The following is a 49,293-nucleotide window of genomic DNA, read 5'->3' as shown; positions in this document are numbered from 1 at the left end:
GGCGGGCGCTGCCCGCCCCGCGGCTCGGCTCCTGCGCGCCTCTCACCTACGCCCTGCCGTCTTTGGGCCCGGCACACCCGCCCCCAACGCTGCTCGGCATCAACGCGACGCAGGAACAGTACGACGCGCTGAGAGCCGCCATGCATCTCGACCAGCCGGTCGCCGTGCAGTACTGGCTCTACCTCCGCGACCTCCTTCAGGGTGACCTCGGCAGCTCGTTGTTCAGCGGCGAATCCGTGCTGGGGCTGATCGGGCAACGCCTGCCCGTCACCCTGGCGTTGGTGACCGGGGGAACCGTGCTCGCGAGCTTCGTCGGCGTCGTGCTCGGCGTGTACAGCGCGACGCGCGGCCGGTTCAGCCGCCGGGCGTTCGACATCGTGTCCCTGCTGGGCAGCGCGGTGCCCAACTTCTGGATCGCGCTGCTCCTGGTCGCCGTGTTCGCCGTCAAGTTCGCCGTCTTCCCGGCCACCGGGTACACGCCCTTCTCCCAGTCACCGGCGCAGTGGGCAGCCGGCCTCGTCCTGCCCGTCATCTCCCTCGCGATCGGCGGAGTCGCCTTCATCTCCAAGGTCACTCGCGACGCGATGCTGTCCACCCTCGGCCTCGACCACATCAGAACGCTGCGCGCCTCCGGTATCCGGCCCGCGTCGATCATCTGGAAACACGCGTTGCGGGGCTGCGGACTGCCGGTGGTGACCACGATCGGCCTCATGATGATCACGTTCATCCCCGGCACGATCCTCATCGAGAACGTCTTCACCCTGCCCGGCCTCGGCACCACGGTCGTGGACGCGACCAACCAGCACGATCTGCCGGTCGTCCAAGGTCTCACCATCACGTTCACGGTCATGGTGATCGTGGTGAACCTCCTCGTCGACATCCTCTACAGCTTCCTCAACCCCAAGGTGCGTACGGAATGACCACTGTCGAGGCGCCCCCGAAGGCGCGATCGCGGCCGAGGACCAACCCCTTCGCCGGGATCCGGCGCCGTCCCGTCGCCGCCACCGCGCTCGTCGTGGTCGTCGGGATCACCGCCGCCGTGGTCCTCGCCCCGGTCCTGGCGCCGCACCCGCCGCTGGCGCAGGACCTGCTCCACGCACTGTCCGGTCCGTCGGCGGACCATCCACTGGGCACCGACGCCCTCGGCCGCGACGTGCTGAGCCGACTGCTGTACGGCGGCCGGCCGACCCTGATCGGGGTGGGCGTCGCCGTACTCGTCTACGCCTTTGTCGGCATGTCACTGGGCATGCTCGCCGGCTACCTGCGGGGCTGGACCGACCGGGTCATCGTCGCCGCGCTGGACGTCATGCTCTCGGTGCCCGCCGTCATCATCACGCTCGCCGTCCTCGCGATCTTCTACCAGAGCAACGTCGCCGCCATGCTCACGATCGGCTTCTTCGCGTCCGCGGGCCTCGCCCGGATCATCCGCAGCTCGTGCATCGCGCTGCGCGAGGAACTGTTCGTGGACGCCGCCAGGGTGTCCGGGCTCGGCCCGGCCCGGATCATGGCGCGGCACATCCTCCCCCGGCTGACCGGGCAGGTGCTGGTCCCGGTCTTCCTCTTCTCGGGCAACGCGCTCGCCATCCAGACCGGCCTCGGCTTCCTCGGTCTGGCCACCCCGGCGCCCGCCCCGAGCTGGGGCGGCATGGTCGGAGATGCCGCGCAGATCATGCAGCAGGACCCCTACCTGCTGTTCGTCTCCGGCGGCGTGATCGGCCTCATGTCCCTGTCCTTCGGGCTGGTCGGCGACGGGCTGCGGGACCTCGAACAGGACCGGCAGCAGTCCACGGGTGGCCGGCTGCGCCGGCCGGCACCCGCAGCGGACACCGAGGACGCCGCGACGTCACCGGACGGACCGCCGGAGGGGGCGGTGCTCGCGGTGCGCGACTACTCGATTGCCTTCGCCACCGCGCAAGGGCCACGGACCGTCGTCGACTCCGTCGGTTTCACGGTGCGCCCCGGTGAGATCTTCGGTCTCGTCGGGGAGTCCGGCAGCGGAAAGACGGTGACCGGCCTGTCCCTGCTCGGCCTGCTTCCGCCCAACGGGACCGTGACGGGCGGCGCGGCCTGGCTGGCCGGCACCCGGATCAGCGGCCTGCCGGAACGGGAGTTGCAGGGCATCCGCGGCAGCGAGATCGCCCTGGTGTCGCAGGAACCCATGGTGGCGCTCGACCCGTACTTCACCATCGGCTCCCAGCTGGCCGAGGTCGTCCGGCGCACCGATGACGTGCCGGGCGGCAAGGACGCCGTACGGCAGCGGATCCGGGAACTGCTGACCAGCGTCCACCTACGCGATCCGGACGACGTCGCGCGCAGATACCCGCACGAACTGTCCGGCGGCATGCTCCAGCGGATCGCCATCGCCATGGCCCTGGCCGGCTCACCGAAGGTGCTGATCGCCGACGAACCCACCACGGCACTGGACGTCACGGTGCAGGCAGGCATCCTCGATCTGCTCCGCACGCTGCGCGACGAGCGGGGGATGGCGATCATCCTGATCACGCACGACCTCGGGGTCGTCGCCGACACGTGCGACCGCGCGATCGTGATGGAGCGGGGCCGGATCGTCGAGGAAGGCTCGGTCGACGACATCTTCTACCGGCCCGAGCACCCGTACACGAGGCAACTCATCGCCAGCACCCCCAGCATCGCTCCTATCGAGGGCAGGATCGCGTGACCGGAACACCCGTACTCCGACTCGACGGCCTCGCGGTCCGCTATCCCTCCCGCGGCTTCCGCAAGCCCCCGGCCACCGTTATCGAGGACGTGTCGTTCGAGGTCGGTGAAGCCGAGACGGTCGCCCTCGTGGGCGAGTCCGGCTCGGGGAAGACCACCATCGGCAAGGCGGTACTGGGGCTGACCCCGGTCAGCGCCGGACGCGTGCTGCTCGCCGGGCGGGACATCACCGGTCTTGCGGGCCGGGCCCGCCGGCTGCTGTCCTCCGACATCCAGGCCATCTTCCAGAACCCCTACGGGTCACTGAACCCGGCGCTGCCCGTGGGTCGCACCCTGGCCGAGCCCCTTCTCACCACCGGCTCCGCCCTGTCCCGCACAGAGGTCCACGAGCGCATCGCCGACCTGCTCCGCCGGGTCGGCCTGCCGGAGGACGCGGCCGCGCGGTACCCGGCCCAGTTCAGCGGGGGCCAGCGCCAGCGCATCGCCATCGCCCGGGCGGTGGCCCGGCAGCCCAGGATCATCATCTGCGACGAGCCGACCAGTGCCCTCGACGTCACCACCCAGGCCGCGGCCCTGGACCTCCTCGCCGAGCTCCAGAACACCTTCGGCTGCGCGTACCTGTTCATCACCCACGACCTCGCTGTCGTCAAGGAGTTCGCGGCGCGCACGCTGGTGTTGGAGCAGGGGCGCATCGTCGAGGAGGGCCCCAGTGCCGACGTGTGCGACCGCCCCCGGCACGAGTACACCCGGCGTCTGGTGGCGGCCGCGCCCGTCCCGGATCCGGTGCTGCAGCGCATGCGCCGTCAGTGGTGGGCGGAGGTGCAGGCGGCCGCCGGGTGAGGGGGACGGATGGCGCCTCGACACCGGGCCGGACCATGCCTCCACGCCGGGCGTGAGCACGGGCCGGAGCCGGTGAGCGCTCCGACGACGGTGTGCGCGATCTGTTCTCCTGCCTGCCGCCTCCGCGACCGGCTCGGGGAAGACCCGTTGTGGCGGGCGCCGGTCAGGCGGATTCCCGGAAGCGGAGCAGCAGGTCGTCCCGGAGGGGTTCGGCGGGGGTCTCCTTGCCGCTCAGGGCGTCGACCACGCGGCGGGCCAGCCCTCGCGCGATGGTGTCGGTGTCACGGACCACCGTCGTCAGCGGCGGCTGGACCAGCGACGCCCCCGGGATGTCGTCGACGCCGATCACGGCGAGGTCGTCCGGGGCGCGCAGCCCGAGGTGACCGAGGCCCGCGAGCACGGCGAGGGCAATGTTGTCGTTGAACGCGCAGATGCCCGTCACGGGCGGGTCGGCAGCCAGCCACCCCTTCACCGCTTCGGCGGCCCCGGCCGCGTCGAGGGGCACCGTCCGGACGTCCGGCTCCGGCATGCCCAGGTCGGCACAGACCTTGCGGACGCCGTCCAGCCGCGGCCGGGCCAGGACGTCGAGTCCCGGCAGGTCGGGGTAGGCGTAGCCGAGCCGGCGGTGCGGTGCGGCGAGGTGCCGTGCCTGGAGTGCGCCGATCGGCTGCTCGGGGACCAGCGGCGGCCGCGGCTCACCTCGCGTCGAGCCGTGCATCGCCATCACGACCTCGATGCCCGCCGTCCGCATCGCCTCGGCCTCCCCGGCGTCGAACGCCTGGAGGGCCAGCACGGCCGCCGGGGTCATGGCCTTCCAGATGTCCCGCAGGGGGCGCGCGGGATGCGCCGACGAGTGCACCACGAACGTCAGGCCGTTCTCGGCGAAGGCGTTGGTCAGCTGCTGGATGAGCCGTCCGAGGACATGCTCGATCGGCCAGTCGGGCAAGAGGCCGAGCACGATCTCCGAACGTCCCGTGCGCAGGGCACGCGCCGCGGCCGAGGGTGCGTAACCCAGCCGGGAGGCCGCGTCCCACACCCGCTGCCGGGTGGTCTCGGGGATCTTCTGGTGGGGCACGCCGTTGAGCACGTAGCTCACCGTCGCGCGGGAGACTCCGGCCTCGCGTGCCACATCCGCGCTGGTCACCCGTCTGCCCTCGGACACCCCGGTCAGCCCCCTCGCCTCGGTCGCACCTCTTGTCAAAGCCCACGGCCGCGGTTAGCTTACCGGCCAGATCGCTCAACTGGCACGCGTAAGTGAAACGAGTAGGCAGCGCCCGCCCGGAGCATTCCCCGCGCACCCTGCCGGGACGACTCACCCCCCTGGGCCACCAGTCGTCCCACCCCCTTCCTTGTACTCGTCGTCCTGTCGAGGAGCAGCCGTGTCCGGCACCGAGAACGCCGCGAGAAGCCCGTGGAGGACCGCGACCCTCGCGGGTATGGCCTCCTACCTGGACGCCGCGGCCCTGGTCACGTCCGGTATCGCCATCGGCGGCTACTACGCGGAACCGCTCCAGCTCGGCGCCGGCGCCATCGGCTCGCTGCTGGGCCTCCAGACGCTGGCGTTCGCGGTCGGCGCGCTGTTCGGCGGCCGGCTGGGCGACCGGTTCGGCCGCCGGAAGGTCTTCACCCTCTCCCTCGTCCTCTACGCGGCCGGGGTCCTGCTGCTCCTGGTGGCGATGGACCCCGCTCTGCTCTACGCCGGTGTGGTCGCCACCGGCCTGGCCATCGGCGCGGACCTCCCCGTCTCGCTCGCCCTCGTCAACGAGGAGGCACCCGCTGGCAAGAAGGGCACCATGGTGGTGTTCTCCGGCATGCTCTGGCTCGCCGGGATCGTGGCCGTGCTGGTGCTGAGCTCCTTCATGGGAGTCCAGGGCATGCCGGGCGGCCGGATCCTGTTCGCCCACCTCCTCGTCGTGGCGGTCGTCGTCCTGCTGCTTCGGCTCGGCCTCAGCGAATCGGCCGAGTGGACGGCCGCCCGCACGACGGCCCGCTCCGAGAACATCGAGTTCGGCCGCGTCCGGGACCTCTTCCGGGCACCGGCCTCCTACGCCCTGCTTGCGACAGGCCTCTACTACGCCACCTGGAACCTCGGCGCGAACACCCTCGGCCAGTTCGGCACCTTCCTGTGGACCGCTCTGGCCAGGGGCGAGGTGGCGCAGTTCTCTCAGCTGACCCTGGTCGGACTGCCGGTCGGCTTCGCCGCCGGACTGCTGTTCATGCGCGTGGTCGACAAACCGTCCCGGCATACCTGGTTCGCCGTCGGCTCCGGTCTGATCGTCCTGGCCTGGGCGCTGCCCGCGTTGCTGGGGCCGGGCAAGTTCACCCTGGTCGCCGTCATGCTCCTCTCCGGGCTCGGCAACTCCTTCGCCGGCGAGGCCGTCTACAAGGTCTGGTCGCAGGAGCTGTTTCCGACCCTGCTGCGGGCCACCGCCCAGGGCGTCACGATGGCCTTCACCCGGGCCGTCGCCGGACTGGCCGCCCTGGGCACGCCTGCCTTCGCCCTGGGGCACACCCGCCTGATGTTCGCCGTCCTGTTCGGCCTGGCGCTGGCCGCGGCGGTCATCGGCCTGATCTGGGTCCCGCGCCTGCCGACGACTCCCCGGCCCGAGCCGGAGGCACCCGGGACGACCGCGGCATGCGCACCCCGCACGGCGGCCGTGTGACCGCCGGACCGCGCACGGCGGCCCTGCGACCACCGGACGACCCCTCGCGGCAGCCGTGTGACCACCGGCGCGCCGGACGGCTGCGGCTCCCGTCGAACGCCGCCTCCACCCCTCAACCATCAGGAGAACCCGATGGCTCTGACTCCGCCGCCGTTCGACCCGGAGATCGCCGCGCATCTCGACGCGATCCACGCGTGGCTGCCGGCGACGATCACCCCGGACATGATCCCGGCCGGGCGGGAACTGCCCGCCGGCATGCCACCGCTTCCGACGAACGAGGAACTGGCCGGCGACGGCCTCTTCGAGGTCGAGGAGCGGGCGGTCCCGGGGCCGCCGGGCGCGCCGGACGTCGCGCTGCTGATCTGCCGGCCCATGGCCGCGACCGAGCCACGCCCCGTCGTCTACAACATCCACGGCGGCGGCATGGTGACCGGCACCCACCGGCTGGGGATGCCTCTCGACTGGGCCGGAGAACTGGGCCTGGTCGTGGTGTCCGTCGACTACCGGCTCGCTCCCGAGCACCCGCACCCGGCTCCGGTGGAGGACTGCTACGCGGGCCTGCTGTGGACGGCCGAGCACGCCAAGGAGATCGGCGGCGACCCGGACCGCATCATCCTCGTGGGCGGCAGCGCGGGCGGCGGGCTCGCCGCGGCGGTGGCGGTGCTCGCCCGCGACCGGGGCGGCCCGCGCGCGATCGGCCAGATGCTGATGTGCCCGATGCTCGACGACCGCAACGACACCCCGTCCGCCCACCAGATGGCGGGCCTGGGCGTGTTCGACCGGACGTCCAACGAGACCGGCTGGGGCGCGCTGCTCGTTGCGGCGCGTGGCACGGCGGACGTCTCGCCCTAGGCTTCGCCGGCTCGCGCCGACGATCTGTCCGGTCTTCCCCCGGCGTTCATCGACGTGGGCTCGGCGGAGACCTTCCGCGACGAGGACGTCACCTACGCGAGCCGCATCTGGCAGGCGGGCGGCACCGCCGAGCTGCACGTGTGGCCGGGCGGCTTCCACGGGTTCGACAGCCTGGTGCCCGAAGCGGCCCTCTCCGTGGACGCCCGCGCCGCCAAATTGCGCTGGCTGCGCCGGCTTCTGGGGGAGACCGGGGAGGCGGGGGAGGCGGGGGAGACGGCCCAGGCCGGCTGAGGCCTGCCCGGGCGCGCCCTCTCACGCCGGAGGCGGAGCGGTGGTCCGCCGCGGCACCAGGGTGGGTGAGAGCTTGATCTGCACCGGCGGCTTGCGGCGGTCGGCGATCCGCTCCACGAGGAGGCGCGCGGCGTTGCCGCCGATCTCGTGGCCCGCCTGGTCGACGCTCGTGAGGGAGATCGGCCCGAAGGAGGCGAACGTCGTGTTGTCGTAGCCGGCCACCGAGATGTCACCCGGCACCGACACCCCGGCCTCGGCGAAGGCCTCCAGCACCCCCATGGCAACGATGTCCGCACCGGCGAAGACGGCCGTCGGCCGGTGTGGCCGCGCGAGCAGCTGTCTGGCGCCCTCGTAGCCGCCCTGCTGGGTGTAGCTGGTGGAGACGACGTCGATCTCCTCCGCGAGACCGTGGGCCCGCATGGCGCGCCGATAGCCGTCGGCGCGCTGGGCGTTGGGCATCTCCTCGATGCGGGTCGGGTCGGTTTCGTGGTGCTCGATATGGGCGATCCGGCGGTGTCCGAGGCCCGTGAGGTGACCCACGAGCATGGCCGCGCCCGCCACGTCGTCGTCCGTGACGGTGTCGTAGACCGCGGAGTGTCCGTGGCGGCCCACGACGACGGTCGGCACGGCGCCGGCGATGTGCTCAAGACGGGCGCGCGAGGAGACGGGGGCGATCAGGATGATGCCGTCCATCCCGCGGTCGATCATGGCCTCGGTGACACGTGCCTCCGCCTTCTCGTCGTTGCACCCGCCGGGGCCAAGGAAGACCTGGTAGTCGGTGTCCGCGAGCCGACCGGTGATCCCGTCGAGGATCTCGGGGAAGAACGGGTTGCGGATGTCGGGCAGCATCACGCCGATCGTGTACGTCTGGCCGCGCAGGCCCCGGGCGGCCGCGAGCGGCCGGTAGCCCAGTTCGTCGATCGCCCGGCGCACCTTCGCGCGCATCTCGGGGCTGGCGCCGTAGGCGTTGCGCAGCACCTTGGAGACCGCCGTCGTGGACACCTGGGCGTGCCGCGCCACGTCGACGATCGTGACGCGGCGGGACGGTGCCGACGGTTCCATACCTGTGCCCTCCAGCGTGGGGAACGTTGCCGGTGAGTGTACGGATCCAACCCCCGCACAGTAAGGCGGCGGCGTGATCGTCCCGAGCCGGCCTCGTGGATCGCACTCTGATCGTTCGTCACAGCAGTGCAGCGTGCGCGGCATCTTGACGTCATGCGGGGCGCTCTCTAGGGTCTGGCAACACCCTTTGGGAAACGTTACCCATTCAGTGGGTCCGGGGCGTCCGACCTCGGTGCCCGACCACATCCCCCAGACGCGGAACCCGCCCGGCGGCCGTACGGCGCCGAGCCGACCCCATTCGATCGCGCCAGAGCTTGAAACGTTTCAAGGAAGAGGTCCGCCTGTGACCCTCGCCCCGCACGAGCACCCGCCGGACCACGACCGCACGCCCCGCACGGTGCCGCCGGTCACGGTGCCGCGCCACCCTCGCGCCAGGCCTCCCTGGTGGTTCGCCGCCCCAGCCCTGCTGCTCTTCGCCTTCGTCGTGCTGGTACCGAGCGCCCGCGGTGTGTACTACGCCTTCACCGACTGGGACGGCCTCGACCCCGACTTCTCGTTCGTCGGCCTGAACAACTTCACGGCCATGGCCGGCGACGCCGACGCCGTGCAGGCCGTCTGGCACACCCTGCTGATCGCCGTGTCGATCACGGTCTTCCAGAACGCGCTGGGCCTGGTGCTGGCCCTCGGGGTCAACACGGCCATCAAGTCCCGCAACCTGCTGAGGGTGTTCCTGTTCGCGCCGGCCGTGATCACCCCGATCGTCACCGCGTACCTGTGGCGCAACCTGCTCGGCCCGCAGGGCGCCGTCAACACCCTCCTGGCCGCCGTGGGGCTGGACGGCTGGCGGCAGGACTGGCTGGGCAGCCCGGACCTCGCGCTGTGGGCCCTGGTCGCCGTCATCGTGTGGCAGTACGCGGGCTACTCCATGGTCATCTTCCTGGCCGGACTCCAGTCGGTGCCCAAGGAGATCCATGAAGCCGCGGCGATCGACGGCGCGGGCCCCGTACGGCGCTTCTGGTCGGTGACCCGTCCGCTGCTGGCCCCGGCGTTCACCATCAACCTGATGCTGTCGATCATCGGCGGGATCAAGCTCTTCGACCAGGTGTACGCGCTGACCGGAGGCGGACCGGGACACGCCACCGAGACCATCTCGACGCTGATCTACAAAGACGCCTTCACTCTGGGCGAGTTCGGCTACAGCATCGCGCTCGCCGTGGTGCTGACGATCATCGTCGCGGTCGTCTCCACCGGGCAGTACCTCGCGCTGTTCCGCAACGAGAGGGCCGCGTCATGAACCGTTACCGCCCCCGCACCCTCGCCCTCGAACTGGCGATGATCGCCGCCGCGCTCTTCGTCGGCTTCCCGGTGTACGTCCTGGTCAACCTGGCCGTGCGGCCGACTTCCGACACGTCGTCACCCATCGTGCCGACGGCCTCGCCGACCCTCGACAACTTCTCGCAGGCCTGGCAGCAGGGCGCGCTCGGCGGGGCGCTCGCCAACAGCGTGCTGGTGACGGCCGGCAGCGTCGCCGTCGTGCTGGCCGTCTCCGCCCTCGCCGCGTATCCGCTGGCCCGCGTCACAGCCCGCTGGTCCCGCGGCGCGTACCTGCTGGTCCTCCTCGGTCTGGTGCTGCCCTTCCAGCTCGCCTCGCTGCCGCTCTACCAGACCATGCGCGACATGGGCCTGCTCGGCACCCCCTGGGGACTCATCCTCTTCTACTCCGGTCTCCAGGTGCCGTTCACCGTCTTCCTCTACACCGGCTTCCTGCGTGCCCTGCCCCGTGACTTCGAGGACGCCGCCCTGATCGACGGCTGCACACCGCTCCAGGGCTTCCGGTACGTGGTGCTGCCGATGCTCAAGCCGATCACCGTGACGGCGCTGGTGCTCAACGCCGTTGCCGTGTGGAACGACTTCTTCACCCCGCTGCTGTACCTGAGCGGCAGCAGCCAGCAGACCCTGCCGGTCGCGATCGCCGGGTTCGTCGGCCAGTACGTCACCGACTGGAACCTCATCTTCGCCGCTCTCGTGATCAGCGTCCTGCCCGTCCTGATCGTCTACTTCCTGCTTCAGCGCAGCATCATCAACGGCTTCGCGGGCGGACTGCGGGGCTGACCCACGCACCTTCCGTCCCTCAAGCACCGGCCACGGCCGTCCACCCCAGGGAGACACCATGAAGACACGCATACCGACGGCCCTTCTGGCCGGTGTGACGGCGACGGCCTTTCTGGCCGCTTGCGGCGGCGGCACCAAGGCCGTAGACTCCGGCGGCGGATCGAAGACGCTGACCCTGGCCTCGGTCGACCAGGGCTCCGTCGAGGACGTCGTCAAGGCCTTCGAGAAGGCCAACCCGGGCGTCAAGGTCCGCTACACCACCAGCGGCGCCGACCAGTACCAGCAGCAGATCCGCACCCAGCTCGCGTCGGGCACCGCGCCCGACGTGATGTCGGTCTGGCCGGGCAACGGCAACCCCGCCGCCACTCACGTCCTGGCCAAGCCCGGCTACCTGCGGGACCTCTCCGACCAGCCCTGGGCCGCCAAGATGCCCCCGGCGATCAAGACCGTCGCCCAGTACGAGGGCAAGACCTACACCGCGATCTTCGGGCAGAACGGCATCGGCGCCGTCTACAACCAGCAGGCCATGGACAAGGCCGGTCTCACCCCGCCCGACACCTGGAGCAAGCTCCTGGACTTCTGCAAGGCCGCGAAGGCCAAGGGGACTCCCGCCTTCGCCCTCGGCAACCAGGACAACTGGGTGACCCAGCTCGTCCAGTACGCGCTGGTCGCCACGACCGTCTACGGCCCCGACCGCGACTTCGACAAGAAGATGCAGGCCGGTCAGGCCACCTTCGCGAAGTCGCCGTGGACGACCGCCCTGGACAAGTACCTGACGATGGAGAAGAGCGGCTGCTTCCAGGACAACCCCCTGGGCACCAACTACGAGGCCAGCCAGCAGCTCGCCGCTTCCGGCAAGACTCTCGGCATCGTCCAGGGCAACTGGGTGATCGCCCTGCTCAAGGGGAAGAACCCGAAGGGCACCTTCACCTTCAAGGCACTGCCGGCCACCGACGCCCCCTCCGCGACCCTCATCCCGGCCGCAGCGGGCGCGGGCTACGGCATCAACGCCAAGACGAAGAACGAGGCCCTGGCACTGAAGTTCGTGAACTTCGTGATGTCGCCCGAGGGCATGAACCTGTTCGCGAAGAAGCAGGGCAGCCTCCCGGCCCTGCCGGACACCGGCTACGCGGTCGACCCGTCGCTCACCGAACTCTCCACGTTTCGTCAAGGCCAATCGCACGGTGCCGTTCATGGACCAGCTGTGGCCCAACGCCAAGGTCCAGCAGACCATGCTCAGCGGCCTCCAGGAGATCTTCAGCGACCAGGCCACCCCCGGCAAGGTCCTCAAGGAGATGGACGCCGACTACCGGGCCGGCAGCTGACCGCCGCGCCGTCGGCTGCGCCGGCGGCGCGCCCTTTCCGTATGACCGAAACGTGTGAATCCCACTGGAGAAGCGGAGGTTCGGCATGCCCGATGTCCCGAATGGAGCGTTGAACCGCAGGCAGGTGGTCGGCACCATGGCCGGGCTGGCCGTGGCAGGGCTCCCCGCCGAGACGGCTCACGCCCATGAGGAGGGCGACGGAAACGGCGCCAGGGTCACCGGTCTCGCCGTCGACGGCCGTGAGGGCACCCTCCTCGGTGTCGACGACTCCGCCCCGCGGCTGAGCTGGCGGGTGACGGGAGCGGGCGCCGGATGGACCCAGTCCGCCTACCGCGTACAGGCCGCACGCACCGAGGAGGACCTGGCCCGGGGCCGACTGCTGTGGGACAGCGGCAAGGTCCGCTCCGCAGCCCAGACCGACGTCGCGTGGAGTGGCCCCGCGCCCGCCTCGCGCGACCGGGTCGTCTGGCGCGTGCGGGCGTGGAGCACCGGCGGTGAGGGCACACCCTGGAGCACGCCCTCCGTGTGGGAGACAGGACTTCTGAAGCGGTCCGACTGGGGCGGGGCGCGGTGGATCGAGTACCCGGGGCGTGCCGTCGACCAGCCGCTGCCCGTGTTCGCCCGCGCCTTCCGGGTGGCGGCGCGCCGGGGCAAGGTCGTCCGGGCCCGGCTGTACCTCTCCGGCGTCGGGCTGCACGTGGCCCGCCTCAACGGCAGGCCGGTGACCGACGAGGTCCTCGCCCCGGGTAACTCCAACTACCAGCTCTCCACCGAATACCGGGTGTACGACGTCACCCGCCTCGTCCGCCCCGGTGCCAACACGCTGGGCGTCGAACTGGGCCACGGCACGGCGCTGATGACCCGGTCCGTGAAGAACCCCTCCACCGGCCGCGCCGCCCCGTACAGCTGGTGGCAGAGCCAGTCCAAGGGCAGCGGCAGCCTCGCCGCACCCGCCGCCCGGGGCGCCACCACCGTCAAGGTGAGCAGTGTGGCGGCGTACCACGTCGGTGGCACGGTCAACATCGACACGGGCGACGGAGGCGATCGCCTGGAGTCGCGCACCATCACCGCGCTCGGCACCGCAGGCGCCGACGGCACGGGCATCACCTTCGAACCCGCCCTCACCTCCGACCACGACAGCGGCGCGGCGGTCACCGGCTCCGGCAACTCCCTGGCGAGCACCGACCCCAGCGCGGGAGCCGCCGTCACACCCCGGCTGATCGCCCGCCTGGAACTCAGCCACACCGACGGCACGGTCGAGGCCGTCGTCAGCGACCGCTCGTGGAGGACGGCGCTCGGCCCGACCACCACCGCCAACTGGTACTCCGGCTCCGACTACGACGCCCGCCGTGAACAACCCGCCTGGACCGCCCCCGGCGCGGACCTCGGCGCGTCGGCCAGGCGCCGCGACGGAACCCCCGTGGGCTGGACCGCCGCCGGGATCGCCCCGCCGCCCAACCTGACCACCGAACTGGTCTGGCGCGTCGCCGAACCGCTCCAGGTCGTCGACAGGCTCCGCCCGGTGAGCATCACCCGGCCGCAACCGGGCGTGTGGGTCTTCGACTTCGGGCAGAACTTCGCCGGCTGGCCGCTGCTGAAGCTCGACGGCCCGGTCCCGGCCGGCACCACGGTCACGATGCGCCCCGCCGAGTCGCTGAACGCCGACGGCACCGTGAACCAGGCGTCGATCATGGGCGGGGGAGCCGCCCGCGGCACCGACGTCTTTGCCGCCTACACCACGTACGGCGACAAGCGAGGCGAGAGCTGGCACCCGCAGTTCCACTACTTCGGCATGCAGTGGCTCCAGGTGACGGGCCTGCCCGAGGGATACGTCCCGACGCGGGAGACCGTCACCGGACTGCAGATCCACGCGGACGTGCCGACGGCCGGCTCCGTGTGCACCTCGGACGACCGGGTCAACCGCGTTCACCGCATGGCCCGTTACTCGATCATGAGCAACACTCTGTCCACGTTCACCGACTGCCCCGGCCGCGAAAAGCTGGCCTACCCCGCCGACTACGTACAGCCCTTCGGCTCCCTGCACCGCACCTTCCGCTACCCGGCCTACCTGCGCACCATGCAGCGGCACCTCGCCGAGGGCCAGTCCCGGGCCGGGGACGACATCGGCAACGTGGCGCTCAAGGCACCGGTGTACGACTGGGGGTACACCGGCCGGTTCGGCGACGAGATCAACTGGGGCAACGGCATCGTCCTGGTGCCCTGGCTGCTGTACGAGACGTACGGCGACACCGGGACGATGAGCCGCTACTACGCGCAGATGCAGGCGTTCCTGCACTACATCAGAACGAGGAAGGCCGGTACGGGAGCGGACGCCTGCATCGTCGACGCGGCCCTCGCCGACTGGATCGCGAGCGAGAACACCTCCGGCCGCATCACCGGAACCTGGGGATACCACCAGATCGCCGACCGGATGGCCCGGATGGCAGCCCTGCTCGGGCGCGACGCCGACGCGTCCGAGTACCGCAACCTCGCGATCACCATCAAGGACGCCTTCAACGACGCCTTCTACAACCAGGCGCTCGGCCGGTACACCGCCGACGGCAGCCAAGGCGGTTCCGGGGCGACGCAGGCCGCCCAGGCGCTCGCGCTGGACGAGGGCCTGGTACCCGAGGGGGAACGCGAGAGGGTCCTGGACGCGCTGGTCGAACTCGTCCACGCCCACCATCCGTTCGGGGGCGGCCCCCACCTCAGCGGCGGCACCATCGGCCTGGCCCCCATCGTCCGGGCCCTGCACGCGGGCGGCCGCGACGACGTCCTCTGGGACGTCCTCCAGGAGGACACCCGCCCCGGCTACGGCTACTTCATGGCCCCCACGACGGCCAATCCCCACGGCTTGACGACCGTCCCCGAGCAGTGGGACATGGGCAACTCCAAGAACCACATGATCCTGCTTCAGATTGATGAGTGGTTCCACAGCGGCCTGGTCGGCATCCGCCAGGCACCGGGCAAGACCGGTTACCGCGAGCTGGTGATCGACCCCCGTCCGGTCGGCGGGCTCACCCGCGCCGAGGGCGGCTACCACACCCCGTACGGCGTGGTGTCCGCCCGGTGGGTTCGCGAGAAGGGCCGGTTCCGGCTCGACGTCGAGCTCCCGCCCAACACCACGGCACAGGTCCGGGTACCCACCGGCGGACGCAGGGCCCAAGTGAGCGGTGACGGCGCGGTGTTCCAGGGCATCCGGGGCGACCGTGCCACCTACGCCGTGGCGTCGGGGAGGCACGGGTTCGTCGCCTACGACGGCGAAGGCCGATGATGAGGGGGACGTGCTGTCCGGCGGACAGCACGTCCCCCTCACGCGGTGCCGTTCAGTGGTCAGGCGGTGTGCAGCCTGAGCCCGTACCGGTTGAGGATCTCATTGACGGGCTGGTGCCAGGTCTCGCCGCCGCTGCTGCAATTGCCCCAGCCGCCGGAGGTGACGCCCTGGGCCTGGTCGCCGCTGATGAAGGAGCCGCCGGAGTCACCGGGTTGGGCGCAGACGCTGGTCTTGGTCATCTGGTGGACGGCACCCTGGCTGTAGTTCACCGTCTCGTTCTTCGCCAGGACGGTGCCGCAGTGCCAGTGGGTGGTGGAGCCCGAACGGCAGACGGAGGCTCCTGTCGGGGCCTCGGCGGAGCCGCGGACGAGCCGGTCGGGAACGGTGCCCCAGCCGAGCACCACCGGTACGGTCCACCAGCCGCTGCCCACGTTCACCCAGGCGTAGTCGTTGCCCGGGAAGGACGACCCCTGGAAGTTGCCGATGTAGGACCGGTCCCAGCCGTACACGGCCGCGCTCGGCGAGCCGCAGTGCCCGGCGGTGACGAAGCCGCCGTGCACGGAGAAGCCTATGGAGCAGCGGACGTTGCCGGTGTAGTAGGGGTCGCCGCCCACGGTGCCGGCGGCGAAGGTGCGCGGTGCGGCGGGAGTCTGACGCACCGCCACGGGACCGGCCTCGCGGGCTCGGGCCAGGAAGGCCCGGACATCGTTGTCGGCCCGGTGCCCGGAGACGACGTTCACGACGACCTTGTTGGCCTTCGGATCCACGTGCCAACTGCCCACCCCGGCAGGCGCGGACAGCGCGTCGATGCGCTTCTTCGCCGCGTCGAGCTGCCGCGCGTCGTACCGCACGAGGCGTACGGTCGCTCCGGTCGCGCGTACGGCGTCGGCCCGCGCGGCGCGTGTGACGGCGACGGTGAGTCGGCCGCGATCGGCGTCGAACCACGAGCCGCCGTAGGAGGAACCGGCGGCGCCGCGCGCCTCGCGTTCGACTACTGCCGCGCTCTTCTCCGCGGCCAGGCGTGCTTCGGCCTCGTCCCGGGTGAGTCCCAAGTCGCGCTGCATCGCGGTCAGGAGGGCGGGGGAGGCGGGTGCTTCGGTGGAGCGTGCGGGAGTGTCCGCCGCGGAAGCGGGCAGGGCGCCCGCGGCGGTCCAGGTGCCGAGCAGGAGGAGCGCGGACAGAGTGGCACGCAGAACTGTGGTGCGTCTCAAGGGATGCCCCTTCGTTGTTCCAGCAGAGTGGGGGTGGAACAGCAGAGCTTGAGAGCGCTCTCGTGGTGCGCGCGGCAGAGCCTAGCCGTTGATCACGAAAAGGTCTATGCCACGGTCGGCCGTACGTTCACCGCGAAGGCGACAGGAGTGCGCGCATGCAGTGCATGCACATTGCCGCGACGTGGAGGTGTAGCCCCTAGTGATGGACGGCACCCGGATGCACACCCTAGGTGCATACACTTCTACCGTATGCTTCTGGTGAGGTAGGCCGACAACCCTGACGGAGCGGTGAAGAACCCATGCCCACCGACTATGCGTGCCAGCACGCGGCTGAACGGGCCGCGGAGAGCGTCGACTTGCTGCGTGCCTTCCTGCATCCCGGCCGGCCGGGCGAGGGAGGGGCGGCGGTGGGATTCGACGACTGGCCGATGGGCGCATCGGCCCTGCTCGTCATCCTCTCCGGTCTCCAGGCCGACACTCCCGGTGAGTTGACGCAGTGGCACGCAGGCATCGGCTACCGGATCCGCGAGGCTCTCGGACTGCACGTTCCCGGGGCGGACAGTCCCTGTCGAGGACGTCAGCCACGCGGGTGGGAGGCTCTGGCCGCCGTGCAGCACAAGGCACGGGAGCTGCTCACCGACCTCGCGGAACCCGGACGCCTGGGCCGGCCCGCCGAGTTCTCCAGACACCTGCATCTGGTGGAGGACGCGTTCGCCGGGGCGCTGCGGCGGATGGGTGTCCCCGAGGAGTCGTCGGTGCGATGTGCCGCGGAGATGTCGGAGGCCGCGGCTTCACTGTTCGGCCTTCGCCCCTCGCCGCCCCGATCCGCCACACCTGCGCCTGCGGTCCCGACCGCGGCCGAGCCTCCGGCCCGGCCTGACTGGAACGCGGTCTTTCCGCTGTAGGCGCCGGCCTCTGGGGGCGGAGGCGGACGTCGTACACGCCCGGACGGGGCACCCCGGCTGGGGGCCCCGTCCGGATCGAGGATGACCCTCCGCACGGATCAGGTCGGCTCCGGCAGGGAGCGTGCCGGCCCGTCCGCGGTCGCGTGTTCCACCGGTGCCGCCTCACCGGGAGCGCGCGGGACCAGTCCGATCAGCGCGGCGCCGATGAGACCGGGTACGGCGAGGGCGTAGAAGTTCCACTGGTACGCCAGTCCCGCGCCGATGATGAGTCCGAGCAGCGGAGGGGCGAGCATCGAACCGATGCGGCCGAAGCCCAGCGCCCAGCCCATCGCCGTGGCGCCCATCCGTACCGGGTAGTACTTGGAGACATAGGCGAGGACGAACGTCTGCGTCCCCATCGCTCCGACGCCCCCCAGCGCGACGGCCGCGTACAGCACCGCCGTCGGCAGCCGCAGGCTGAGGAGGACCACGGCCGCGCCGGCCAGGAGGCACGTCGTGACGATGATCGGCTTCGAGCCGAGCCGGTCGGCGACCAGGGAGAGCAGGAGCTGGCCGACGACGGCACCGAAGTTGAACATCAGCAGGAAGCCGAGCGCGGAACCGGCGGAGTAGCCGGCCCGGCCCATGATCTCCGGGAGCCAGGTGTTGTACCCGTAGATCATGAACAGGCACAGGCACGACATGGCCAGGAAGCACAGAGTCGCCACGACGTAGCTGCGCGAGAACAGGGCTTTCACGGGCGACGCGCCGCTCGGGCCGGTCGCGGTCGGTGCCGGGTCCTCCTTGGGCCTGTCGTCCAGGGTGACGTTCCAGCGGCGAGCCGTCTTCTCCGCCTCGGCGTGCCGGCCCTTCGCCTGGAGGAAGGCGATCGACTCGGGCAGGTACTTCAGGGCCACGGGCACGACGACGGCGAGCGGGAGGAGGCCGAGCAGGAACATCCCCTGCCAGCCGAACCGGGGAATGACGGACATGCCTGTCAGGGCCGCGATGATGCCGCCCACGGGAAACCCGCTGAAGATGATCGCGAACACCAGGTTGCGTGCTTTGGGGTGCGAGTATTCACCGCTCAGGGCGCTGGCGGTCGGCAGTACGCCGCCGAGGCCCAGGCCGGCGAGGAACCGGAAGAGCCCGAACATCTCGGGGGAGGTCGCGGTCGCGCACAGGCCCGTCATCACCGAGAACCAGGCCAGGCAGCCGATCAGCATCTTGCGCCGGCCCAGCGTGTCGGTGAGCGTGCCGACGGTCGTGGCTCCGATCAGCATGCCGATCAGCGCGAACGAACCGATCAGCCCGGCGCCGGCGGGAGTCAGGCCCCAGCCGTGTTCGTGGAGCAGGGACGGGATGACGGCCCCGTAGATGACGACGTCGTAGCCGTCGGCGACGATGGCGATCCCGCAGATCGCGAGGACCAGCAAGGTCACCGGAGGCCAGGTGGCGGCGCCGCGACTACCTCCGCGACTGTCTTCGAGCATGACGATTCCTCTCCCATGACGTGTGGCTGTGGGTTTCTCTCGCCCTCGGGCGCGGGGTGCGTACGTTCGTCGGTGGCAGTGGCAGACCGACCGGCGTCATGCCAGGGCGTGCACGCGCAGGCTGGAGGCGCGTGCCGCCTGGATCGACGGGTGATGTCGGACGAGCCCGACTGCATCGCCTGCGGCTCGTCTCGCACCGCTAAGTGTGCACACTATTACGGGGCTGTAAAGGGTGGATGTGCAGAAAACGCGAACTTGACCTGCGGGGGGCGAGGAGGTGACCTGCGCTTCAGCGTGTATGCACATCCTGGGATGTGGTCATGCTGTGGGGCCGGAACCCAGCCCTCGGGATATGCCACGGCCGGCCAGCACAACGGCGGGCACCAGCAGATGAGTTCGGGCGTCCACGCTCACCACGGACAGGGCGGCGACCACACGGCCCTTGGCGTCGGTGACCGGCGCCGCCACCGAATGGGCGTCCGGGCTCATCTCCTCGTGGACGACCGCGACACCGGTCCGGCGGCACTCCGCCAGCGTCAGACGCAGCGTGGCCGGGTCGGTGATGGTCCTGGGCGTGATCCGGGCCAGGCCGTTCCGCAGCGCCTCGGCGAACAGCTCTTCGCCCGCGTGGGCCAGCAGGATCTGGCCGGCGGCGGACGCGTGCAGCGGCAGCCGGCCTCCGACCTGGGACACCACGGGAACCGCTCCCGCCGAGGAGATCCGTTCGACGACGAGGGCGTCGGTGCCGTCCAGGACGGCCAGTTGCACGTGCTGGCGGGTGGCGGCGTGCAGGTCCTCCATGACGGGCATGGCCAGGACCCGCAGGGGCAGCCCGCGCGGGTTGAGCGCGCCGAGCTCCCACAGGCGGAGCCCGATGACATAGGCGCCGCCGGGCAGGCGCTCCAGCGCGCCCCAGGCCGTCAGCTCGCCCGCCAGCCGGTGGGCGGTGGCGTGCCGCAGGCCGGTGAGGCGGCAGATCTGGGCGAGGGTCAGTTCCCGGCGCTCCAGGGTGAACGCGCCCAGGATCGCCAGGGCCCTTGAGGTGACGGTGCGACCGGGGTCGCCGCTGTTGGCCGTTTCGGGTCCTTCCGCCGAGGTGGCGGGCCTTCCGCCGCCGTCATTCTCCGGCCGGCGGAAAGTCGTCGGACAGGAACATGTCCGTTCAACGGACATCTTAGTGACCCGTGGCGGTCCCGCACCCGACGCTCTCTCCAGTCCTACAGCCGAAAGGAGTCCGGCATGCGCATGACCGGGACGTCGCGAGCCGACGGCGGCCATGGCACCGAGTCGCTCGACGGGTCGTTGCTGCGTTTCGAGCACGAGAATCTGACCCAGCGGGTCGTCTTCGCCTCCGGTGAGGCGGCGGCGCGCGTACGGGCGGAGGTGGAGCGGCTCGGCGCCTCACGGGTGATGGTGATCGCGGCGGCCGCCGAGGCCGAACTCGCGAAGGCGGTCACCGCCGACCTGCCGGTCGTACTGCGGTGGGACGAGGTGGTGATGCACGTCCCCGTCGAGGTGGCCGAGCGGGCGCGCGCCGCGGCGGCCGCACACGGGGCGGACCTGCTGCTCAGCGTCGGGGGTGGCTCCACCACCGGCTTGGCGAAGGCGATCGCACGGACCAGCGGGCTGCCGATCCTCGCCGTTCCCACCACCTACGCGGGCTCGGAGGCCACGAGCGTGTGGGGTCTGACCGAGCGGGCGCGCAAGACCACGGCTGTCGACCCGCGCGTGCTGCCGCGCTCCGTCGTGTACGACGCGACGCTGACGGTGTCGCTGCCGGTGCCGATGAGTGTCGCGTCGGGGCTGAACGCGCTGGCCCACTGCGTCGACGCCATGTGGGGGCCCCGCGTGGACCCGATCGACCGGGCGCTGGCGGGGGAGGGGATCCGGGCGCTGGCCGCGGGCCTGCCCGCGGTGGCCGCCGACCCGGCCGGCCTCGCGGGCCGGGAGCGGGCGCTGTACGGGACGTACCTGTCCGCGGTGGCGTTCTCGTCGGCCGGTTCGGGGCTGCATCACAAGATCTGCCATGTCCTGGGCGGCATGTACGACCTGCCGCATGCCCAGACCCACGCGGTGGTGCTGCCTCATGTGCTGGCCTTCAACGCCCCCGCCGCCCCGGAGGCCGAACAACGGATCGCCGCCGCGTTCGGCGCGGAGTCGGCGATCGAGGGGCTGCTGCGGCTCCGGCGCGCCGTCGACGCGCCCACGGCGCTGCGTGACTACGGGGTGCGGGAGACCGAGATCGACGACGCCGTGCAGACGGTCCTGGACGCGGTGCCGGACGGCAATCCGCGGCCGGTGACGGCCGAGGACGTCCGGCACCTGCTGCGCGCCGCGTGGCGGGGTGCGGACCCGCGGCTGACGAGCAACCAAGAGGAGAGCCGACGGTGAAAGAGCACAACGACACGGCCGCCGAGCAGCGGGCACGCGAGCAGGCCCTGGTGGACAAGGTCGTGGCCTCCTTCGAGACCGCGCGGGACCCACGGCTGAAGCAGCTGACACAGGCCCTGACGCGGCACTTGCACGCGTTCCTGCGCGAGGTGCGCCTGACCGAGGCGGAGTGGGGGTCCGCGATCGAGTTCCTCACCGCGGCCGGGCACATCACCGACGACAAACGGCAGGAGTTCATCCTGCTGTCGGACGTGCTCGGGGCGTCCATGCAGACGATCGCGATCAACAACGAGGCGTACGCCAACGCCACCGAGGCGACGGTGCTCGGCCCCTTCTTCGTCGAGGGCTCACCCGAGGTACCGCTGGGCGGGGACATCTCCTTCGGCGCCGCCGGGCAGCCCTGCTGGGTCGAGGGCACGGTCACCGACACGGACGGGAAACCGGTGCCGGGGGCCCGCATGGAGGTGTGGGAAGCCGACGAGGACGGCTTCTACGACGTGCAGTACGACGACGACCGCACGGCGGCCCGCGGCCACCTCTTCAGCGACGACTCGGGCGCCTACCGGTTCTGGGCGATCACCCCGACCCCGTACCCGATTCCGCACGACGGTCCGGTCGGCGCGCTGCTCGCCGCCGTGGGCCGTTCCCCCATGCGCGCCTCGCACCTGCACTTCGACGTCCGTGCCGAGGGCAAGCGGACGCTGATCACCCACATTTTCGTCCGCGGCGACGAACTCCTGGAGCGAGACGCCGTGTTCGGAGTCAAGGACTCGCTCATCCACGACTTCGTGGAACACCCGGCGGGCACACCCGCACCCGACGGCCGCGATCTCGCGGGCGGGTCCTGGTCGAGTGTCCGCTTCGACATCGTCCTCGCCCCCGCGGACACGGCGGGGCCGGGCATGGCCGCGTACGAAAGGAACGGTGCATGACCAGCCAGGACCAGAGACGAGCGCCCCGCCTGCGCGTGGCCGTGGTCGGCGGTGGCATCGGCGGTCTCGCCACCGCCGCCTTCCTGCACCGGGCCGGGATCGAGGCGACCGTGTACGAGCAGGCGTCCGCCCTCACCGAGGTCGGAGCGGGCCTCGTCGTCTCCCCGAACGCCGTGCGGCTGCTGCGCGGCCTCGGCCAGCTCGACCGCTTCCGCGACCGCGCGGTGCCGCTGGAGGTCGGGTGGGAGTTCCGCCGTTGGGAGGACGGGCGCGTGCTCTTCTCCCAGAACCTCGGCGAGGAGTGCGAACAGCGCTTCGGGGAGCAGAGCTACGTCGCGCACCGCGCCGACCTCCTCGCCGCGGTGCGGGCGGCGGTGCCCGAAGGGGCGCTGCGGCTCGGGACCCGCCTCGCCGGCCTGCACCGGGTGGACACGGGCATCGAGCTGACGTTCACCGACGGGACGCGCGAGGTCGCCGACGTGGTCGTCGGCGCCGACGGCGTCCACACCACCGTGGGGCAGTACGTGACCGAGACCGGCTCACCCCGCTTCTCGGGCATGTGCGCCTGGCGCTCCCTCGTACCGGCCCACAGCGCCCCGGAGTTCGCACGGCATCCGGTACAGACGCTGTGGCTCGGCCCCGACCGCCACCTGGTCCACTACCCGATCTCCGGGGGCGCGCAGATCAACATCGTCGCGTTCGGCCCGGCCCACGACTGGACGACGGAGTCGTGGTCGGCGCAGGGGCGGATCGAGGACCTGCGCGCCGAGTTCGCCGGGTGGTCCGACGACCTGAGGTCGCTCCTCGCCGCCGCGGATAGCACCGGGCGGTGGGCGCTGCTCGACCGTGACCCGTTGCCCCGCTGGACGAACGGCCCCGTCGCCCTGCTCGGCGACGCGGCCCACCCGATGTTCCCCTTCTTCGCCCAGGGAGCGGCACAGGCGATGGAGGACGCCGCCGTCCTGGGGGGCTGCCTCGCCGACCGGCCGGAGGACCCCTCCGCCGCGCTGGCCCGCTACGAGGCCATCCGCCGCCCGCGCGCCACCAAGGTGCAGCAGATGAGCCGGGGCAGGGCACAGAGCAACCATCTGCCCGACGGACCCGCTCAGCAGGCCAGGGACGCCTCCTTCGCCGACGCGGATCCCTTCGACCAGAGCGGATGGATCTACGGGCACGACGCCCAGTCGTCGGTCCGGGAGGCTCTGACGGCGGGCTGAGCTCACGCAGCCCCCACCTCGCCCTCCCCGGCCCGGCCGGTCGGCTCCGTGCTTCCTTCAGTTTTCACGGCACCCTGCGGAGGTATTCAATGTCGTCGATCGAATCGGACAAGGGTGAGCTGCGTCAGCTCGTCGAAAACTGGGCACTGTGGCGCGATGCCGGGGACTGGGACCGGTTCGCCACCGTCTGGCATCCCGAGGACGGCTGGATGACGGCGACGTGGTTCCAGGGCCCGGCCCGGGACTTCATCGCGATCAGCAGGGAGGGTTTCGACAACGGCGTCAGCATCCTCCACTTCCTCGGTGGGCACACCGCCGACGTCGTCGGCGACCGCGCCATCGCGCAGACCAAGATGACCATCAGTCAGCGGGCCGAGGTCGACGGTGTCGACGTCGACGTCGTCTGCACCGGGCGCTTCTACGACTTCTGCGCCCGCCACGAAGGAGCGTGGAAGATCGTGCGACGGCAGCCGATCTACGAGAAGGACCGCCTCGACGTGGTGGACCCGGCCGCGACGCTGAGCCTGGACCCGCGGTTGCTGGGCCGGTTTCCCGTCGGCTACCGCCATCTCGGCTACCTCCAGACCAAGGCCGGCTTCACGGTGAAGACCGGGCTGCCGGGCCTGACGGGTGAGGTGGTACGGCGCCTCTACGACGAGGGCGCGCAATGGCTGGACGGCTCTTCGAGCACTCCGGGCGATCCTCACTGACAGGCCCGCTTGATGACTGTCCCTGATGTGCCGTAGGGCGCCTGCCGGGCGTGAGTCCGGTTCAGGCGCCCTGCGTCGTGTGGCTGCGAGAAGCGGAGCCGTCGGCCGTCAGGCGTCCCAGTCCTCGGGCCGTACGGTGAGGGCCACGCGCCCGAGACTGTGGTCGTCCTCCATGTAGCGGTGGGCGTCGGCCGCGCGGGCGATGGGGAACGTGCGGTCGACCACGGCCCGGAAGCCGTTCTCGACCTGCCTCCACAGTTCCGCCACCGCGGCCGGGTTGCCCGTGCGCACCCCGATGATGCGGTGGCAGTCGGAGTACACGCGCCGCAGGTCGATGCCCACCTTTCCGCCGAGGAAGGCGCCCGAGGTGACCACCGTGCCGCCGCGGGCCAGGGAGTCGACGGTGGCGTCCCAGACGGCCGGGTCGCCGAGGTTGTCGACGGCGATGTCGACACCGCGACCGCCGGTCGCCTCGTGCACTCGCTTCACGAAGTCCGGTGCGTTGGTGTCGAGTACGAGGTCCGCTCCCGCCGCCATGGTCGCGCGCTTGTCCGCCGAGCGGGAGGTGGCGATGATCTTCGCACCCAGGTGCCGGGCGTAGGCGGCCGTGGTGGAGCCGAGCGCCGAGGAGGCGCCCTGGACGAGCACCCAGTGTCCGGGACGGAGCCCTGCCTGGGTCATCTGGTTGGCGGCCACCGGTCCGAGGAGGGCGAGCGAGGCGGCCATCGCGGCCGTGATGCCGTCCGGGACCCGGTGGACGTTGCGTGCCGGCACCACGCAGTACTGCGCGTAGGCGCCGGGGTGGTGGGTGCCTATCACGGTCAGCGCGTCGCAGACCTCCTGGCGGCCGTCGGCGCAGTAGACACAGGTGCCGCAGGCGACGCCGGGCAGGACGGCCACGCGGTCGCCGACCCGCACGGAGTCCACGCCTTCGCCCAGCGCGGCGATCGTGCCGGCGTGGTCCGCGCCCAGGATGTGGGGCGGCTCGATGGTGGCGTAGGGGTGGTTGCCCGCGCGTGCCGTGAGGTCGAGCAGCCGGCCGATACCGACGGCGGCGACCTGGACCAGGACCTCTCCGGGGCCGGGGTTCGGTGTGCCGACCGTGGCCGGCTCCAGCACGTCGGGCGGTCCGAACCGGCGGAACAGCACGGCCCGCATGCTCGCGGGGACCGGCAGCGCTTCCGACCAGCCGAGTTGGGAAACGGCCGACGCATCCGTCATGACCTCACCACCGTGTTCTCCAGGCGGCCGATCCGCTCGATCTCGATGACGATGTCATCCCCGGCCGACAGGAACTCCCCGCGCGGCACGCCGCAGCCGGCCGGTGTGCCGGTGAGGATGACGTCTCCGGGTTCGAGCCGGGCGATGCGGCTGGCGGCCGCGATCACCTCGGGGATCTTCACCATCATCTGCGCGGTGGAGGAGTCCTGCTTGAGCACGCCGTTGATGCTGAGCTGGATCCTCAGGTTCTGCGGGTCGGCGATCTGCCAGGCGGGCACGAGACCAGGGCCCAGCGGGCAGAATCCGTCCTGTCCCTTGTGGCCGACCCAGTCGAACGTGAACGGCTCGGCGACCGGCTTGGCCAGCTTGGTCCGGTCCCGGGCCGAGACGTCGTTCGCCGCCATGTAGCCGGCCACGTGGTCCATGGCCTGCTCGGCCGTGAGGTTGCGGCCGCCCCGGCCGATGACGACGGCCAGTTCGGCCTCCCAGTCGACGCGCGCGCCGTTGTAGGAGGGCAGGGGCACCGGGTCTCCCGGTCCCGTCACGGTCGTCGTCGGCGGTTTGAGGAAGAAGTAGGGATCGCCCAGCTCTTCGGGGCGTTCGCAGCCCATCTCGGCGATGTGGTCCCAGTAGTTGGCGCCCGCGCAGATCACCTTGCTGGGATACGTCAGCGGCGGTGCGAGCCGGGCGCCCGCGACGGTGTCGGAGGCCTTCGGCGTCCAGTCACGGAACAGCGGCGCCAGTGCCTCCCAACGGCCCAGCACCTCCATGAGCGTGAGGCCCTCGGTTCCGGGTGGCCCCTCGACCACTACCCCGTCGGTGTACGCACCGACGGCGACCTTCTCCGAGTCATCGACCCGGTACTGCACCAGCGACCAATCAGACGGTGTCATGTTTCCTCCGGCATACGGCTCTCTGAAGCAGCAGAACCATAGTGCATACACATTGAGAGAGGAAGAGCGGCTTCGGAACCCGTGGTGATCGTTCCCCGGGATGCCTCCTCTGCGGGGTCATGTTGATCAGACGCGCAGGATCTGGTGTGCATGACCCCACATCTCGCAACGTAAAAGGTTCCCCTGGACATCTGGACGCCAGGCCTCATAGGTGTACACACTTGCCTCGGTGCCCGTGCGGGACGCGGATTCACCGGAACCATGAGGAGTGCACATGTTGCGTGTCAAAGGTCTCCTGCACTACGGACTCCAGGTGCCGTCGCTCGACACGGGCGCGAGCTTCTACAGCGCGTTCGGACTGGAGGCGGCGGAGCGCGGCAACGCGGTGGTGATCCGCTGCGACGGCCGTGAGCAGGACCAGACGGTGCTGATGGAGGGGCCGGTCAAGCGGTTCCACCACGTGGCGTTCGCGGTCGACCCGGACTCGCTGCCCGAGTGGCAGCGCCACTTGGAGGGCCTGGGCCTGAAGCTGCTGGACGCGCCGAAGGAGGTGCCCGGCGGGCTGTGGTTCCGCGACCACGAGGGAAACCTGGTCAACCTCCGTGACGAGGCGATCGCCCCCGGGCGCGAGTACGGCACCACGGACGCGCAGGACGCCAACGTGGGCGACCGGATCCGCCGCATCGACCAGGCCCGCTGGCTGACAGCCACCGAGGAGACCCGCCCGCAGCGTCTCGGCCACATGCTGATCTTCAGCTCCGACGTCGCCGAATCCGAGGCGTTCTACATCCGCACCCTCGGCCTGCGCCTGTCGGACCGCATCATCAACGGCGGGCCCGTGTTCCTGAACTCGGGCCCCGGCGACCACCACGTCTTCGGCTTCGTCCCGGGAACGCACCCCGGCCTGCACCACTCCAGCTGGATGGTGTCCGACATCGACGAGATCGCCCGGGGCGCGCGGAACATGGCCGAGGTGGGCTACCGGAAGGGCTGGGGCCTGGGCCGCCACACCCTCGGCTCGAACCTCTTCCACTACATCCAGGACCCGTGGGGCAGCTGGATCGAGTACTCCGGCGACATGGACTGCATCACCGAGAACTGGCAGCCGAACGACTGGGACTGCCCGCCCGCCGTCTGGGGCCCCGGAGAGCCGCCGGCCGACTTCATCACCAACCAGGAAGCCAAGCCCGCCTGACCGTCGTCCCCGTGTGACCGCCGGAACGACCTGGGCCGACGGCCTGCCTTCCCCTGCCCTCCGACTCGAAGGAACTGTTCATCCCATGCAACGGAGCATGCCCACCGGGCTGAGCGAGCTTCGCCCGCCCGGCGAGCCCACCCGACAGCTGACCGTGGGCGTCTTCCCCGGCGCCGGCGGCGTGCCGTACTACCACGCCCTCGACTCCGGGTACTTCCAGCAGGCCGGGCTGGAGGTGAAGTACGTGCAGGTCGTGTCCTCCGACCAGCAGATGGCCGGCTGGAACGACGGCGAATTCGACCTCATGCACACCTCCCCCGACCACCTGCTGCGCGGGATCCTGAAGCGGGATCCGGTGGTCGTCCGGGCCGAGGGCATGGGGGAACTGGCCGTGCACCGGCGTCCCGGAGCGCCGCTGCCGACGGACCGCTGGGCCGTCGACAACGCACAGAGCGCCTTCGCGTTCGTGCTGCGCGCCGTACTCGACGACGTCGCCGGCCTGCCGGTGAGGGACGAGCAACTCGTTCCTGTCGGGGGCACGTTGCAAAGGTTCCAGGCCCTGCCGACGGAGGCCGTGGACGGTACCACGCTCCACCCGCCGTTCGACGTCCTGGCCACCGAGAAGGGGTTCCCGCGCGTGGGCGGCCACCTTCAGGTCGCACCCGACCTCATCACCAATGTGTTGGTCACCCCGAGGGAGACGGCGACCGCCTGGCAGACCCGCGCCTACGTCGAGGTCTGCCGCAGGAGCACCGAGGAACTGCTGGCCGCCGGCGCACCGGGCATCGAGGCGGCGTTGCTCCGGCACGGTCTGCCCGAGGCGGCCGCCCGGGCCGCGGTCCCCGGTCTCCTCGGCCCCGCCGGCCTCTCGACCGCACCCGAGGTGACCCTGCGCGGCATGGAGGCGGTGGCCGACCTGCGCCGCCGCTACACGCCCGACTGGCAGCCCACCTGCCCGCTCACGTCCCTGATCGGCCCCGGCCGGGAAGGCGCGCAGCAGCCGACCATGAAGCAGGACTGACATGGACAAGGTGGTTGCCTCGGCCGCCGAGGCCGTGGCCGACATCCGCGACGGCGCGTCGATCGCCGTCGGCGGGTTCGGCCTGAGCGGCGTGCCCAACGTGCTGATCAAGGCGCTCCACGAGCTCGGGTCCTCGGGCCTGAGCATCGTGTCGAACAACTGCGGTGCCATGGACGCGGGCCTCGCCGTGCTGCTCGCCGCGGGGCGGATAGCCCGGGTGACCGGTTCGTACATCGGCGCCAACAAGGAGTTCGCCCGTCAGTACCTGGCCGGGGAACTGGAAGTCGAGCTGATCCCCCAGGGCACGCTCGCCGAGCGGCTGCGCTCCGGCGGCTGCGGCATCCCCGCCTTCTACACGCCGGCCGGCGTCGGCACCCAGGTCGCCGAGGGCGGACTGCCGTGGCGGTACGACGGCCAGGGCGGTATCGCCCTGGCCTCACCCCGCAAAGAGGTGCGGGAGTTCGACGGCACCGAGTACGTGCTGGAGCGCTCCATCCGCACCGACTTCGCGCTCGTCCGCGCGGCCAGGGGCGACCGGCACGGCAACCTCGTCTTCGGCAAGTCCTCGCGGAACTTCAACCCCGTCGCGGCCATGGCGGGACGGGTCACGATCGCCGAGGTGGAGGAACTGGTCGAACCCGGGGAGATCGACCCCGACGCGGTGCATCTGCCGGGGATCTTCGTCCAGCGGATCATCGCCCTCACGCCGCGGGAGGCCGCGGACAAGATGATCGAACAGCGCACGGTCTCCGTGCCCGGCGGACAGCGGGCGGTGGGGCACTGATGGCGTGGAGCCGTACGGAGATGGCCGCCCGGGCCGCGCGCGAGCTGCGGAACGGCCAGTACGTGAACCTGGGCATCGGCCTGCCGACCCTGATCCCCAACCACCTGCCCGCCGGTGTCGAGGTGACCCTGGAATCCGAGAACGGCATTCTCGGCACCGGCCCCTATCCCACCGAGGACGAGGTCGACCCGGACCTCATCAACGCCGGCAAGGAGACCGTGACGGTCCTGTCCGGAGCCTCGTTCTTCGACTCCGCCCTGTCGTTCGGCATGATCCGGGGCGGGCACATCGACGTCGCCGTACTCGGAGCCATGCAGGTCTCCGCCGCGGGCGACCTGGCGAACTGGGCGGTACCGGGCCGGCTGGTCACCGGCATCGGCGGTGCCATGGACCTGGTCCACGGGGCCCGCACGGTCGTCGTCGTGATGACCCACACCGCCAAGGACGGCAGTCCCAAGATCGTGGAGAACTGCTCCCTGCCGCTGACCGGCAGGCGCTGCGTGCACCGGATCATCACCGACCTCGGCGTCCTGGACGTGACGGAGGACGGCCTCGTCCTGGTCGAGACCGCCCCCGGCGTCACCGCGGACGAGGTGCGGGAACACACCGAACCGAAGGTCCGCGCCGCCGAGGGGGCCGACCGGTGAGCCGGCGTGATGTCTATGTCGTCGACGCGGTGCGTACGCCGGTCGGCAGATACGGCGGTGGTCTGGCGCCCGTACGCCCCGACGACCTGGCCGCCCACGTCGTACGGTCCCTGCTCGACCGCTCTCCCGGCCTCGACCCGGCGCGGGTCGACGATGTCTTCCTCGGCAACGCCAACGGGGCCGGCGAGGAGAACCGGAACGTCGCGCGCATGGCGGCACTGCTGGCCGGTCTGCCGGTGACGGTGCCCGGTGTCACCGTCAACCGGCTGTGCGCCTCAGGGCTGGAGGCCGTCGTCCAGGCCACACGGGCCATCGCGCTCGGTGACGCGTCCGTGGCCGTGGCGGGCGGTGTCGAGTCGATGACCAGGGCGCCCTACGTGCTGCCCAAGGCCGACCGCCCCTTCCCGGCCGGGCACACCGAGCTGTACTCGACCACGCTCGGCTGGCGCATGGTCAACCCCGCGATGCCGGACCGGTGGAGCATCCCGCTCGGCGAGAGCGCCGAACTGATCGCGGACAAGCACGGCATCGGCCGCGAGGAGCAGGACGCCTTCGCGCTCGCCAGCCACGAGAAGGCCACCACGGCCTGGAAGGACGGTTTGTACGACGTCGAGGTCGTGCCGGTGCCGGTTCCGCAGCGCAAGGGCGATCCGGTGCCGCTCACCCGCGACGAGTGCGTACGGGAGAGCGCGTCCCTGGAGGCGATGGCGAGGCTCAGGCCGTCCTTCCGCTCCGCGGGGGGCACGGTCACCGCGGGCAACGCCTCGCCCCTCAACGACGGTGCCGCCGCCCTCCTGCTCGCGGACGAGGAGGGGCTCAGGGCTACCGGCCGTGAACCCCTGGCGCGGGTCAGCGCCTCCGCCGTGACCGCCACCGACCCCCGGTACTTCGGTCTCGGGCCGGTCGAAGCGGTCAACCGTGCCCTGGCCAAGGCGGGCCGCTCCTTCGCCGGCCTCGACGTCCTCGAACTGAACGAGGCGTTCGCCGCGCAAGTGCTGGGCTGCGTCGCCGAGTGGCCCGCGTTCGATCCCGCGATCCTCAATCCGCGCGGCGGTGCCATCGCGATCGGCCACCCCCTGGGCGCTTCGGGCGCGCGGCTGGCCGGTGCCGTCGCCCACCAGCTCGCGGCCGCGGGCTCGGGCGTCGGCGTGGCGACCCGGTGCATCGGCGTGGGACAAGGCCTCGCCCTCGTTCTCGAGCGATGAGCAACCGGGACCAAGGTGCAGCCACAGCCTCACCGCCTCCGGCAGGTGGATACAGTCACCCCCCTTCTGAAGCGGCCCAGGGACAGGCGCCACCGCCCTGGCCGTGGAGTTGCGGGGGGTCTCTGCATCGGCTGCATACACCTGGGTAGACTCCCGGCGTGAGCAGGAGCAGAAGCGAGTCCCGCCAGGAACAGCGACCGGCCGGCGACGACACCGAGGTTCAGGCCGCGGCCGTGCCCCCGGACGACGGCCCCGTGGCCGCCGCGGGCGGACGCCGCCTGGCCCTCGACGTCCACGGACGACTGCGCACCATGATCCTCAACGGCGAACTGCCCCCGGGGTCGGTACTGCTCCAGGCCGAGATGGCCCGGAAGCTGGGTGTCAGTCGCACGCCGATGCGCGAGGCGTTCCGGCTGCTCCAGGAAGAGGGACTCATCGACGCCCGGCCCGACCAGCGAGCGCGGGTGCGGGCGGTGGACCCCGAGGACCTGGACGCCGTCTACGGGGCCCGCATCATGCTCGAAACGCTCGCCGTGAGCATGACGGCCAAGTCGTTCACGGCCGAGGACGTCGAGCGCATGAGCGACGCGCTGAAGCGGATGCGCGGCCTGGTGGTCGACGACCAGCCGGACGAGTGGCATGCGGCGCACCACGAGTTCCACAGCATCGCCACCCAGGCGGTCGGGCCCCACCTGCAGCGCATGATCGCCTCCCTCGGCGAACACAGCGAGCGCTACATCCGCCTGGCCCAGCTGGGCGCGCCCGCCTCGTGGAACAAGGCGTATGCGGAGCACGAGGCACTCCTCGACGCGCTGCGGAGCAGCGACCCGACCGAAGCCGCACGTGTGGTCGCCCGTCATCTGGCGCGCACCGCTCTGAGCGTGCTGGCGGACATCGCACCCGAACACGAACCCGCCGCCACCCGCACCGCCCTGGCCATCGCGGGCAACGGCCGGCACTGACACCCCGCGGCGGACGTCGGACACGCCGCCGGACCCTGAGCGGCCGGCCGGGGCACCGCAGGTGGTGGCTACGCCGTTGTCATGACGCCCCCGCCTCGCAGCTCTGCGACGGTCACAGTTCCTGGCCGATGTCCCGCGCCACCAGCAGCAGCGGTGAGGCCAGCCGGTTCAGCCGGCCCTTCGGGCAGCGGGCGGACGGTGCCGCCACGGCGACGGCGGCCACGGCCGTCCCCGTGCGATCGCGGACGCACGCGCCGACCGCGTTCACGCCCCGCTCGCTCTCCTGGAGGTTGAGGGCCCAGCCGGTGCGGCGGATCGTCGTCAGCTCGGCCGCCAGACGCTCGACGTCCTCCGGTGCCCTGGATCCTCCGCCGGGCAGTCCGTTCGGGTAGAGCGCCCGGAGCCGCTCCGGCGGCAGCTCGGCGAGCAACGCCTTGCCGCCCGAGGTCACATGGGCGGGCAGGAGCGCGCCCGTGCGGTGGCTCACGCGCAGCGCCTGCGGTCCTTCCACTCCGTCCAGAAAGCGGGTGGCGTTGCCCTCCAGCACCGTCAGGTGGGTGGTCTCGCGGACGGTGTCCGCAAGGCGCTGAAGGTGTGGGCGGGCGAGGGTGATCAGGTCGGGGGGAGGGGGGGGCCTGACTGCCTCGGATCGCCCGCAGGGCGGGTCCCGGCCGGTAGACCTTGTGGCGGTCCTGCTCAGCGAACCCCTCGAACACGAGCATCGCCAGGACCCGGTGCGCCGTCGACCGTGCGACGCCGAGCCGGGCGGCGACCTCGATCACGCGCAGCTCGTCGTGCTCATGCAGCAGCCGCACGACCCGCAAGGCGTTGCCGGCCGCACTCACGGGATATGAAGGCTCAGAGTTCTGCATAGAAGAATTCTATCCGCACCGGATTCCACTCAGAGAAACAGCGACGTAAGGTCGGCCAGTGACAGGCAAACTGTACACACTTTGATCGGGCTGCTCCGAGCGTGCCCTGGAGGTTGCCGTGACCGATACAGCCGACGACCTGATCGAGCGGAAACAGCTCGACGATCTGTATGCAGACTTCGAGGATGCGGGCCTGATTCCCCTGTGGACGCAGCTGGACGGCCTCATGCCGATGACACCGCAGCCGGCCGCTGTTCCGCATCTGTGGCGGTGGGAGCGGCTGCTGCCGATCGCGGAGCGCTCCGGCCGGCTGGTACCGGTCGGGCGGGGTGGTGAGCGCCGCGCGATGGCGCTGTCCAACCCGGGACTGCCCGGGCTGCCGTACGCCACCCCCACCCTCTGGACCGCGGTCCAGTACCTCGGCCCGCGCGAGGTCGCCCCCTCGCACCGGCACAGTCAGGGAGCCTTCCGGTTCGTCCTGGACGGCGAGGGCGTGTGGACGAACGTCGACGGGGACGCGGTGGCGATGCGGCGCGGCGATCTGCTGCTGACGCCGAGCTGGGCCTTCCACGAGCACCAGAACGTCACCGACGAGCCGATGACCTGGATCGACGGTCTCGACATCCCACTCGTCGCCCAGCTCGACGCCGGCTTCTTCGAGTTCGGCCCGGACGAGCCGTCCACCCGGGCCACGCCCCGGCGTTCACGCGCTGAGCGGCTGTGGGCCCACCCGGGACTGCGTCCGATCAGCCGGCCCGACCAGCCCAACTCCCCGCTGGCCGCCTACCGCTGGGAGCACACCGACGCCGCACTCACCGCACAGCTGGAGCTGGAGTCCGAGGGCGCCGACGGAGTGCTGGAGCCGGGTCACGCCGGAGTCCGCTTCTCCAACCCCACCACCGGCAAGGACGCCCTGGTCACGATCCGCACCGAGATGCGCCGGCTGCGGGCCGGGACGACGACCACGCCGGTGCGCTCGGTCGGCTCGGCGGTCTGGCAGGTCTTCGACGGTGCGGCGACCGCCCACGTCGGCGACGACGTCTTCGACATCACCAAGGGCGACCTGTTCGTCGTCCCCTCCTGGTGCGAGGTCGTACTGACCGCGCGCAGCCAGGTGGATCTGTTCCGTTTCAGTGACGAGCCCGTCTACGAGGCCCTGGGCCTCGCCCGCACCTCAAGAGGAGAACAGAAGTGAAGCTGGCAACCATACGGATCGACGGCACCACCCGCGCCGTCCGCGTCGACGCCGACACGGCGGTGGACCTGGGCGCGAGCGACCTGGCCGACTTCCTGCGCCACCCCGACTGGTCCGAACGCGCCGCGAACGCCGACGGCGACCGGTACGAAGGCGCCCTCGACTACGCCCCCGTCGTCGTGTCGCCGGAGAAGGTCGTCTGCGTCGGCCTCAACTACCGCAACCACATCATGGAGATGGGCCGCGAGCTCCCCCCGCACCCCACGCTGTTCTCGAAGTACGCACGGGCGCTGGTCGGCGCGTACGACGACGTGGTCCTGCCCGCCTCGTCCACGCAGATGGACTGGGAGGCCGAACTCGCCGTCGTCATCGGGACCGAGGTCCGGCACGCGAACCCGGAGCAGGCCCGCGCCGCGATCGCCGGGTACACGGTGCTCAACGACGTCAGTGCCCGGGACTGGCAGTTCCGCACGCCCCAGTGGCACCAGGGCAAGACCTTCGAGGCCACGACGCCCGTCGGGCCGTGGCTGGTCACCGTCGACGACCCCGCGGTGGCCGCCCAGGGCCTGAACCTGACCTGCGAGGTGGACGGCGACACGGTCCAGAAGGCCGACACGGCCGACCTCGTCTTCGACCCGGCCGCGCTCGTCGCATACGTGTCCGAGATCCTCACCCTCGTTCCCGGCGACGTGATCGCGACGGGAACCCCGGGCGGTGTCGGGCATGCCCGCACGCCGGCCCGCTACCTGCGGGACGGTTCGCTCCTCGTCACCCGCATCGAGGGGATCGGCGAGTGCCGCAACACCTGCCGCAGGGAGCTGCGATGAGTGGCCGGCCGGCCGCGATGCTGGAGTGGGTCGCCAAGGGCACGGCCGCCTTCGAGGCCGAAGTGCACGCTGTGACCGACCCGGCCCTCGGCGAACCCTCGCACCTGCCGGGCTGGGGCCGGGCACACGTCGTCGCCCACCTGGCCCGCAACGCCGACGCGCTGCTGAATCTGCTGGCCTGGGCCCGCACGGGCGTCGAGACCCCCATGTACACGAGTACCGGCCAGCGCGCGCGAGAGATCGACGCCGGGGCCGGCCGCCCGGCCGGCGAGCTGCGCGCGGACCTGCTGGAGGCCGACGCGCGTCTCGCGGGGGAACTGACGGCGTTGCCCGACGCGTGCTGGGAGACCACCGTCCGGACCGCCAGGGGGCGCACGGTGCCGGTCCGGGAGGTGCCCTGGATGCGGGTGCGAGAGGTGTGGGTGCACGCCGTCGACCTGGACACCGGCTGCGGTTTCACCGACGTGCCGCGCGAGGTGTGCGCGGCGCTGGTGGACGATGTGGCGGCCGGCTTCCGGGCTCGCACGGACTTCCCGCCCGTCGAACTGCGCGCCGAGGACGGTAGTCGCACCTGGCTCCTGGGCGTGCCCGGCGGTGCGGACACGGTCGTGGTGACCGGTGACCTCCCGAGCCTGGCCGCCTACGCGACCGGGCGTCCCGTACCGGGCCCCTTGCACGCCCCCGGTGGCGCAGCCGTGCCGACGCTTCCTGCGTGGCTGTGAGGCTGGCTGTACACCGAGGCGGTCCCGGCGTCCGGTGGCTGAAGAAGCCGGACGCCAGGACCGCCGGGCGGTCACCGTTCAGCCCGTCAGCACACCGCACCGTCGATGAAGGCCGCCCGGATCGAGCCGACGTGGGAGCCGAGCAGTCCCAGGGACTCCGCGGTCCTGCCCTCGGCGACGAAGTCCCGTCCGCACAAGGTGTTGCCCAGAGTGATGAACGAGTCGGTCAAGGGCATGGAGAGGCCGATCTGGGCGGCCAGTGAACTCCAGACGACCAGTCCGAACGGGATGTCCTCGGTGAAGTAGCGGTGGTTGACCGAGTCCGGTTCCGGGAAGGCCTGCCGGCCGTAGCCCTGCACGATCCGTTCGACGAAGGTGCCTTCGCTGACGCCGTAGGCGCTGGTGAGGAAGTCCCAGAAGCTGGTCGCCTCTACTCCGAGCGCGTGCGCCAGGCCGAGGCGCTCACGATCGAGTGCGTCGATGACCTCGGCGATGCGGGGCGTCACGAGGGTGTGCTGCGGACGGCGGTCGGAGTCCTCGACCGTCTTGAAGTTCAGCACGGCCGGCGGCACATGGTAGATGGGGTTGCAGTTGAACAGCCCGACGGCCAGCGCGTCCCCGCCCGACACGTACCGCTCACCGAAATAGGTCCGCAGGATCGCCAGGGCCTCGGGGGTGTCCGTGCTGGGCACGGCGGCCAGCGGGACGGAGTTCTTGATCGCCCCGATGTAGACGTGGGCGGGCTCGCGCAGGCGGCAGGTGTAGAGGCTGGTCGGTGTCTCCGCGATGAGGCAGCGCTTGCGGCCGGCGAGCGCGAACATGCGGGCGAGTTCCACGCCGCTGCCCAGCACCCCGGGCTGGATCAGGACGAGTTGGGAGGGTTCCAGCACGGCCGCGAGTTCCTTCGCGACAAAGGCGTGTGCGAAGGCCGGCACCGCGACGACGACGACCTGCGCTCCGTCGACGGCTTCCTTCAGTTCGGTGGTGAGCACGGAAGGCTTGCCGTGGCCCTCCACCTCGCCGACCAGGTCGATGCCGCCGTCATTGGCCTTGATCGGTTCGAGATCGTGGCCCCACCTGTCGAAGAGCCGTACGTCGTGGCCCTGGAGCGACATGTGGCCGGCGATGGCCTGACCGACGTTTCCCGCGCCGATGATGGCAATGCTTCCCATGGGAGGAAATCTCTCTTTCCGTTGTGATTCTGAAGAAGGGGTCCCGGCGGCGCCGAGACCTGGGCTCATCTGATGGGAACGCCTGGTCCGAGGGGGATTCCGAGCGTGTACCAGAGGGCGAAGAAGGCCGACCACGAGATGAGGACGGTGAATCCGATGGGGACCGTGAAGGACAGCACGGTGCCGATGCCGGCACCCTTGCGGAACTGCTGGACGAATCCCAGGGCCAGGACGAACCAGGCGTTCATCGGGGTCGGGTTGGTCACCGAGTCGCCGATCGCGAAGGCGACCATCGCGGCCTGAGGGGCGAGCCCGATGTACATCGCCAGAGGGATGATCACCGGCGCGAGGATGGACCACATGGCCGAGCCGCTGCTGATGATGATGTTGAGGCCGCTGATCGCCACGACGACCACCAGCAGGAGGACGAGGTGGGGTGCGTCCAGCGACTTGAGGAACTCGGCACCCTCGACGGTGATCGCGGAGCCGATGCCGGTCCATGTGAAGTAGGCGAGGAACTGCGAGACCGCGAAGAAGAGAACGATCACGGGGGCGATGGAGCGGATCCCCTCGGCCATGACGGCCGGGACGGACGACAGGGTCGGGACCGTGCCCACCTGCCTGCCGTACACGATCCCCAGGAGCGCGAACAGCAGCGCGATGAACACGGCGATGTTCGCGACGACCACGGACTGGACGATGCTGCCGCCCTCGCCGCGGAACGGGGAACCCGGCCACAGGAGCGCGGCCACGCCCAGGACGTAGGCCACGAGCACGGCGGCGGTCACCTTCATGGCCCGCTTCTCGACGGCGGTCAGTGTGAGCGCGTACGGGGCGCCGGCGTGCCCGCCGGTCTCCGCGTGCCCTGCGTTGAAGACCTTGTCGGCGGCCGCCTCGTCGTCGGGATTCGGCATGAACTCCGGCCGCTTCGCCAGGAACAGGTCGACGGTGAGGGCGATGACGGCGGCCAGGAACACCGATGACGCCGCGGTGAAGAAGTAGGTGGCGACCGGCGTGATGACGTAGTGGGGGTCGACGGTGTGCGCGGCCGCGGTCGCCAGCGAGGAACGGATGGCGTCGGACGGTGTCACGAGCGGACTCGCGTTGAATCCGATCGCCGTCGAGGCGTACGCGACCATCAGGCCCAGCAGAGGGCTGCGTCCCGCGCTCCGATAGGCCAGTGCGCCCAGCGGGATCATCACGATGTACGCCGAGTCGCTCATGACGTGCGCGGTCATGGCGCTCAAGGCGATGGAGAAGGTCAGCCAGCGGGTGGGCAGGCGGCCGATCGTGACGCGCAGCAGGGCGGTGAGAAGGCCGCTCCTTTCCGTGACACTGACGCCGAGCAGCACCATCACGAGAACCGCCAGCGGCGGGAACCCGGCGAAGTTGTCCAGGGCGGACTCCGCCGCGAACTTGGCCCCGGCGGTGGAGAGCAGGTTCTTCACCGCGACGGCATCGCCCGTCGAAGGCAACGTGACCGACACGTGGGCCGCGGCGAGTACCGCACTCGTCACGGCGAGGACGCCCGCGAGGATCCAGAACAGCCAGAACGGATGGGGGAGTTTGTTTCCCGCTCGCTCGATGGCGCTGAGCACCCGGAACAGTCGTTTCATAGAGCCGTCGGCGACGGGTCTGCTGCTCGCAGTTTGCGTCATCTCGTGGACCTTTCAAGGCGATTACGCAGGAGCGGTTGATGGAAATGGGGGACGAGAAAACAGGGGATTCCGACGGCCGTTTCGGCGCGCGAAAGGTCGCCAGGGCGACAGGGGGGGGGGAGTCCTGCTGTGAAACCACGCCGGGAGAATCCAGGCGTGTCGGTGGAGTTGGGGGAGGGCCCCGTGAAACCAGGGCGCCGACGGAACTAGGCGCCCGTTGCGGGCGCGATCGTCTGCTCCAGGAAGAACTCGACGAGGTCGGGGCGGGTGATGTCCCAGCGCGCCTCGGCGAGCCTGCCGTCGGCCAGCCAGGTCAGCCGGCGCAGACGGATCACTGCCTGGCCCTCGGGCACGCGCAGCTGCGCCGCGGTCACGGCGTCGAGCGCCATCGGGTCGATGTAGATACGGGATTTGACCGCTTGAACGCCGATGCGGGCGAAGTAGTCGTGGGTCGTGAAGTGGCCGAGATCTTCCTCCTCTTGCAGTCGGGGTGCCAATGCGAACGGGATGACGGACAGCTCGACGGCGATCACGTTGTCGTCGACGTCGAACTTCAGCCGCCGCAGTTGATGCACCGGCGTGTCGTCGGCCACGCCCGGCATCTCCAGACCGGCGTCGCGGGCCTGGACCACTGCCGCGGATTCCACGGCATGCCGTCCGGGGATTTTCGGCCCCGGCAAAGATGTGTTGACGAAGCGCAGCAGGTTTTCCTGCCGCGCCCCTTCGGTGACGAAGGTGCCCCGCCGTCGGTGACGCTCCACCAACCCCGCCTGCGCCAGCTCGGTCAGCACGCGCTGCGCGGTTGCGCGGCCGATCGAATACAGCTTCTGGAGCTCGGCCTCGGTGGGAAGCCGACTGCCGGGAGGAAGAACGCCGGAGCGGATCCGCTGCTCGAATTCGTTGCGGATTCGCAGGTACGCCGGAACTGCCATGGCCGGAAATGTAGTCCCGCCGAAATGACCGGTCAATACCCGATTTTTGCAGTCAATTACCGCAGAACTCGAACCCTGTTCCGGATCGAAACGCCCGGCTGCGGCGGCCGTGCGGGCGTGGAGGTGCCGCCGGGTGTGGAGACCACGTCCCTCAAACCTGCGACCGATCGCGTCGCGCCGGACGTCGATGGGCGGCCAAAGTGCATGCACATTGCGACCAGAGAGCAGGTGTGGCGTGCATATTGACACGTCATCTTTGAGTCAATCCTGTTGACTCCTGGTTAAACTGTATGCACTCTATGCCTCGGATCTGGTGACGTCCCCGTCGCCGGGACGCCGAGCTGCCGGACCGGCACGCGGCCTGAGACCTTGGAGCACGGATTGACCTCCACCACGAGCACTACTGACACCGCCGTCGCCCCGGACTTCGCGCCGTTGTTCACGCCGCTGCGGCTGGGCGGGCGGACCGCCCCCAACCGGATCTTCCAGGCACCCATGTCCGTCGGGTACGCCAACCCCGACGGCACGGTGACCCAGAAGGAGATCGAGCACTACGGCCGCCGTGCGCAGGGCGGCACCGGCGTCGTGATCACGGAGAACTTCTCGATCAGCGTCGCGGGCCGGCAGATGCCGTTGCAGACTCTGGTGAGCGACGAGGACAAGCTTCCCGGCCTGCGCCGCCTGGCCGCCGAGATCCACCGGCACGACTCCCTGGCGATCGTCCAGATCGTGCATGCCGGCCGCTACGCCGGCCCCTGGGACGAGTACGAGAGCCGCCCCCGGCTCGCGCCTTCCGCAGTGCCTTTCGAGCTGACTCCGGGCAGGGTCGTCACTCCGCAGGAGATGTCGGCGCAGGAGATCGAGGAGGCCATCGAGGAGTTCGTGCGCGCGGCGCAACTGTGCGAGCGTGCCGGGTTCGACGGGGTCGACGTGCACGCCGCTCAGGGCTTCCTGATCTCCGAGTTCCTGTCCCCGATCATGAACCAGCGCACCGACGCCTGGGGCGGCGACTTCGCCGGCCGTACACGCTTCGCGCTCGAAGTCGTACGCCGTGTCATCGCGAACACCGGACCGGACTTCGTCGTCGGGGTGCACCTGATGAGCGACGAGCGCGTGGAGGACGGCTGGACCCTCGACGACGCCGCACGTCTGGCCCCGCTGCTCCAGGCCGAGGGCGCGGATTTCCTCTTCGCGATCCCGGCCACGTTCGAGACCATGCGCCTGCCCGCCAACCTCGGGATGTACGACAGGCCGGGCTGCGCGCTCGACGACACGGCGGCACTGCAACGCGTGGTCGACATCCCGGTCGTGGCCAACGGTGGCCTCGGCGATCCCCGCGAAGCGGTCAAGGTCCTGGAATCGCGTCAGGCCGCCGCGGTGGCCCTCGCCCGTCCCCTCTTCGTCGACCCCGACTGGCCCACCAAGGTGCGCACCGGCACGCCCGACACCCGCCGCACCTGCCCGTGCAGCCCGCCCCGCTGCCTCCGGACCCAACTCACCGGCGCCATCTGCGCCGAATGGCCCGAGAGCACCCAGTCACGTGGCTTCCTCGGCTACGAAGCAGGCCCCACCCCGACAACCCACTGACCGACGGGACCGAACTCCGGTCCAGGTTGGAGAAGGAGGAGAGCTGCATGACGAATCCGGTAGATCGTGGCGATGCCGTGAGCCGCTGCCGGGCCCTGCTCGTCGGCTACCACCGCGACATCGACAGCGGCCGGGCCACCGCGGGAATCGGAGCGTTCGCGGACGACGCCGAGTTCGAGGCGCACGGCCGGGTCTTCCGCGGTCGGGCCGAGATCCTCGACTTCCTCAGCGCGCGCGAGGCCGACACCGGGCGGCAGACCGTCCACGTGGGGTAGCGCCGGAAGATCTCCGCCTTCGCCTCGATGAAGCGGGGGGTGCGGGTGCGCAGTACATCGCGGACGGGGGCGTGCGCGGCGAGCGGTATCCCGTCGAGCAGGCTGAGGAAATCCTGCGCATACCCGGAGGCGCCGACGACGTTCAGGCGGCCGCCTTCGAGGATCTGGAACACCAGTCCGTCGGCCCCGAAAGGCGGCAGGACGTACTCGGCGACGGCCTCCACCACGTCGCGGGAGGTGACGGCCTCGGCCAGGGCAGTGGTCAACTCGCCCATCTGCGCGGACCGTTCCGCCCCGGTCGGCGGCGCGGAGAGGGTGGATGAGCCGGGTCCGCCGCCCAAGCGCGCGCCGGCCCACCCGGCCAACACCCCCAGCAGGGACCGCTGCACCTCGTCCGGCTCACCCGGCTCTGCCGTGAGCACGGTCAGCACGCCGATCGGCCCGTCGGGGCCGGGGAGCGGCATCGCCGCGCTACCGACGCCCGGACCGTCCCCGGCAACGCAGACGAGGCGACCGCGCTCCAAGGCCCGCGCGGGCGCCCCGTCCCTCTCGTCGGGCAGGTCGGCCCACTCGCGCTCGCTCTCCGTGGAAAGCCCGGTGGCCGCCACCAGACGCAGCCGTCCGGCGGCTCGGTCGTGCCGATGGACCAGCGCTCCCGTGCCTCCCAGACACGTCGCCGCCAGTCGGACCACGAGGGCCAGCGTCTCGCCCTCCTCCTCAGCCCTCACCGCGATTCCTCCTCACGCACAGCGGGAGCGGCGGTCAGGTCGCCATCGAGAAGGCGCGGTTCCCGCTTCGCGCCGTCGGCCGTGCCGCCGTTCAGGGTCCGTGTACGGGGGGTTGACGCACCGGGGCCCGGCAGGAACTGTGTTGCACATCGAGCGCTCAGTTGCGTCTTGTGCACCGCTGTGTGCGAATCCGCGCAGGGATGCAGACGCAGTCTCGCCATCCCCGTCCCCTGTCGGAAGGCTCCGGATGAGTACAGCGACGACGAAGAAATCGACATCGGCTCTCGCACGGGTGGATCCGGCCGTCCTCTACGTATCCGTCACACTGGCCGCCCTCTTCGTGGCCTGGGGGGTGTTCTTCACCGGCCGTCTCGCCGCCGTCGCCGAGTCGACGCTGAACCGGATCATCGACAGCTTCGGCTGGCTCTTCGTCCTGACCAGCTCCGGGTTCGTGCTGCTGGCGGTGGTCCTCGCGTGCAGCCGGTTCGGCTCGATACGGCTCGGCAAGGACGCCGAACGTCCGGAGTTCAGCACCGCCTCGTGGGTCGCCATGATGTTCAGCGCCGGCATGGGCATCGGCCTGATGTTCTACGGGGCGAGTGAACCGATCATGCATATGTCCAGCCCGCCGCCGGGCTCCGCGGAGGCGGGCAGCGCGGACGCGGCCCGGCTGGCCCTGGAGTACTCGTACTTCCACTGGGCGATCCACCCCTGGGCCATGTACGCCGTCGCAGGCCTCGCCCTCGCCTACTTCGGGTTCCGCAAGAGCGGCAACAGCCTGATCAGCTCCGCCTTCCGCCCGCTGCTCGGTGATCTGGTGGACGGCCCGCTGGGCAAGTCCATCGACATCCTGGCGATCTTCGCCACCCTCTTCGGTTCCGCCGTCTCCCTGGGGCTCGGCGCCCTCCAGATCACCAGGGGTCTGAAGGAACTGTGGGGCGTTCCCGGCTCCACCGCGCTGGCCGTGTCGATCATCGCGGTCCTCACCGTCCTGTTCGTGATCTCCGCCCTGTCCGGCGTGCACCGAGGCATCCAGTGGCTGAGCAACGGCAACATGATCCTCGCCGCGGTGCTGCTGCTGTTCGTCTTCGTCGTCGGCCCCACCGTGTTCATCCTGGAGAGCCAGACCGAGGCACTGGGCGGCTATCTGGCCTCGCTGCCGAAGATGAGCTTCACCACGGGGGCCTTCGGCGGCGGTGAGTGGCTCTCCGGATGGACGATCTTCTACTGGGCGTGGTGGATCTCCTGGACGCCGTTCGTCGGGACGTTCATCGCGCGGATCTCCCGCGGCCGGACCATCCGGGAGTTCATCGTCGGAGTGATCGTCGCGCCGAGTCTGGTGAGCGTCGTGTGGTTCGCGATCCTCGGCGGCACCGCCCTGAACCAGCAGATGCACGGCGCCGATCTGGCATCGGCCGTCGCCCAGGGCGAGGAGGCAGGCCTGTTCGCCACCCTGGAGCACCTTCCCTGGTTCTCCGTCACCTCGGTCCTGGTCATCGTGCTCGTGGGCCTGTTCTTCGTCAGCGGCGCCGACGCCGCCTCCGTCGTGCTGGGCATGCTGTCCTGTCGTGGCAGCACGAGCCCCACACGCCCCGTCGTGATCCTCTGGGGCGCGCTGACCGGTCTGGTCGCGGCCGTGCTGCTGATGGCGGGCGGGCTCGAAGCGGTCAAACAGGTGGCCATCATCGCCGCGTTCCCGTTCCTCTTCGTGATGATCGGCCTGTGTGCCTCACTGGTGAAGGCGCTGCGCGCCGAGCCGACGGGCATGCCCGAGCCGGCTCCCGACGCCGAGCGCGACGCCGGCGACCGGGGCATGGGGGAGCCGGAGCCGGAGCCGGAGCCGGACCCGGGACCGGAGCGGAAGCAAGGCCCCGGTGAGGTGCCGGCCGAGGCCCTGGCGGACTCGCAGCCGGCGAGCTGAGCATCCGCCGAGTAGGTCCGGTCCCGGTCGACCCCTTGACCCCCGGTGTCCTCCTCCCCGATGCTCAGTTGCGTATAGCGGTGCGTGTATCTGATGAGGCAACTCACCGAACGGCGCATCCGCGCGACTTTCCCGTCTGAGGAGCAGCTCATGGCTCACGAGGTACGTGCCGTCGTCGCCCGGAAGAAGGGCGCCCCGGTTTCCGTCGAGACGATCGTCGTCCCCGATCCCGGTCCGGGCGAGGCGCTGGTCAAGGTCGAGGCGTGCGGCGTCTGCCACACCGACCTCCACTACCGCGAGGGCGGGATCAACGACGAGTTCCCCTTCCTGCTGGGACATGAGGCGGCCGGTCGCGTGGAGGCGGTGGGGGAGGGGGTCACCGGCGTCGAGCCCGGGGACTTCGTCATCCTCAACTGGCGTGCCGTGTGCGGTCAGTGCCGGGCGTGCAGCAAGGGCAAGCCCTGGTACTGCTTCGCCACCCACAACGCGACGCAGCCGATGACGCTGCTCGACGGCACCCCGCTCTCGCCCGCCCTCGGCATCGGTGCGTTCGCGGAGAAGACCCTGGTCGCCGCCGGGCAGTGCACCAAGGTGGACCCGGCGGCCCCGGCGGCCGCGGCCGGGCTGCTCGGATGCGGTGTCATGGCGGGCTTCGGCGCCGCCGTCAACACCGGCGCCGTCGGGCGCGGAGACTCCGTCGCCGTCATCGGCTGCGGTGGTGTCGGCATGGCCGCCGTCGCGGGCGCCCGGCTCGCCGGCGCGTCCAAGGTCATCGCCGTCGACATCGACCGGCGCAAGCTGGACCGCGCCCTGACCATGGGTGCCACCCACACCGTCGACGGCACCGAGGGCGACGTGGTGGAGGCGGTGCGCGAACTCACCGGCGGCTTCGGCGCGGACGTCGTCGTCGAGGCCGTCGGCCGCCCGGAGACGTACCGGCAGGCCTTCTACGCCCGGGACCTGGCCGGCACGGTCGTGCTGGTCGGCGTGCCCACCCCGGAGATGAAGCTGGAACTGCCCCTGCTCGACGTCTTCGGCCGCGGCGGCTCGCTGAAGTCCAGCTGGTACGGCGACTGCCTTCCCTCGCGCGACTTCCCGGCCCTCATCGACCTGTACCTGGGCGGCCGGTTCGACCTCGACGCGTTCGTCACCGAGACCATCGGCCTCGGTGACGTGGAGGAGGCCTTCGAGAAGATGCACGGCGGCGACGTGCTGCGCTCCGTGGTGGTGCTGTGATGGCCGGCGCACCCCGCATCGAACACCTCGTCACCAGCGGGACGTTCAGTCTCGACGGCGGAACCTGGGACGTCGACAACAACGTCTGGATCATCGGTGACGACGACGAAGTGGTCGTCATCGACGCGGCGCACGACTCCGACGCCGTCCTGGAGGCCGTCGGTGACCGCCGCCTGTCGGCCGTCGTGTGCACCCACGCCCACGACGACCACGTGCGCGCCGCCCCGGACGTCGCCCTCGCCACCGGCGCGCGCGTCCTGCTGCACCCCGACGACCAGGTGCTGTGGAAGACGGTGCACCCGAACCGGCGCCCCGACGGCCCCCTCGCCGACGGCGACGAACTCGTCGTCGCGGGCATCGGGCTGCGCGTCCTCCACACGCCGGGGCACGCACCCGGGGCCGTGTGCCTGTACGCCCCCGACCTCGGGGCACTGTTCAGCGGCGACACGCTGTTCGCGGGAGGGCCCGGCGCGACCGGGCGCTCCTACAGCGACTTCGGGACGATCATCAGCTCGATCGGCGACCGCCTGCTGACGCTCCCCGGCGAGACGGTCGTGCACACCGGGCACGGCGACACGACCACCATCGGGGCGGAAGCCCCGCACCTGGAGGAGTGGGCCGCCCGCGGCTGGTGACACGAGCACCGCTCTGCCGGCCGGGGTGGCCGAACTCCCTCGGTCCTCCGTGTTCCTCGCGGGACCCAGGGACACGACCCACCCCGGCCGTCCGTGCCCGGATGCATCCGGGCACCGTCGCGCTCCGCGAGCCCGGCTCTCCGTGCCTTGACAGTGCCGCGCGGCGTCCCCACACTCGTTGCCCACACCGCACGTCGTTCCTCCATATGCAACGAGGTGGCCAGGCCCATGACGACTCCCGTGCGTCCCCTCGTCCCGCCCCGCGCCGCATGAGCACCGCCGCCCGGGCCGACCGGGCCGCTCCCGCCCTTGCCCCGCGAGGTCTTCCCCGTCCGGACCGGACCCTCGTGATGGGCATCGTGAACGTCACGCCCGACTCGTTCTCCGACGGCGGGCGGTGGTTCGATCCGGACCGGGCGGTCGCGCACGGACTCGCACTGCTCGAAGAGGGCGCGGACATCCTGGACGTGGGCGGCGAGTCGACCCGCCCCGGCGCCACGCGCCCGCCGGTCGAGGAGGAGCTGCGGCGCGTCCTGCCGGTCGTCCGCACGCTCACCGCCGCGGGCGCGACGGTCAGTGTCGACACCATGCGGGCCGAGGTCGCCGCCCGCGCCGTCGAGGCCGGCGCCGCTCTGGTCAACGACGTCTCCGGCGGACTCGCCGACCCGGCGATGCTGCCGCTGATGGCGCGGGCCGGAACGCCCTATGTGGTGATGCACTGGCGCGGCCATTCCGTCGGCATGCAGGCGCACGCCGTCTACGACGACGTCGTCACCGACGTGCTCGACGAGTTGCGGACGAGGGTCGAGGCGGCCGTGGGCGCCGGAATCCCGCCGGACTGTCTCATCGTCGATCCGGGGCTGGGCTTCGCCAAGCACGCCGAGCACAACTGGCAACTCCTCGGCCGGCTCCGGGAGGTCGCCGCCGCACTCGGCCGGCCGGTTCTGGTGGGCGCGGCACGCAAGGCGTTTCTGGGCCACCTGCTGAGGGACCCGGAGACGGGCCGGCCCCGTCCGGCGCACCTGCGCGACGCCGCCACCTCCGCGGTGTCGGTCCTGGCCGCCGCGCAGGGTGCCTGGTGCGTCCGCGTCCACGACGTCGCCTCGACGGCCGACGCGGTGCGCGTGGCCGCCCGCTGGGGCCTCGAGAACTCGCCGGCGCCCCGGTTCTGAGAGGGGCCCGGCTCTGACCTGCGTTTCCTATGGCGCAGGGCGTTTCGCATAACGCAACGAAAAATCGGGACCGCGAGCGACCCGTGAACTCCTTGACAAGGGTTTGTGGGCGACCCCAAACTGGCGTTGCGTTCACCGCAATCCGTTTCGCTATACGCACCGAGGTGTCATGATGATTCCCGCGTGCCGTCTCGTGGATCTGCCCCGAGGCGAGGCCCACAGGCTCGACATCGACCCGCCGGTCTCGGTGTTCCACACCGACGACGGCGAACTCTTCGCCATCGACGACACTTGCACCCACCAGGACGCCTCGCTCGCCGACGGCTGGCTGGAGGGCGGCGAGGTCGAATGCCCGCTGCACGCCTCGAAGTTCAACCTCAAGACCGGAGCCGTCGACGCCCCGCCGGCCAAGCTCCCGGTGCGCACGCACGAGGTCTTCGTCGAGGACGGCATGATCTACGTCCGGCTGTCCACGGCAGCCCCGAACCTGCCTCCCTGCATCGCCGCCCGGCTCGCCGGGGGCGTCGCGTGAGGACGGTCGCCGTGGTGGGCGCGTCGCTGGCCGGTCTGTCAGCGGCGCGCTCCTTGCGAAAGCAGGGGTACGACGGACGGCTGGTCGTCATAGGCGACGAGCTCCACCGTCCGTACGACAGGCCGCCCCTGTCCAAGGAGTTCCTGGCCGGCGGCATCGGCGAAGCCGATCTCGCGCTGGAGCCGGACGACGAGGACCTGCAAGCGGAGTGGCTGCTCGGCACCCGCGCCGCCGGACTCGACACCACACCCCGCGCCGTGCGGCTCACCGACGGCCGGGCGGTTCGAGCCGACGGCATCGTCATCGCCACCGGCGCTTCCGCCCGCACCCTGCCCGGCATGGACGGCCTGGCCGGTGTGCACACCCTGCGCACCCTCGACGACGCCCGCGCCCTGCGGGACGAACTGGCCCGGGGCGGGCGCCTGGTCGTGATCGGCGGCGGCTTCATCGGCGCCGAGGTCGCCTCCACCGCCCGCGCCCTCGGCCTCGACGTGACCATCGTCGAGGCCGCGACCACCCCCCTGGCCGGGCCGCTCGGCGCGACCATGGGAGGCATCGTCTCCGCCCTCCACGCCGACCACGGGGTGCGCCTGTTGTGCGGGGTGGGCGTCAAGGGGCTGAGCGGTGAGACCCGCGTCGACGCCGTCCTCATGGAGGACGGCCGCAGCATCCCCGCCGACATCGTCGTCGTGGGTGTCGGAGCCCGCCCCTGCGTCGACTGGCTGACAGGCTCCGGTGTCGAACTCGACGACGGTGTCAAGTGCGGCGCGGACGGCCGTACCAGCCTCGCAGGGGTGGTCGCGGTCGGCGATTGCGCCTCCTGGTACGACCCGCGCGCGGGCATCCACCGCCGTGTCGAGCACTGGACCGGCGCCCGGGAACGCCCCGACGCGGCCGTGGCCGCCCTGCTCTCCTGGGGCGAGTCCGAACCGGGCGTACCGAGGCCGCCGTACTTCTGGTCCGACCAGTACGGCGTGAAGATCCAGTTCGCCGGCAACGCGTCCCGAGCCGACAGCGTCACCATCGAGGAAGGCGCCGCGGACGACCGTAACGTCCTGGCCGTCTACCGCCGTGCCGGGCATCCGGTCGCCGTTCTCGGGATGAACCAGCCCCGGCTGTTCATGCGCTGGCGCAAGCAGCTCGCGGCCACCACGCCCTGAGAAGGGCGTTGCTCCTTGATCCGACGACGTCCGGTGCAGCTCGTCCCGGCGCATGCGTGCCCGATCCACGACGTTTCCCCGAGGAGTGCACTGTGACCTCGACCGGCCTGCCGGAAAGCCTCATCGCCACCCTGCCCGGCTCCGCCTACACGGATCCCGGGTTCTTCGCCCAGGAGCAGGAACACATCTTCGAGGCGATGTGGTTCTGCGCCGTGCGCTCCGCCGACCTCGCCGGCCCCGGGTCGTTCCGGACCGTGCAGGTCGGCCGCGAGAGCGTCCTCGTCACCCGTGCGCGCGACCAGTCCGTACGTGCCTTCTTCAACGTCTGCCGGCACCGCGGCGCCAAGCTCTGCACGGCGGAGAGCGGCGAGGTCAAGCGCGCCTTCCAATGCCCGTACCACGCCTGGACGTACGACCTGACGGGCAAACTCGTCGCGGCGCCCAACCTCACCAAGATGCCCGATGTGAGCCGCACCGAGTACGGCCTGGCAACCGTGGCGACGCGCGAATGGCTCGGTTACGTGTGGGTGTGCCTGGCCGAGAACCCGCCCCCCTTCGACGAGGTCGTGCAGGACGTGGTCGCGCGTCTCGGCGACACGGAGTCGATCGAGCACTACGGCATCGAGAATCTCGACCTCGGCAGACGGATCGTCTACGACGTCCGGGCGAACTGGAAGCTCATCGTCGAGAACTTCATGGAGTGCTACCACTGTGCGACGATCCACCCGGAGCTGACCGAGGTGCTGCCGGAGTTCGCCGACGGGTACGCGGCGCAGTTCTACGTGGGGCACGGCGCGGAGTTCGGCGC

General features: G+C 70.9%; 42 protein-coding genes and 2 pseudogenes. 31 read left to right on the top strand and 13 right to left on the bottom strand.

Translation table 11 applies throughout. The features are described from left to right. Window positions 1-8: 8 nt before the first annotated feature. The 3 genes from AB0E85_RS31660 to AB0E85_RS31650 are packed head-to-tail and all read left to right on the top strand — an operon-like array spanning window position 9 to window position 3,516. A complete protein-coding gene (locus tag AB0E85_RS31660; RefSeq protein ID WP_361934425.1) occupies window positions 9-920 on the top strand; it encodes an ABC transporter permease in 912 nt (303 codons plus the stop codon). Next, complete coding sequence (locus AB0E85_RS31655; protein WP_361934419.1) at window positions 917-2,677, top strand: dipeptide/oligopeptide/nickel ABC transporter permease/ATP-binding protein; 1,761 nt, start codon at window positions 917-919, stop codon at window positions 2,675-2,677. The genes AB0E85_RS31660 and AB0E85_RS31655 overlap by 4 nt, the downstream gene beginning before the upstream one ends. Next, window positions 2,674-3,516 (top strand): ATP-binding cassette domain-containing protein, encoded by an 843-nt coding sequence (locus tag AB0E85_RS31650; RefSeq protein ID WP_361934416.1) that lies wholly within the window; start codon window positions 2,674-2,676, stop codon window positions 3,514-3,516. The genes AB0E85_RS31655 and AB0E85_RS31650 overlap by 4 nt, the downstream gene beginning before the upstream one ends. A gap of 163 nt (window positions 3,517-3,679) precedes the next feature. Here the strand turns inward: AB0E85_RS31650 and AB0E85_RS31645 are convergent, their stop codons facing one another. Then, window positions 3,680-4,660, bottom strand: coding sequence for a LacI family DNA-binding transcriptional regulator (locus AB0E85_RS31645; RefSeq protein WP_361934413.1), 981 nt, complete (start codon window positions 4,658-4,660; stop codon window positions 3,680-3,682). 235 nt (window positions 4,661-4,895) lie between these two features. Between AB0E85_RS31645 and AB0E85_RS31640 the strand changes: the two genes are divergently transcribed. Together AB0E85_RS31640 and AB0E85_RS31635 are read left to right on the top strand one after the other, a co-directional pair. Continuing rightward, entirely contained in the window at window positions 4,896-6,179 is a 1,284-nt protein-coding gene (locus tag AB0E85_RS31640) for an MFS transporter (RefSeq protein ID WP_361934410.1), read from the top strand. Window positions 6,180-6,311: 132 nt separating this feature from the next. Next, window positions 6,312-7,322 (top strand): annotated as a pseudogene (locus AB0E85_RS31635) (alpha/beta hydrolase). Window positions 7,323-7,343: 21 nt separating this feature from the next. Here AB0E85_RS31635 and AB0E85_RS31630 read toward each other — a convergent pair. Next, on the bottom strand, window positions 7,344-8,384 hold the full coding sequence (locus AB0E85_RS31630) for a LacI family DNA-binding transcriptional regulator (RefSeq protein ID WP_361934407.1): 1,041 nt from the start codon (window positions 8,382-8,384) through the stop codon (window positions 7,344-7,346). Window positions 8,385-8,727: 343 nt separating this feature from the next. Between AB0E85_RS31630 and AB0E85_RS31625 the strand changes: the two genes are divergently transcribed. The 4 genes from AB0E85_RS31625 to AB0E85_RS31610 are packed head-to-tail and all read left to right on the top strand — an operon-like array spanning window position 8,728 to window position 15,095. After that, window positions 8,728-9,678, top strand: a complete 951-nt coding sequence (locus AB0E85_RS31625) for a sugar ABC transporter permease (protein ID WP_361934404.1) — start codon at window positions 8,728-8,730, stop codon at window positions 9,676-9,678. Further along, the gene (locus tag AB0E85_RS31620; protein ID WP_361934401.1) at window positions 9,675-10,496 is read left to right on the top strand and encodes a carbohydrate ABC transporter permease; all 822 of its coding nucleotides are present in this window, start codon (window positions 9,675-9,677) and stop codon (window positions 10,494-10,496) included. The genes AB0E85_RS31625 and AB0E85_RS31620 overlap by 4 nt, the downstream gene beginning before the upstream one ends. 58 nt (window positions 10,497-10,554) lie before the next feature. Further along, entirely contained in the window at window positions 10,555-11,934 is a 1,380-nt protein-coding gene (locus AB0E85_RS31615; RefSeq protein WP_361934398.1) for an extracellular solute-binding protein, read from the top strand. Then, window positions 11,931-15,095, top strand: a complete 3,165-nt coding sequence (locus tag AB0E85_RS31610) for a family 78 glycoside hydrolase catalytic domain (RefSeq protein WP_361934395.1) — start codon at window positions 11,931-11,933, stop codon at window positions 15,093-15,095. Before AB0E85_RS31615 ends, AB0E85_RS31610 begins: the two co-directional genes overlap by 4 nt. 59 nt (window positions 15,096-15,154) lie before the next feature. On the opposite strand, the gene AB0E85_RS31605 is transcribed toward AB0E85_RS31610, so the two are convergent. Then, a complete protein-coding gene (locus AB0E85_RS31605) occupies window positions 15,155-16,306 on the bottom strand; it encodes a S1 family peptidase (protein WP_361934392.1) in 1,152 nt (383 codons plus the stop codon). 299 nt (window positions 16,307-16,605) lie between these two features. Between AB0E85_RS31605 and AB0E85_RS31600 the strand changes: the two genes are divergently transcribed. After that, window positions 16,606-17,211 (top strand): hypothetical protein, encoded by a 606-nt coding sequence (locus AB0E85_RS31600; RefSeq protein WP_361934389.1) that lies wholly within the window; start codon window positions 16,606-16,608, stop codon window positions 17,209-17,211. A 98-nt stretch (window positions 17,212-17,309) separates the two neighbouring features. Here AB0E85_RS31600 and AB0E85_RS31595 read toward each other — a convergent pair whose 3' ends face one another. Together AB0E85_RS31595 and AB0E85_RS31590 are read right to left on the bottom strand one after the other, a co-directional pair. Continuing rightward, window positions 17,310-18,683 carry an aromatic acid/H+ symport family MFS transporter gene (locus AB0E85_RS31595; protein ID WP_361934386.1) on the bottom strand — a complete coding sequence of 458 codons (1,374 nt, stop codon included), beginning with the start codon at window positions 18,681-18,683 and terminating at the stop codon, window positions 17,310-17,312. Window positions 18,684-19,001: 318 nt separating this feature from the next. Continuing rightward, window positions 19,002-19,856, bottom strand: coding sequence for an IclR family transcriptional regulator (locus tag AB0E85_RS31590; protein ID WP_361934383.1), 855 nt, complete (start codon window positions 19,854-19,856; stop codon window positions 19,002-19,004). Between the two features lie 132 nt (window positions 19,857-19,988). Between AB0E85_RS31590 and AB0E85_RS31585 the strand changes: the two genes are divergently transcribed. The 4 genes from AB0E85_RS31585 to AB0E85_RS31570 all read left to right on the top strand — a co-directional run bounded on the left by AB0E85_RS31585 (window position 19,989) and on the right by AB0E85_RS31570 (window position 23,933). After that, the gene (locus AB0E85_RS31585) at window positions 19,989-21,074 is read left to right on the top strand and encodes a maleylacetate reductase (protein WP_361934422.1); all 1,086 of its coding nucleotides are present in this window, start codon (window positions 19,989-19,991) and stop codon (window positions 21,072-21,074) included. Further along, window positions 21,071-22,006, top strand: coding sequence for a dioxygenase (locus AB0E85_RS31580; RefSeq protein WP_361934380.1), 936 nt, complete (start codon window positions 21,071-21,073; stop codon window positions 22,004-22,006). The genes AB0E85_RS31585 and AB0E85_RS31580 overlap by 4 nt, the downstream gene beginning before the upstream one ends. Then, window positions 22,003-23,223 carry an FAD-dependent monooxygenase gene (locus AB0E85_RS31575; protein ID WP_361934377.1) on the top strand — a complete coding sequence of 407 codons (1,221 nt, stop codon included), beginning with the start codon at window positions 22,003-22,005 and terminating at the stop codon, window positions 23,221-23,223. The genes AB0E85_RS31580 and AB0E85_RS31575 overlap by 4 nt, the downstream gene beginning before the upstream one ends. A gap of 89 nt (window positions 23,224-23,312) precedes the next feature. Then, the gene (locus AB0E85_RS31570; RefSeq protein ID WP_361934374.1) at window positions 23,313-23,933 is read left to right on the top strand and encodes a nuclear transport factor 2 family protein; all 621 of its coding nucleotides are present in this window, start codon (window positions 23,313-23,315) and stop codon (window positions 23,931-23,933) included. A 108-nt stretch (window positions 23,934-24,041) separates the two neighbouring features. On the opposite strand, the gene AB0E85_RS31565 is transcribed toward AB0E85_RS31570, so the two are convergent. Beyond that, window positions 24,042-25,154, bottom strand: coding sequence for an alcohol dehydrogenase catalytic domain-containing protein (locus AB0E85_RS31565; RefSeq protein WP_361934371.1), 1,113 nt, complete (start codon window positions 25,152-25,154; stop codon window positions 24,042-24,044). Continuing rightward, a complete protein-coding gene (locus tag AB0E85_RS31560; protein WP_361934368.1) occupies window positions 25,151-26,047 on the bottom strand; it encodes a fumarylacetoacetate hydrolase family protein in 897 nt (298 codons plus the stop codon). The genes AB0E85_RS31565 and AB0E85_RS31560 overlap by 4 nt, the downstream gene beginning before the upstream one ends. Window positions 26,048-26,321: 274 nt before the next feature. Between AB0E85_RS31560 and AB0E85_RS31555 the strand changes: the two genes are divergently transcribed. The 6 genes from AB0E85_RS31555 to AB0E85_RS31530 all read left to right on the top strand — a co-directional run bounded on the left by AB0E85_RS31555 (window position 26,322) and on the right by AB0E85_RS31530 (window position 31,861). Continuing rightward, entirely contained in the window at window positions 26,322-27,242 is a 921-nt protein-coding gene (locus AB0E85_RS31555) for a VOC family protein (protein WP_361934365.1), read from the top strand. 85 nt (window positions 27,243-27,327) lie between these two features. Beyond that, window positions 27,328-28,263 (top strand): ABC transporter substrate-binding protein, encoded by a 936-nt coding sequence (locus tag AB0E85_RS31550; RefSeq protein WP_361934362.1) that lies wholly within the window; start codon window positions 27,328-27,330, stop codon window positions 28,261-28,263. A 1-nt stretch (window position 28,264) separates the two neighbouring features. Continuing rightward, window positions 28,265-29,047: a CoA transferase subunit A gene (locus AB0E85_RS31545; protein WP_361934359.1), complete on the top strand. Its 783-nt coding sequence runs from the start codon at window positions 28,265-28,267 to the stop codon at window positions 29,045-29,047. After that, window positions 29,047-29,694: a CoA transferase subunit B gene (locus tag AB0E85_RS31540; RefSeq protein WP_361934356.1), complete on the top strand. Its 648-nt coding sequence runs from the start codon at window positions 29,047-29,049 to the stop codon at window positions 29,692-29,694. The genes AB0E85_RS31545 and AB0E85_RS31540 overlap by 1 nt, the downstream gene beginning before the upstream one ends. Then, window positions 29,691-30,899, top strand: coding sequence for an acetyl-CoA C-acyltransferase (locus AB0E85_RS31535; RefSeq protein WP_361934353.1), 1,209 nt, complete (start codon window positions 29,691-29,693; stop codon window positions 30,897-30,899). The genes AB0E85_RS31540 and AB0E85_RS31535 overlap by 4 nt, the downstream gene beginning before the upstream one ends. Window positions 30,900-31,057: 158 nt before the next feature. After that, window positions 31,058-31,861, top strand: coding sequence for a GntR family transcriptional regulator (locus tag AB0E85_RS31530; protein ID WP_361934350.1), 804 nt, complete (start codon window positions 31,058-31,060; stop codon window positions 31,859-31,861). Window positions 31,862-31,973: 112 nt separating this feature from the next. Here the strand turns inward: AB0E85_RS31530 and AB0E85_RS31525 are convergent, their stop codons facing one another. Together AB0E85_RS31525 and AB0E85_RS31520 are read right to left on the bottom strand one after the other, a co-directional pair. Next, window positions 31,974-32,408, bottom strand: a complete 435-nt coding sequence (locus AB0E85_RS31525; RefSeq protein ID WP_361934347.1) for an IclR family transcriptional regulator C-terminal domain-containing protein — start codon at window positions 32,406-32,408, stop codon at window positions 31,974-31,976. A gap of 202 nt (window positions 32,409-32,610) precedes the next feature. Further along, window positions 32,611-32,733 (bottom strand): annotated as a pseudogene (locus AB0E85_RS31520) (hypothetical protein); the annotation flags it as partial. Window positions 32,734-32,851: 118 nt separating this feature from the next. Here AB0E85_RS31520 and AB0E85_RS31515 point away from each other — a divergent pair. The 3 genes from AB0E85_RS31515 to AB0E85_RS31505 are packed head-to-tail and all read left to right on the top strand — an operon-like array spanning window position 32,852 to window position 35,477. Further along, window positions 32,852-33,928, top strand: a complete 1,077-nt coding sequence (locus AB0E85_RS31515; protein WP_361934344.1) for a cupin domain-containing protein — start codon at window positions 32,852-32,854, stop codon at window positions 33,926-33,928. Then, window positions 33,925-34,755 (top strand): fumarylacetoacetate hydrolase family protein, encoded by an 831-nt coding sequence (locus AB0E85_RS31510; protein WP_361934341.1) that lies wholly within the window; start codon window positions 33,925-33,927, stop codon window positions 34,753-34,755. Before AB0E85_RS31515 ends, AB0E85_RS31510 begins: the two co-directional genes overlap by 4 nt. Continuing rightward, window positions 34,752-35,477, top strand: coding sequence for a maleylpyruvate isomerase family mycothiol-dependent enzyme (locus AB0E85_RS31505; protein ID WP_361934338.1), 726 nt, complete (start codon window positions 34,752-34,754; stop codon window positions 35,475-35,477). The genes AB0E85_RS31510 and AB0E85_RS31505 overlap by 4 nt, the downstream gene beginning before the upstream one ends. Before the next feature lie 86 nt (window positions 35,478-35,563). Here AB0E85_RS31505 and AB0E85_RS31500 read toward each other — a convergent pair whose 3' ends face one another. The 3 genes from AB0E85_RS31500 to AB0E85_RS31490 form a co-directional block, all read right to left on the bottom strand. Continuing rightward, entirely contained in the window at window positions 35,564-36,649 is a 1,086-nt protein-coding gene (locus AB0E85_RS31500) for an NAD/NADP octopine/nopaline dehydrogenase family protein (RefSeq protein ID WP_361934335.1), read from the bottom strand. 65 nt (window positions 36,650-36,714) lie between these two features. Beyond that, window positions 36,715-38,307 (bottom strand): AbgT family transporter, encoded by a 1,593-nt coding sequence (locus AB0E85_RS31495; RefSeq protein ID WP_361934332.1) that lies wholly within the window; start codon window positions 38,305-38,307, stop codon window positions 36,715-36,717. Window positions 38,308-38,513: 206 nt separating this feature from the next. Beyond that, complete coding sequence (locus AB0E85_RS31490; RefSeq protein WP_361934329.1) at window positions 38,514-39,239, bottom strand: GntR family transcriptional regulator; 726 nt, start codon at window positions 39,237-39,239, stop codon at window positions 38,514-38,516. 381 nt (window positions 39,240-39,620) lie between these two features. Here AB0E85_RS31490 and AB0E85_RS31485 point away from each other — a divergent pair, with 381 nt between their 5' ends. Further along, a complete protein-coding gene (locus tag AB0E85_RS31485) occupies window positions 39,621-40,826 on the top strand; it encodes an NADH:flavin oxidoreductase (protein WP_361934326.1) in 1,206 nt (401 codons plus the stop codon). Between the two features lie 106 nt (window positions 40,827-40,932). On the opposite strand, the gene AB0E85_RS31480 is transcribed toward AB0E85_RS31485, so the two are convergent. After that, window positions 40,933-41,829 (bottom strand): hypothetical protein, encoded by an 897-nt coding sequence (locus tag AB0E85_RS31480; protein WP_361934323.1) that lies wholly within the window; start codon window positions 41,827-41,829, stop codon window positions 40,933-40,935. Window positions 41,830-42,076: 247 nt separating this feature from the next. On the opposite strand from AB0E85_RS31480, the gene AB0E85_RS31475 reads away from it, so the two are divergent. The 7 genes from AB0E85_RS31475 to AB0E85_RS31445 form a co-directional block, all read left to right on the top strand. Continuing rightward, complete coding sequence (locus tag AB0E85_RS31475) at window positions 42,077-43,750, top strand: BCCT family transporter (RefSeq protein ID WP_361934320.1); 1,674 nt, start codon at window positions 42,077-42,079, stop codon at window positions 43,748-43,750. Window positions 43,751-43,900: 150 nt separating this feature from the next. Further along, complete coding sequence (locus AB0E85_RS31470; protein ID WP_361934317.1) at window positions 43,901-44,986, top strand: S-(hydroxymethyl)mycothiol dehydrogenase; 1,086 nt, start codon at window positions 43,901-43,903, stop codon at window positions 44,984-44,986. Continuing rightward, window positions 44,986-45,621: an MBL fold metallo-hydrolase gene (locus AB0E85_RS31465; protein ID WP_361934314.1), complete on the top strand. Its 636-nt coding sequence runs from the start codon at window positions 44,986-44,988 to the stop codon at window positions 45,619-45,621. Before AB0E85_RS31470 ends, AB0E85_RS31465 begins: the two co-directional genes overlap by 1 nt. A 269-nt stretch (window positions 45,622-45,890) precedes the next feature. Further along, on the top strand, window positions 45,891-46,793 hold the full coding sequence (gene folP / locus AB0E85_RS31460; protein WP_361934311.1) for a dihydropteroate synthase: 903 nt from the start codon (window positions 45,891-45,893) through the stop codon (window positions 46,791-46,793). A 169-nt stretch (window positions 46,794-46,962) separates the two neighbouring features. Continuing rightward, complete coding sequence (locus AB0E85_RS31455; protein WP_352099714.1) at window positions 46,963-47,325, top strand: bifunctional 3-phenylpropionate/cinnamic acid dioxygenase ferredoxin subunit; 363 nt, start codon at window positions 46,963-46,965, stop codon at window positions 47,323-47,325. Next, entirely contained in the window at window positions 47,322-48,485 is a 1,164-nt protein-coding gene (locus AB0E85_RS31450; RefSeq protein WP_361934308.1) for an FAD-dependent oxidoreductase, read from the top strand. The genes AB0E85_RS31455 and AB0E85_RS31450 overlap by 4 nt, the downstream gene beginning before the upstream one ends. 92 nt (window positions 48,486-48,577) lie before the next feature. After that, on the top strand, window positions 48,578-49,293 hold a 716-nt coding region (locus AB0E85_RS31445), incomplete at its 3' end, for an aromatic ring-hydroxylating dioxygenase subunit alpha (protein ID WP_361934305.1).

The sequence above is a fragment of the Streptomyces sp. NPDC029044 genome, assembly GCF_040637495.1.
Lineage (GTDB): Bacteria > Actinomycetota > Actinomycetes > Streptomycetales > Streptomycetaceae > Streptomyces.
The sequence above is the reverse complement of the archived record's forward strand: the minus strand, read 5'-3'. Positions and strand labels throughout refer to the sequence as shown.

Coding starts and splice junctions, on each gene's coding strand:
- AB0E85_RS31655 (WP_361934419.1), top strand. CDS start 917: ATGACCACTGTCGAGGCGCCCCCGAAGGCGCGATCGCGGCCGAGGACC.
- AB0E85_RS31630 (WP_361934407.1), bottom strand. CDS start 8,384: ATGGAACCGTCGGCACCGTCCCGCCGCGTCACGATCGTCGACGTGGCG.
- AB0E85_RS31620 (WP_361934401.1), top strand. CDS start 9,675: ATGAACCGTTACCGCCCCCGCACCCTCGCCCTCGAACTGGCGATGATC.
- AB0E85_RS31615 (WP_361934398.1), top strand. CDS start 10,555: ATGAAGACACGCATACCGACGGCCCTTCTGGCCGGTGTGACGGCGACG.
- AB0E85_RS31600 (WP_361934389.1), top strand. CDS start 16,606: ATGCCCACCGACTATGCGTGCCAGCACGCGGCTGAACGGGCCGCGGAG.
- AB0E85_RS31595 (WP_361934386.1), bottom strand. CDS start 18,683: ATGCTCGAAGACAGTCGCGGAGGTAGTCGCGGCGCCGCCACCTGGCCT.
- AB0E85_RS31590 (WP_361934383.1), bottom strand. CDS start 19,856: ATGTCCGTTGAACGGACATGTTCCTGTCCGACGACTTTCCGCCGGCCG.
- AB0E85_RS31575 (WP_361934377.1), top strand. CDS start 22,003: ATGACCAGCCAGGACCAGAGACGAGCGCCCCGCCTGCGCGTGGCCGTG.
- AB0E85_RS31570 (WP_361934374.1), top strand. CDS start 23,313: ATGTCGTCGATCGAATCGGACAAGGGTGAGCTGCGTCAGCTCGTCGAA.
- AB0E85_RS31565 (WP_361934371.1), bottom strand. CDS start 25,154: ATGACGGATGCGTCGGCCGTTTCCCAACTCGGCTGGTCGGAAGCGCTG.
- AB0E85_RS31560 (WP_361934368.1), bottom strand. CDS start 26,047: ATGACACCGTCTGATTGGTCGCTGGTGCAGTACCGGGTCGATGACTCG.
- AB0E85_RS31555 (WP_361934365.1), top strand. CDS start 26,322: ATGTTGCGTGTCAAAGGTCTCCTGCACTACGGACTCCAGGTGCCGTCG.
- AB0E85_RS31550 (WP_361934362.1), top strand. CDS start 27,328: ATGCAACGGAGCATGCCCACCGGGCTGAGCGAGCTTCGCCCGCCCGGC.
- AB0E85_RS31545 (WP_361934359.1), top strand. CDS start 28,265: ATGGACAAGGTGGTTGCCTCGGCCGCCGAGGCCGTGGCCGACATCCGC.
- AB0E85_RS31540 (WP_361934356.1), top strand. CDS start 29,047: ATGGCGTGGAGCCGTACGGAGATGGCCGCCCGGGCCGCGCGCGAGCTG.
- AB0E85_RS31505 (WP_361934338.1), top strand. CDS start 34,752: ATGAGTGGCCGGCCGGCCGCGATGCTGGAGTGGGTCGCCAAGGGCACG.
- AB0E85_RS31500 (WP_361934335.1), bottom strand. CDS start 36,649: ATGGGAAGCATTGCCATCATCGGCGCGGGAAACGTCGGTCAGGCCATC.
- AB0E85_RS31495 (WP_361934332.1), bottom strand. CDS start 38,307: ATGACGCAAACTGCGAGCAGCAGACCCGTCGCCGACGGCTCTATGAAA.
- AB0E85_RS31490 (WP_361934329.1), bottom strand. CDS start 39,239: ATGGCAGTTCCGGCGTACCTGCGAATCCGCAACGAATTCGAGCAGCGG.
- AB0E85_RS31475 (WP_361934320.1), top strand. CDS start 42,077: ATGAGTACAGCGACGACGAAGAAATCGACATCGGCTCTCGCACGGGTG.
- AB0E85_RS31470 (WP_361934317.1), top strand. CDS start 43,901: ATGGCTCACGAGGTACGTGCCGTCGTCGCCCGGAAGAAGGGCGCCCCG.
- AB0E85_RS31465 (WP_361934314.1), top strand. CDS start 44,986: ATGGCCGGCGCACCCCGCATCGAACACCTCGTCACCAGCGGGACGTTC.
- folP (WP_361934311.1), top strand. CDS start 45,891: ATGAGCACCGCCGCCCGGGCCGACCGGGCCGCTCCCGCCCTTGCCCCG.
- AB0E85_RS31455 (WP_352099714.1), top strand. CDS start 46,963: ATGATGATTCCCGCGTGCCGTCTCGTGGATCTGCCCCGAGGCGAGGCC.